Origin of the sequence: Ureibacillus thermosphaericus (assembly GCF_012396605.1) — a bacterium.
Lineage (GTDB): Bacteria > Bacillota > Bacilli > Bacillales_A > Planococcaceae > Ureibacillus > Ureibacillus thermosphaericus.
This window is the reverse complement of the sequence record NZ_JAAXPW010000013.1, coordinates 1-57,671: the sequence shown is the minus strand read 5'-3', so window position 1 is coordinate 57,671 and position 57,671 is coordinate 1. Positions and strand designations below refer to the sequence as shown.

Below are 57,671 nucleotides of genomic sequence, written 5' to 3'. Positions count from 1 at the left end.
GCTTTAAAAACTGGAGAAAGACGGGTTCAAGAATTATGTGAAAAATATGGTAAAGAAACAGTAGTGAACTCCATTCATTATCTTTTAGACCATGGTGAACAACTAGCACTTAAATCTTTAAGAGAATTACCGAAAGGCGTTTATACGGCTGAAGACTATATTGACGATGATGGAATCGAAAAAGGGCCGTTCCATGTAAAAGTAAAAGTTGAGATTACGGACAATGAATTTATATGTGATTTTCGTGGAAGTCATCCCCAAGTAACAGGATCTATCAATTCCACGTTAACAGGCTTAGTCTCTGCAGTTAGAACTATTTACCTAGCTATAACCAATCCATCACAAGATGTTAACGATGGTTCATTCCGACCACTTCGTGTAATTTCAGACAAAGGATCTATATTTAATGCAGTGAGACCAGCACCTGTCTCTATGTATTGGGAATCAATGTTATTCGGATCAGACTTAATTTGGAAAGCATTAGCACCAGTAATACCAAACCGTTTATCTGCTGGACATTTCTTATCTGTATGTGTAGCAATTCTTTCTGGGAAACATCAAGATACGAATGAACCTTTCTTAATTGTTGAGCCTTCCGTCGGTGGATGGGGAGGAGACAAAGAGAAAGATGGGGCTTCTGGTCAGTTCTGTATACTAGATGGGGAAACTTTTAACATTCCGATAGAAGTTTGTGAAACTAGAAACGGAGTGCTAGTCGACGAATATAGTTTAAATACTGATGGAGCAGGTGCAGGAGAATTCCGAGGTGGTTATGGAGTAGTACGTTCGTATCGTTCACTTACAGACAACCAATACTTTACGGGTTCTTTCGGACGTCATAAATATAAACCTTGGGGAGCCAATGGCGGTAAAGATGGCTCAACTAACTACTTTGAGTTCGTGAATAGTAACGGAGAAGTATCTGCTCCATTCGGTAAGTATAATCAATATCGATTAAATAAAAATGATGTTACTCGACTTGTCACAGGTACAGGTGGTGGATATGGTAATCCACTTAAAAGACCTATTGATAAAGTGATCTGGGATGTAAAAAATGAATACATCACAGTGGAACAAGCTCAAAGGGATTACGGTGTTACATTAAATCCAGACACGTTAGAAGTAGTGGAAATCTCAGCAGAACGTAAGGAACTGGAGGAAAAATAATTGGAAATTGTTACAGTAAGTGATATTAAGCAACATGATCGAAACAATGTAACCATGAAAACCCTATTTGATAAATCAGTAGTTGATGGAGGACGGACTGTTTTTGGGATAGTTTCTATTCCCCCAGGTGCGCGAATACCATTGCAAGGAACAGGTTCCCATCTAGAAGACGAATATGGGTTAGTAATAAAAGGCTCCATACTAACGATGAGTGGTGGAAAAGAATATAGAGTCGTGGCAGGACAAGCAACGTTTATTCCACATAATGAAGAACATTGGGCTTATAATGACGGGCAAGACGACTGTGAAATAGTTTGGGCTTTAGTTTCTAGATAAATAATTTTTATTCTTAAATAAACATCTTTGAAATTAACTTAAAAGGGACATTTCCTCCTATTATGAAAGGCAAGTAGTTTGATTTGTCCTCTATGGAGGAAAGTCTTACTTTTATTCAATAAAAAGGAGGAGGTTGCATTGGAATATCAACAACGTATTCAAAAAGCTCAGCAATTATTAGAAGAACAAAATATAGATGCACTAATCGTGACATCACCACCAAATTTCTTTTATTTCAGTGGAACATGGTTAGATTCGCATGAAAGATTGCAAGCCATTGTAATTAAAAAATCAGGACCACCAATCATGGTTATTCATGAAATGGCCAAAGAAGAAATTAGAAACCTTTCCTTATTCGAGTCAATATTCTGGAAAGATGGTGAACACTCGATAGAAATATTAAATAGTAACTTACCTAAATCAGGTATTGTGTCGATAGATAACCAGTGGCCGAGCCAAAACTTAATACAGTTAATGCGACTGAATCCCAATATTCACTTTGTAGAAAGCACTAATGTCATAGGAAAGTTGAGACTATATAAAGATCAGTTAGAAATAGAGTTATTGAGAAAATCAGGATCCATAGCAGATGATGTAATGGAAAAGGCAATAGCTTTTATTGAACCTGGCAAAACAGAGATTGAAGTTGTTAATGAAATTAAGAGATTGTTTAAGACACATAATGTTGAGACATTATCTTTTCCACCGATTGTTGGAGCAGGGAAAAACGGAGCTATTCCTCATCATCAGGCGGACGAAACAATAATATCAGAAGGAGATATGGTAGTTATTGATCTAGGCGGAATAAAGGATCACTATTGTTCTGATATGACTAGAACTATAGTAGTTGGAAAAAAAGTTAGTGATGAAATGAAAGAAATATATAACATTGTTAAGTTAGCCCAAGAGGAAGCAGTTAAAGCAGTTAAACCGGGAGTTCCTATAAAAGAAATTGATAAAAAAGCAAGGGATATTATAACTAAAGCAGGCTACGGAAAGCAATTTACACATAGGACAGGACATGGAATAGGAATAGAAGTCCATGAAGAACCTTTTATAACAAATAAAAATATGCAACTCCTTGAGGAAGGAATGGTCATAAGTATAGAACCAGGAATTTACATTGATGGAAAGTTCGGAGTAAGAATTGAAAATATTGTGTTAGTGACAAAAGACGGGTGTGAGTCTTTCAATCATTATACCCGTGAACTAATTTGCAAATGTTAAAAAAAGCCCGAAAAATTATCTAAATATTTAAAAAAATGAGGTGGATACGTGGTGGAAATGAATAACAAATCAACAATGGGAAAAGATGAGGCATTGTCCCCAGTACCTTTAAATGAGAGGCAACACTGGTTAACCCCTGCAATTATTTTTGGAGGACTTGAATTTACTATTCCAGTTTTAATGGTTGGTGCATCACTTGTCGGAGGATTTTCATTATCTGAAATTTTGTGGATCATAATTATTGCCATGGTTTTATTCCAATGGCCAGGTAACTTTATTCAAGGATATATAGGTGCTAAAACAGGAAGATCTTCATCAGTTATTGCAAAATCTAGCTTTGGGGAAATTCAAGCAAGGTTTATTGTTGGACTAACTATTTTCATCGTGTCGATGGGTTGGTGGGCTCTTCAGACGGCAGTTGCGGGAAATGCTATTTCAGCAATGTTTGGAATTGATTATAAAAGCGAATGGCTCGCATGGGCATTGATAACTATTGTGGCTGGGTTGCTTTTTGCTCTTCCAGCAATTATAGGCTACTCATCAATGAAATGGACCGATTATATTGCTGTACCAGCAGGCCTTCTATTAATAGCTGGTGGAATCTATTTGTCACTAAAAAACATAGGATGGGAAACAATCTCTAATTGGGATCCTGAACCTAATATGACTTTTTTAGCAGCAGTCAGTCTTGTTATTGGTGTTAATGTGTCTCAATGGGTTATAGCTTCTGATTACACTAGATATGCCAAGCCAAAAATAAAAGATAACTTACTAATACCTTTAGGAATAATTGCTGTAGGGATCCCTCTGTTTTATGTTGGTTCTATTATGTCTGTTGGAGTTGGAGAAGCAGATATTGTAACGGTTATGTTAAACATGGGTTTCCCAGTTTGGGGGTTTTTGATCCTATGGTTTGCAACTTGGACTAGTCAACTTGTTAATAATTACAGTATGGGCTTAGCACTTGCAAATATGCTAAACGTAAACTCAGGTTACGGCCGTGCTTTATTGACTTTAGGAGGAACAATTATTGCTATTATCATCGCACTTGCAGGGATTTTAGATTATTTTACCGATTTCCTTTATATGACTGCTTTAATTTATCCTGCTATTGCTGGTGTCATGATGAGTGATTTCTTCTTGGTACGTAAGCAGCAGTGGGTTGAAAATAAAGGTTGGAATTGGATGGCTACTATAGCATTAGTGGTAGGAACCTTTATTGGATACCTTACTCAGTATGTATACCCATTTGGATTACCTGCAATTCAGTCATTAGTAATTTCTGGTATTGTATATTTCATTGCCATGAAGGTTAAAGCTTCCGTTGCACCCGATGAATTTACTAAAATCCAAAGTGGTGAAGATGTACGAAGTGTTGGCTGAATTTATTACCAGGGTAACGAATATTAAGTAGCAAAAGGTACTGGCGGATAACGACTACTTTCATTAAGTTTTATGCCACAACCCATACTTTTCATGTACCGACCGCTTGCCCTTGATGTAATCGAATACCACTTTCCACCTCGACTTTGCACCGCGCGTAGATAGTGGCATTCTTTTCACATTCAAGGGCTGTTTTTGCATTTGTTTTCATATCTTCGAAAACCGGAGTTCAGTAGACTTGACGATTTCCCCATTATTTCTTTAAGTCTTCACATAACCTCATCTATTCCCTTTTCTTATACACGATCTCAATGATCCAACATAATGAACCTGATTCTAATAAGGACAGTGAAGTTGGCCAGTTTTTTAGTACAAATTCATGCTCACGGTTCTTAGGCTGTCACGACCTTTCTTCACTTCTCTATAAAAAAGGCTCTATAATATTTGGTGTTGGTGGATACAACCGGCATCATTTTTTACACAAAAAATGAGACATGTGACAAAACTCTGACAAAATGTAATCGCCAAAACGTGGGCGTTATTTTACGCTTACTCAATTACGTCGAGAATACGCTAAAGTACGATTATAATAACGACATTTTAGAAGGGATTCATAACAAAATCAAAGTGATGAAACGCATTTCTTTTGGTTATCGATCCTTCTATCACTTTAGAAACCGAATATTCATTACCCAAAACTTAGCGAAAATCAAAACAGCTTAGGGGAACCTCGAATTTCCCCTAAGCCATCCGATTATATATTACCAAATAATGTCACTAACATTTATTCACCAACACCATTTGACAAAGAACCTAATAAACAGCAGTGAAGTTAATAGAATCGCATATTTACATACGAAAATATAATCATAATACTTCTTGACTTCACTTAAATACGTTTTCTCCTTCCTAAGACTGACTTCATTATAATATCAGACCAATTTTAGTCATTATGGAAAACTCGGAGTAGGAAAAACACCCATCACGAGTAAAACTATGCCCCAGCAATATCTTCTGCATTTCGATTGATCTCATCAATAATGCCAATGATTTTTCTTGCATCATCCATATTATCTTTGAACAATTCAACAATACTGCCAACTGATCTGAATGGTTCTTGTTGTAATACTTTTTTATCGAGTGTTCCGTTTTTAATGACATAATCAACAATGTGTTTAACAAATCGAATTTGGTTTAGATTTAACCGCTCCTCTGAAAGGAATTCGGAAAATGCTTCGTTGGTTGCTTTTGGATCTAAACCGACAATTTGTCGAACTAGTTTTGTAATCGGCGTGTCACCAAAATCTTTTTCGTAATCTTCTCTCGTTCCGAGTTCTTTCCAAAGTATATCTTCAAGCATTTTTACATCTTGGGCTGTTAGTGGTTTATTATGGTACAGTTTGTAAATCGCCATTTGGTCTTTATGTTCATAAGCGTAAAATAATGCCCACGTGTTTTTTCGTGGGCGTTATTTTACGCTTACAAAGAAACGATCCTAGATGACATCCAAACCTTAATTCAACAAGTTGATAAAGAGAAATATATAAAGAAGATGGAGAGAAAATCGAAAAGTACAAAATCGGATTCTTAAAAGAAAATCAATAAGATTAACAAACAGATGGATGTTTTAAAAAATCGAAAAAGGAAATTCATCAACCTGTTAGCTGACGGAATTATCACACATGAAGAATATCAAGAGAGTATTGAAGCAACAAACAAGGATTTAACTGAATTAACGGAACAGAAAAATGAACTTCTTTCATTGATGGAAAGCGAGGATGTAATCGAAACGATTGAAAAGCTCAAAAAGGAATTACTTCAATTCCTAAATTTCGATGAATTAACCGAGGATATTCTCCATCGCCTAATCTTGCCTCATTTTTTCATTTTAAAACTATCTGCGAAACGCACTCAACATGCCTTGAGCGGTGATCGCAGATATATTGATGTAGCAGTGTTTGTCTTATATATTTTAAGTAGTAATATAAATTCAGTAAAACTAAGTAATAAAAAGCACACTTTATTTTTGTCTGCAATATATTTGTTATATGAGAGTTTTGCAAAATTAGATTTTTATTAAAAAGAGTTTTAAAAGAAACCCAAATAAATTGGGGTATTTTGTATCTTTGGTTTACAAATATTCTGTTTGTCCTTTTTTGGGCGTACTTGCAGAATTTTTCGCTTTAAAAATTTTTTAAGCGGTTTGTTGCTTTTTACTCTCTTTTGCCATTGCGAGAGCTGAAACCAGTAATACGATGGCGTTCAAGTAAATATGAGTTTTTACTTTATCGATTCCCCACACATGCAGGGAGTTCGCTGTAAGATAACTTTTCATTCTTGAATTGCACCGTTCTACACTGGTTCGCTCATTGTAAAGTTCTTTCCAACGTTTGGAATCGCGGTGTGGATTAGAGTACCGGCGAAGATCCTTATTCACGTTAATTTTTACTACCATTCCATAGTTGGAGGATGAACAGGCTGCCATTCCTAATGGGCAATCCACTTTTCCGGTTGCGTGTGGACATCTGAATTTGAGCTGATCCTTATTGGCGCCCCAATAAGTCATTTCGTACCCCATCGAACAGCGTGGAGTTCCGTTGGAGGCAATTCCTTCGGGAGGCTCCTTTTCATTACGCAAATTGAGTGGAATAATAGCTTGAGCCCCGATGTTCTTGGCGGATTCGTAGTTTTTTAGCTGGTCGTACCCACCATCCATTATCAGGAAATCAATTTTAGAGTTTGTACAACTCTTTACTTGTGCAATTAATTGTGGTGCGACATCCCCATCGTTGATATGAGCAGGGGTTACTTCAATCGCCATTGGTAATTCACTTTTGGTGTCAACGGAAAGATGCATCTTATAGCCAAACCAAGTAATTTTATTACCGAAGGAATCAAACTTTGCCCCCCAATTGGCGTTGCCTGTTTGTTCACTTCGCTTCTTAGGCTGCTTCTTTTCATAAGCATCAATGGCGGCACTGTCGATAGCCTGATGTTTTCCATCAATTACTCCTTCCTCTTGAGCTAACTGGACGAGATCTTGAAAGATTCTTTTCACAAGTCCAGTTTTGGTTAGTGTAGAAAATACTCGGCTAAGAGTAGAGATGGATGGTGCAGGCCTGCTAATATCTAAACCACATTGGTAACGAAAACGCAGGTCATTTTTTAATCGATTGTGAAGAGAAGTAAAAGTATCAATACCTTCTAATGGGGCAGCGATAAGAGCCCTTAATATCCCTTCTTTGGAATGTCCTTCAGCCCCTTGGGGTGAAGAACTTTTCAATTGTTTAGCATAAGGACGCAAATCTAGAGCACTAAAAAAAATCGGTAATTTCTCTTTTGACTCTAAAATTTGCAATTCTTCAAAGGAAAATAGACTTTCTTGTAGAATATACAAAGTGACTTCCTCCTTATGGATTTTTGTGGTTTGGTCACTTCAAAATTCTACAAATAAGGGGTGAAGTCCTTTTTTATGCTTTAGAAAACCTTATAGTTCTTGGGTTGAAAAATGTTCAAAATGCTCATATATAAAATTTTTAAATATTCAAATCCTTTATTCTAATAATAATCACCAATCTAAATAAGTCATTCCACTAATAATTGTATTGTTATACCTTATCTCTCCCAAAATGTTGCAATTTTTCTCACTTCAATTAGTACTGAAATAATTTGAACGATCCATTCATTATAAAAAGCTATTGAATTGTAGCACCTTCATTCTATCTAATATTATTCTCATGTTCATTCCTGTTATTATCAGTGAAATTTTATACATACTTTTCCTAACTTTTATTGGACTCTAGACTTTCTCAGCCTATTCTAACTTTAAATAATACTTGAGAAACTATCTTTCTTCCCACACCTAGATAAAATATAACTATATATATCTCAAATTAGATCTAAAAGCATCTAAAGAAATAAGAGGAACAGTTTCTTTAAGATACTCTATAATTTCTATTTTATTTTCTCTTAAAATCATTTCAATAGTATCTTTATCATTTAAATTTAACGTTGAGAAATTATTTTTAATCCAATTACCGACAAAAAGAATTCCCATTCTTTCACTAAAACCTAACTCTATTAAGATTAAATTAATACGACTGTTTATACCATACTGAATAAATAGGCCTAAATCTTCAAGATCCTTACTTATAATTATTCCTTGTTTTTGCAATTCAATCTTAGCGATTGTAACTATTTTTGATAAAACCGGTACGATATTGGATTCGATAAATAACATTATTTTTAGAACATCTTCAACTTCAACGTTGGTTTTATTTGAAATATCACCATACCATTCGCCCTCTATCCAGTTTAATATTACTTTTTTCAATAATCCCTTTGTAAGATTAATATCATTTTCTTGATGAAATTGCTCAAAATCGAATTCTAGATGATTTAAAGAGTATATAATATCTAGTAGGTAACCAATAGTTTCGTCAGTAAATGGAAGGGAAGTATTTTGCCAAAAATCATCTCCTAAATTGATAACCCCTTTAATGTCTTCATATATTCTAACTGTTGAGTCACTTTGTTTTAATATACCAATTTCATTCCGTTTTAAGTACGGACTTAGAACTTCGCCTCTTAATTTAAAAATATGCTCAAGCGTTAACTTATTATTGTAGTCAGATTGAAAGTAGCTATAAGTTTTATTTATTAAATTCTCAAGGATATCACTAATATTATCAGGGGTTGATTCTTCATAAAGAGAATCTATTATTGATTTATCAATTGAATCTATTAATCTTTTAAATTCTTCACTTTGCTCATCAATGAGTTCATTTGTTATTAACAATCTGTCTTCTTTTAATTCGTTTGTAATTTCATTAATTATTTGGTACAAGTATCCCCTAACTGGTTCTATTTGATCATCAGATATTACTTCTTGGATATAACTGTACTCACTTGGATTTACAGAAATTACTAACCCTTCAGTTTCTTGACCAGCTCTTCCGGCTCGGCCAATAATATTTTTTATATCCCTTTTTCTAATTGGCTCCATTATTTTTAAGGAAGAATTAAATCTTTTAATTGTATGCAACACAAGAGTTTTTATCGGTAGATTAACCCCTTCAGCAAGGGTATTTGTACAAACTATTAAAGGTACTATCTTTTTTCTAATACTATTTTCTATTACTTCCCTTACAAATTGCGGTAAATCACCATGATGAATCACGAAACCATTCTCAACAGACTTTGTTAATATATAATCCTTTCCAAAAACCTGTTCAATGTATATTATTAGATTTTCTAATTCCTCAGTTTTAGAAAAATCTAAAGGTTTAGGAAAATTGAGCAGGCTAATTTGATTAATTATCTCTTCTGCTAGACCTTTAACACCATTTTCACCCTTTTGGGGAGTAAATACTGCAACCACACCGTTATTTAGCGAACGTAAAGCAACTGAAATAGCTCTAGTTTTATAAGTTTTATATTTATATGTGTTTATTTTACCAGTAGAACTTTTCTTATATTTGTAATCCTCTTTAACACTTAAAAATTTGTTTATCAAGGATTTTTCAAGTCCATTTTTTTGGGAATATAATTTTAAATTGAAGTATTTATTTTTATTGTCACCTTGCTCTATTAAAAAACCATAAGTTAAGTTAGTTGGCCTATAATCCGATTTTATAAGGGTATTTTCATCTCCGCCCAACCAAGAATTTATTGTTGCTATATTAGGAATAATAGCGGAAAGGTAAATATACTTTTTTTCTTGTGTACTACTATTTTTGAACTTTGCTAACAATAGTTCGTAATTTAAACCCCTGTGTTCATCATCAAGTAAATGTCCCTCATCACAAATTACAGTTGAAAATGTCTCATGAAGATTTGGAATATAATTTTCTATGGCCATAAACTTCTCTGGAGTGCATATTAATAAATCAACATTTTCCATTTCAACTTTTTCTTCTTTAGTGGGCGTATGACCACCATATATAGCTTTAACTGTTAAACCAAGATTTCTAAATTTTTTAGTAAAAGCATATTTTAGTTCCGATGCCAAAGCTCTATAAGGAGCTAGTAAAAGCACTTTTCTCTTTTTGTAAACAATTTCATTATAAATGACTATCTCACATAAAGAAGTTTTCCCAGAACTTGTGGGCATTTGAATAGAAAATGAATTATCATTAATGAGTATCCCTTTTTTCAGAGCTGCTTCTTGTGAAGGGAATAATACCCAACTACTTTCCAGCTTATGTAAAACAAAATCTTTCCAATTAATTGCGGGATTTGCTCTAGTTAGGCTATTCCAAATATTATTTTCACTAAATTTTTCAATTAATCTCTTCGCCAATAATAGTTGAACATACTTATAAGGGTCCGAAGTTTTTAATCTCTCATCGATTAGTTTAATAATACTAATTAATATTTGCTTATCTCCTGATTCCAAGAAATCATTAAGTCTATCCATATATGGATTTCTAATGTTCCTGTTATTAATTAAAAATGCGTGAATAAATCGATCTATCTCAGATTCATAATCCTCTGTTTCAAACATTCTTGCTAATATTGAAGAGGTTGTAAAGTAATCTGTTAAGTAATATATTGATGATGCATATAGCATATTTTCAGCATAATTGACTCCGAAAAAGTTTTCACGTGTACTTTGGATAGAGTAAATTTCTAGCCCTTTTGCAATAAAAAGTAATTCTTGGCGATTTTCTTCCGTTAAATAAGCATCGCTTGATAATGCTTTATAAACCTTATTAAATAGCGAGATATAAAAATCATCTGATTGTTTTAAAAATGAATACTCTTTCTCTTGCCTTTCAAGGACATCTAATTCCATAGCATTTCTCCAAGAATTAGAATCCCGAATCCAATCTACCAAAATATTACTCATTTGCAGTCACCTTATATGACGTTACTATATTCTTGTAAACTTTTTCATAAAAGTTTTTTAAATTTTTAATCGATATTATTGTCACGTCAGAATAATCACCTAATTTAAAATTGTATAAATCATAAAGGTAGAGAATAAAGTCTCTATTTCTACTATTACTTCGAAGAATGTCTTCTCTTTTAACATTTTTAAATGAAAGCTTCTTCGTGTCATTGTCATAGGATGCCCCAAGCTCTTTACAGTCATTTTCAATTCTTTTCCAATCTTTTTTTAATACTTTTACTGAATAATCAATTTCACGTCCTAACTCTACTAAAACCATATCACTATCAATAACAGTTATAGCTTTAAAGTGTTTTTTATAAGGTCCATAATTAGGTTCAATTGCATTAACAAACCTCTTAATTGAGTTTAAAGCCGAAGAATCATTTAATCTGATATATTGTTCTTCCAGCCATGAAAGAGTAATTGCCATTCGTTTTACATAGTCATCCTTAGCTCCATCTATAGCGTCTTGTAAAGGATGAAAATCACCTGCCGTTGCTTTTGACTTTATTTCAGCAGACACAACAAGATCATCCGGTGATGATACTTCAGCATTTTTAACTCCAAATAATATTACATCCGTTTTTTTCATTGGCTCATTACGGTCTACTTTCCAAAGCCACTTTTTAGGACCAAAAAGATTAAAATCAGAATTTTTATACATGTCAATTAGTAACTGATAAGATAATATTTCTGCAAACTCACCCGACATAGTCTTTCCGGGATCAGGTATAAGTTTCTTTAATATTTGTTCTGCTGGTCCGAAATTTTTGATTCTCTCTTCTAAATCAGAGTCAGTTATGTAACATTTTCTATAGTAATCTGGTAGTTTTTCAAAAAGTTCTTTTTCCTCATTTAATTCTAATATTATAAATTGTTCCATAGTTGTTTCTGAAGAGAAATGACATAGGAATTGTGGAATGTTAATCACACCCTTTTTAAACAAGCAAATACTCCATTTTCAATTTCTATTTAAATATTCGGTTAATTCCTCTTAATAATAATACATCATTTGCTAATATTAGACAATAATTGTCATTTGTTAATCATGTTTGTAAAAACATAGTATAAATTTAATCTTATTGACAATAATTTATTATGTTATTGCAACTGGTAATTCGTTCAGGGAAGAAGTACCGCGCTACATTTCTTCTTTTTCAAAAAATTTCTTTCCCTCTTAAAATGACGAATTTAGAGGCTATAATGATTTTTGATTAACCGATTATTTCAAATATAAAAGTAACCATAATAAGAGAAGACCGCGGTTACATGATGTTATCTTACGGAGATAACCATGTGCTGCGGTCTTTTTTACTGAAGGGAGGTTTTATTAGCCAAAATGAATTAGAGACTCTCTGGATAAATAGAATTTTAGAAAGATGTGAAAAAGTAGGGGGTTCGAAACAGATATGACACAAGCATCAAATATCAGCTTACACCATATGTGGAACTGGAAGATCTTATGAATAAACTGCAAATTGAAAGTGCATAAACTGTTGTTCAATTAACGTGAACAGCAGTTTTTTTCTTATTGGCTATTTAAACGTCAATGTTGATATAAAATAAAATTAAGGGAAACCACAGTTTATAAAAGTTTCCCTATCCTTATTCCACTAAAGCTCCCGTTGTTGAATTATGAGAACCTGTAAAAAATTATTTAACCTCCACCACCGATGCAATGAAGGTGGGTTTTTACATTTTTTAACCAACTACCGAGAATTTGTTAAAAGGAATTAATATCATTAACTTTTTTGAATGTGATCTTTTCTCCAAACCTATTTAAAAAGGCTCTCTATCAATATAATAACAGATTTCCAAAATGAGAAAAGTAGAATGAAACCAGCCAAAATTGAAATGATAAAACTAAAAAGAGCCGGATGTTTTTCAAAAAACGTTTTCTTCTCCTTTGATTCCTTTTCTCCTCTGTTCGAACCATATTGATGACCAATGGACGAGTTTTTAATTTTATTATTATCTCCTATTTGAATACTCATTTTTTATCTCTTCCTTCCCATAAATGGCCAAATAAATGGCCAATCCTTGACCTTTCTATTTTGTTTTTGTCTCCGACTTTAACTGATTTATCATAAATGATATTTTCAATATTATAAATCACTTGTTTTACAGATTCATTTTCCTTAATTTGGGATCTAATATCTAACTCATCAAGATTTTCAAATTCCTTTTCTAGTTCCATGATTACTTCCACTAGTTTGGATTTTACACATGACACAATGCCATCCAGTTGGTTTGATCCGATTCTAACTCTCATTCCAGCTATTTGGAAGTCATCTGTTGATATTGCATGACAGTATGCTGTAGGAATTACAAACCCGTAATTTTCTCTATTTTCTCCCCGAAGGATGTTTTGGATTGTTGCAATTCCATCCGTCATTCTTACTGTACGTAGCTCGTCTATTTCCTCTTTGGATATTAAAAATTCTAGTGGCACAGGAGCATCTTTATATTTAACAGAGAAGTTTATTAAATAGGTTCCGATAATTCTTCCTTTAAGGATCCTGTAAGAAGGTACACTTTCTTTATCCTTATAACCCTGTAATTCCCCATTAACCCAGTTCATGATATTTTCATTATCCAAATCCGACAATATAACTTTTAATCTTAGCAATATGTTTTCAATACTTTCTTTTCCACTTACAGCATCTTTTAAAAGTTGGCTTCGGGCCATTTCTCTCGCACCTTCTTCATATTACATAGTATTCTTAATTTTATATTAAACAAAAATAAGGTGTTTTTGTCGATTTAAACGAGTTTTTTCTAAAGAACTATAACATAGAGTTAATCTAGATATTGGTTCAAGCAAGGAGCCTTTTCAATTTCGATATTATTATAATACATGTTTAATTTTATTGTTAAAAGGCAACGGAGGCTTCTAGAAGGATTACAAATGGATTATGTGTTTTCGGATTTTTGCATATATATCCACAAAAAGTAAGCGTAAAATAATCCCCACCTTTTAATGATAGGGATTAAATACTATTATTGTGATAAGTTATTAAAAACCCGACAATTCAAAGGAATTGTTTTGGACCAAGGAAGTAGTTGATCAAGCTCATCCATATTGCTTATATCCATATTGGGAAGCCTTTCAAATAAGTAGCGAAGATAATAAAATGGATTTAATTTATTCTCTTTTGCTGTCTCCACAATACTGTAAATGATTGAGCTGGCCTTAGCTCCTTTCGGAGTATTGCTAAAAATCCAGTTCTTCCTTCCGATCACAAATGGTTTAATGGATCGTTCACTTCGATTATTATCGATTTCTAAACGTCCATCCTCTAAAAATGCCACGAGTTTTTCCCATTGGTTGAGGCAGTATGTAATGGCTTGACCTAATAGACTCTTTGGTAAAACATTGCTTTTCTCTGTTTTTAGCCATGCTGAAAAAGCCTCCAACAATGGTTGGCTGTGTTTAAGTCGTTTTTTATATCGTTCTTCTGGTGTACATTCTTTCAAATCACGCTCGATGGCAAATAGCTGATTACAGAAATTGAGTCCTTCCCGAGCTGTGACTGCTGAATGACGTTTGGATTCAGGAAGTACGTTTAAAGCCTCATCGAACTTTCTGCGGGCATGAGCCCAACATCCAACCAATGTTACGCCGGATACCTTATGATATCCTGCATATCCATCGACATGCAGGTAGCCTTTAAACCCTTTTAGGAATTCTTTGGCATGTTCTCCGGCTCTAGTTTCCTGATAGTCATAAAGGACAAGTGGTGGATCCTCTCTTCCAGTCCGATAAAGCCACATGTAAGATTTCGATGTACTTGACCTTCCAGGTTCATGTAAAACCTGAACAGTTGTTTCATCCGCATGTAGAATGTCTTTAGAGAGGAGATGCTCTTTCATTCGTTGATAAATTGGCGCAAGCCATTTTTCGGCACCATAAAGCATCCAATTGGCCATGGTTTGCCTGGATAAGATCACACCTAATCGTTTGAACGGTTGTTCTTGGCGATATAGAGGTAGCCCCTCTACATATTTTTGATTCATAATATATGCCATGCTTGACGGTGAAGCTAAACTTTTTGGATACACAGATTTTGGGGCAGGTGCTGTAACGATTGGTGTCTCTATTTCATTACGCTCACAATGACGGCATCCATAGACATATCGAACGTGTTTTAAAACTTTGACTTGAGCCGGAATAATCACTAATTCTTGTCGTACTTCTGTGCTCATTTCGTGTGTTTTTTCACCGCAACACGAACAGACCTGCTCTTCTTCGGGTAAACGATATTCAATCGTTTCCATAGGCAGGTTTTCAAACGTAGCTTGACGTTGACCACGTTTCTTTTTACGACGATATGTAATTGTTTCAACAGTTGGCTCTTCGGCTTTTACATTAGACTCTACCTCTGCTTCATTGAATAAAGGTAGTTCTAATTGATTAGGATTTGTTTTTTCGCTTGAAGAGCCAAATTTTCGTTTTTGACTAAGACGATACTGTTCTTCATACCATCGTAATTTCGCCGTCAATTCAACGATTTGCTGTTGAAGTTTTTCAATTAATTCAAATGGGTTTTGGTTAGGATTCTTTAAATTTTTCATCATGTAGTAATAATTCGACGGTTTTAGCTATTTTCCTCCAAGGTTTTTGTTAAAAGTAAAAAATTCATATAACTGTTCTAGCCTTTACTTCTGGGTGTGCTTTCTTTTGCTCCATTGGAAGACCATCCAATAACCAGCGTAATTGCCGATAACTAATTTGTATCGTTCCAGTGTCATTTTCATTTGGCCATTGAAATTTTCCTTTTTCCAATCGACGATAATAAAGCCAAAAACCATTATAGTCCCAGTGAAGAATTTTTAATTTATCTCGCTTTCGATTACAGAACACAAAATAACTTGATGAAAAGGGATCTAAATCAAATCCCTCTTTCACCAAAGCAGCTAATCCATCAATGGATTTTCTCAAATCAGTACTTCCTTTTGCCAAGTAAACTCGTTCAGCTCTTGTACCAACTAACATGTTGATTTCAACGTCCTAACCACTTCTGAAAGAAAGGCCGGATCGAAACCAGGTTTTACTTCAATTGAAATCCCACTAATTTCAATCCGTAATGAATTTTCAACTGTTTGTGAATGATCTTCTAGGGTAACGGATGCCCATTTTGTAGACTTTCCTTGATTTTTTATTGGATTTTCAATTTTTCTTAACCAGTATTTAAACTGGTGAATACTTCATTGATTTTCCTTGCACCAGTTTACTTGAGTTTGACCGCTTTTACGATAGTCAGCGATTCGTTGTTCCCAAACCTTTCGTAATTCAGGATTCTTAGGCATAAAAAAAACCTCCTTCAATTTCATCTTGAGGAGATTATCTCATGAAATTAGCACATCAAGAAGGTGTGCAAGATTTGACGCTTACGTATAAAGGCTTATCGGCTTCTTTCTCAGCTTGTTCTTTTAGCCATTGGTCACGCTCTTCTTTCGATTTGCGACCGCGTTTTTTAGGCGCATTTTTTGGCTTTTCTGCTTTTGGAGGTGATTGATCACGTGCTTCAAAATGTGTGGCGTCAATGGCAATGGTGTCATCGATAATAAAGCCTTCTGAAATCGCTTGACGGACTACTTTTTCTTGGACCTTTTCTAAAACGTTGGATTCGCTTAATTTGCTTAAAAGCCGAGAATAAGAGGCCTCAGAAGGTACACTGTCCGACACAAGAAATCCGCAATTCAGCTTGAAAGCAAGTTTAACCAGGTCTTTTATTGTTGGAATTCGTTCCACGTATCGAATAAAAGCGGAAATAATCATCGCTGCATAATTCAGCTCTACCGGCGCACCAAAACGAGACTTTTTCGTTACTGCATAGTAAATTTCATCTAAATCTATAGAAGAAATAATTACCTCATAACAATGGGTAGGTTCCATCTCATATAATTCTTGGATGTCAAATAAACTTGGTTGTCGTATAATGGTCATAAGAAGCACTCCTTCAGTCTTTTTTGGTTTTAATTGTCTATGACCATTATACAAGATTTGGGGAGGTGCTTCTTTTTTAATTTCTTGAACTCGTTGGAGGACGAGGGCTAAGAATTATGAAATTCATTCATAAGTTTATATTTGAATTCAATTAAGTTGTGGAATGTCCGACAGATCTTCTATCCGAATACTATATTTTTCTTTTATAAACTTCTGTTCCTTCTCTAATAACTTAGGAACTACAATGAATAACAGACTTATCGCTCTACTCATACCAACATAATAAATCCGATGCTCCTCTTCATTTTCTAAATCAGGACTAATTAAAAATTCGGTAGATTCAGAAATTAATAAAACATTTTCAAATTCATCACCTTTTGCTTTGTGAATAGTACGATGATGACTAATATCATCTTTATAATTTATACAAATCGCAATGTGCTTATATAAATTTCTATTATAAAAATCTTTAGCAGCTCCTTTTCTAAATCCAGCCATAGACTTAAAGTATGGTTTTAAAATATTATAAAAATCCATAAAAGGTTTATCTTTATAATTACTATAGTTACGTAATAACTCTTGAAGTAATATAATAGAGTTGTTTATTTTTTCTTTATTTGAATAATCACTAAACAACTCTTTCATTTTTTCCAATGCATTTTTATAATCACCAATTCGTGCAAATTCAACGGATTCAACCGAGTTTAAAATTATTTTATATCTCTTTGGATCAGTATCCGCCTCTTTAAATATTGTTAATAAGTTTGTATTCATTCCATCTAAAGTAATCATTGACTTCATCGCATTAGCTGTAAGATTATCCCTAGACAATGTATGAATAATAATATCTTCCCCATATAATTGCTTTATTCTATTAAAAGCATCTATAGGTTTTCCAATAAATAATATTGGTACATCATTATCAATATTTTTATATTTATTTTGTACAATATCCATTCGAACACTATTTAATAAGTCAATAATTTGATTTGAACTACGTCTATTTTCAAGAATTTGATATTCAACCATGTTTTCCAATTGAAAATTATTAAATTTTTTTAGACTTGCCCCTTGAAAGGAATAAATGGATTGTGCAGGATCCCCTATAATACCAACAATTGTTTCTTCTTCAGCAATTAACTTAATAATTTTTGATTGAATTGGGTTAGTATCTTGAAATTCATCCAAGAAAAAATATGGAAATTTCGCTCTTAAAACTTTTAATATAAATGGATACTTTGTAACTAATACGTAACTAAAAAATAAAACATCATCATGATCAATTTTTCCATTTGACCAAAATAATTTTTTATAACTTATCAAATCATCTTCTAAAATTTCAGCCACCTTTTTAATTGCGCCTGCTTTTTCGGGATTCCCTACTAACTTTAAATTTTCTTCTGAATCATACCTATATTGCAAATTTTCAAGCCACCTTAGCAAAGAATCGAACTTTTCTTCACGGAGTAATTGCTTCCAAGTATTAGGAGCTACTAAATCATCTACTCGTTTATGACTCTCTAACCATTTTCTTATAATAGAGTATCGGGGACTTATACTTTCATGACCATTAACTTTTTTAAAGTTCACTTCAAATTCATCAGCTATTAGAAAAAAATAGGGTTTTACAACATGCCTATATAAAAAACTATGAATAGTAGATACTTCTACTCTGTTAGCTATGCTAGTACCTAACCTTTTCATAATAGTTTCTACAGCAATATTTGTGTATGTGATACATACTATCTTCCGTGTCTTTTCTAATCTCACTGAATTTTTAACAACATTTTTTATATGGTTAACTAACCAATGTGTTTTTCCTGCACCTGGCCCAGCTATGACTTTAAAATGTTGCTCTATAGGAATTAAATCGCTAGAAGTTATAGTAATCAATTTTCACACACCCATTCTATAGCTTCCTTTATATAATCTGGTACAACAAAATCCACGTATTCTTTCGTACCTTTTTTTGTTAAATTTTCTTGCAAAACATGAGCTAATTCCAAAGCATTAACACCTTTGCCCACTGAATTTAAATATCTAGCAGCTATTAATGCTATTTTTTTGTCATTTTCAGCCCATTTCAAATTTGGGTTTTGAAGTGCCTCAATAATTCTATTATTTTCTTCAGATTTACTTATTCGTTCAAACATTTCATTTAGATCTTTACCTTTCTTATACAAATCCATGAGTTCTTTTATTTCTTCTTTATTCGACATTGAATTTGTTATTAAAATTTCAGCAGTAGGGTTAAAACGAATTAAATCATACTCTAAAGTTTTTCCATAAACCTCATCCTGTAAGAAAAATTCAATGTTTGATGAATAGTCTGCTTTTCGTTTATTACATTTATATTCATATTGTGTCGGTTCAATTTGCATTTCAAAAGGGTAGCATTTTTTATAGGAAGTTTTTTCTACTGAAAGATTTTTTCTTTCTGGATCTCTATCTGTAATACATGCAACTTTTCTATTAATTGCATATTTATTTTTAGTATTAAATAAATATAAAAAATGATCGAAGTATCTTCCACCTACATTGATAACTGCTACATGGTTATATTCTAACAACTTTTCTAAATACTCAGCAAAAACAGACATAAGCAATTGTTCTGCCATTCCTTCTACTAAAATTATTTTTTCTGCAAAGAGCATATTGGATTTTGTAGCATCTAAAAATCTTTCTACATATTTCTTACTATCTTCATTATTTTCAAAAACTCTACCTGGATAACTAACGTGTGTTTCATTATTAACCTTATATAAACAAATCAATTCATCTAAACTTAATGATCCTGTTATATGAGTGGAATGTGTAGTTATAAATATTTGTCGCACCTTTTTTTGTTTTAAATTTTGTTTTAAAAACTTTAATAGTTGTCCTTGCATCGTAGGATGTAAATGTGCTTCTGGTTCTTCAATAATAAGCATTGGATATACTTTCGCATTGCTTCCTAGATACGTTTCACTCGCATTTACTTGCATTTTTGCCAATAATAAAGACATAAAAATCAAATTATTATAGCCAAGGCCATTATGTGTTATAGGCAATTGAATTCCAGTTTTATTTTCTATAATTAATCGAAGCGCTGAATAAAGTTCAATATCTGTAATGCTGCCTGCAAAATTGGGTTCAGTATTATCAAAAGAAGCACCTATATCTTTTGAATACGATAAAATTTGTTTCTTGCCTTCTAGCATCCTTTCATTCAATAAATCCAGTAATAATTTAGCCTTTTCTTCAAATTGCATTTTTTTATTTTTTATTAGTTGTTCTTTTTCACTATCATCTATATTTTTAGACTTAATATCATAGTCCATAAAGAAATCTAAAACATTTTTTAAAAGTGTATTCTTCCCGCTAAACATGTCCCTTTCCACATCTCGAATAGCATCTAAAAACTGATAATCAAATTTCTTTAAATACTCTCCATCTGCTATAATTTGATTTTCTAAATTACCACCATAAATTTTGTATGTATATAGCCTTAAAAAATTTCTATCAATAATTTCCCAAGCCTCTACTTCAGATTTTGCTGAAGATAACATTCTTTTATAATCTTCATGGTGTTTTAATGGCAAGCAAAATTCATAATGTAATTTTGCTTCGTATGGCTCCTCCAATTTAGTCAACCATTGACTTACTATAACCAAATCATCTCCCATTAATTTTTCTTTATCTTCTTGACTAAAAGTTACTGAAATATTAATTTTAGGTGGTTGCATTTTTAGTTCTTCAAGTGAAATAGTCTTATTAAAATCATCAATAGATAAATTCTTTTTTTCAGAAGGGTTAAATATTAATGCCATAGCTCTTAATAAATTAGATTTACCTGAATTATTAGGGCCAATAATTACGTTAATTCCTTTGTTAAATTCAATAATATTTGACCTAAAATTTCTATAATTATTTAGTTCTATGCTCGAAATATACATTTCTTAAATCCCCTTTACATGATAATTAATTTGAATATAGTACATTAAAAAATATATGCTCCTCGAAAAAGCCCGTTTCATTGATTTTTAGAAACGAGCTTTTCCAAATATTTATTTTTTTATAAGCAACGCACAACACTCCACATGCGTCGTTTGCGGAAACATGTCCACTGGGGTAATCTCCATCGTTTTATATCCCCCGTCTTCCAAAATGCGCAAGTCCCGCGCAAGAGTGGAAGGGTTGCAGGATACATACACCACCCGCTTTGGTTTGTATTCGATGATGGTGTTCAGCAATGCCTGGTCGCAGCCTTTGCGCGGCGGGTCGACAACGAGCACATCCGCGCGTTTTCCTTCCTGATACCAACGGGGAATCACTTCTTCCGCCGGGCCCGCTTCAAAATACGTATTGGTAAATCCGTTGAGTTCCGCATTCCGTTTGGCATCTTCTATCGCTTCTTCCACAATTTCCACACCCATCACTTGTTTCGCTTTTTTCGCTAAAAACAAAGATATCGTTCCAATGCCGCAATAGGCGTCGATGACCGTTTCTTCCCCCGTCAGCGCCGCATATTCCAAGGCTTGGTTGTATAACACTTCCGTTTGCACCGGGTTCACTTGATAGAAAGAACGAGCAGAAATTTCAAATCGAATATCGCCAATTGTGTCTTCTATTGTCTCTTTCCCCCAAAGCGTCATTGTTTCTTTTCCTAAAATGACATTCGTTTTTTCACTGTTCACGTTTTGTACGATGGATGTAACATGCGGAATGAGCTTTCGAATCGCTTCCACCGCCGCATCCTTCTGAGGAAATTTGCGTTTTTTTGTAACGAGCACCACCATCACTTCGCCAGTGGCTCTTCCTGTCCGCACAATCACATGGCGAAGCATTCCTTGATGAGTCGTTTCATTGTAAGGCTCGATCCCGATCTTCTCCAACTCTTCTTTCAAATTGGCCATGATGATATCCGCTTCACTCATTTGAATGAGGCAGCGCTCCATATCCACAATGTCATGGGTTCTTGATTTGTAGAATCCCGCAATCGGACCGGACTCACCCATCGCAAACGGAATTTGCGATTTGTTGCGGTAATTCCATGGATGTTCCATTCCTTTGATTGGTCGTACTGGTGCATCAATTTTTCCAATGCGTTTCATGACATTGCGAACCATGTTTTCTTTCCATTGCAACTGGGCTTCATAAGATAAATGTTGCAATTGGCATCCACCGCATTTATCGAAATAAATACAAGGCGCTTCTACACGGTCAGGAGAAGGTTCTTTTATCTCAACTAATTTCGCAAAGCCATAGCTTTTTAGTGTTTTCAATACATGCACTTCCGCCGTTTCTTGAGGCAACGCTCCATGGATAAATAATGGATACCCATCCACTTTTCCCACGCCCAGGCCATCATGGGTCAAATCTTCTATATAAACCGTTACTCGATCATTTTTCTTTACGGGTGCTGTCATACATTCCGTCCTCCATTTCGTTTTTCTTTGTCGCACGGAGTTTTTATTAAAATCAAACAAATATTATTCTACCTCAAAATAGGAAATGGATATATTTAAATTTCACCCTTTTTTTCGAACCGCTTGTACAATAGAACTATCAATATGTATCGGGTGGATGAAGATGGACTTTTATCTTGTCGCATTGTTTTGCCATTACCTTTCATAACAAAGAAGAAGCCGTTTGGTTGCCGAAATGGTCACAACAAACTTCGAAGTTTCATAAACCTGTCACCCCAAGTGAATTTCATTTTGCAGTGTTTGTCATTACTATGCTGGCTTATTTATCCGCATTTTATTTTTTCTATAATCAGGCATCAGAATTGGCAAAATGGTTTTTCATCGGATTTTTAGGTTCCATAATCGTGAATGCGATTTTTCCGCATCTTATTACAACCATTTTGATGAAAAAGTATGCACCCAGGCTTATCACTGGTTTATTCCTAAACATTCCATTCAATTTATTCATCATCGTTCAAATGTTCCTAAACCATTATATTACCTGGAAAGAGCTTATCATATCAACTATTGCGGTTGGAAGCCTTCTACTCGCTCTGATTCCATTATTATTTAAAGTGGGAGGAAGAATCGCTTCTTCCCGTGAACAAAAATAAAATACTCTCGCAGCTGCGCGAGAGTTTATTTTTCTTCTTCCCTAACCCCTTTATCCAGAGGTGCTGTAAAAAAAGCAATAACAAGAGAAAGTAGAACCGTCAAAAGCGGCGCTACAAATATCATGAATTCATTCATGGCAACCCCTCCTATTAGGCATGAAAATCCTTTTGATTCCCAGTAACGTATTCTTTATTAAATAAAAACAATCGAAACAGTAAATAGAGTGACGGAATAAGCAAACATAATCCTGCAATAAAGGCGATTACAAGGGAAATGGCCATTTCTTGATTCGTAAACCCTTCATAGATTGTTAAATGGGGATAGAGTAAATATGGATAATGGGAAATGCCGTATGCAAAAAAAGCAAATAAGAATTGAAGAATCAACAACCCCACTGAAAGCCCTAGCCCCCGTTTCTTCCAAATTAGCCAAACCGTCATCAAAAATAACGTCGCAGAAATGCCAAACATCGGCCAAATGGAAATCATATTTCGAAATCGGTCCGGGTTATGCTGTTGCATTTGGATGATGATTGCAACGGCCATAAAAATTAACGGTCCTGCCCAAATGAGCGCATACTTTCTCATTAATTCATGCGCTTCCCAATCTTGTGCTTTCCATGCATACCATGTTAAAAACACGGCAGATATATATAACACACTGGCAATACTTAAAAGAACGATGCTCCAAGTTAAGGGGCTTGTAAACAGAGCCCAAAAATCCAACTGAGGGAGGTCATCAATTATATCAACAAATCCACCTTCTGAAATCGTCAACACAACAGAAAGGGATGAAGGAATGAGTAAGCCTGATACTCCATAAGCAAATGCATATCCTTTATGGCCTCTTGATCCGTACGATTCAAAGGCATAATATGAACCTCGTACCGCTAATAAAATGATTGCAATGCTTACAGGTACGAGCAATACCGTTCCGTAATAGAAGGCAGTTTGCGGAAAAAAACCAACTATGCCGACAAAGAAAAATACTAAAAAAACATTCGTCACTTCCCATACAGGGGATAAATATCGTTGAATAATATTCGATAAAATATGTGATTTATTCGTTAATAAACTATAAGCGTTAAAAAATCCTGCTCCAAAATCGATTGAAGCGACAATGACGTACCCGAAAAGGAAAATCCATAACACAATAATTCCTAACACTTCTAGATTCATCGTACGCCCCCTTCCACTTCAGCCATTCGGTCTTGGATCTCCTGTTCAATTGGATTAGCACGGTACATTCTACTTAATACGACAATGCTCCCAATTCCTAAAACGATGTACAAAATACAGAATAAAATAAACATCATATCCACATGTTCACTCGTTGTAGCTCCTTGTGCAGTTCGCATATATCCTCGCAAAATCCATGGCTGTCTTCCTACTTCTGCAAGCCACCAACCAGTTTCTATCGCAATAATGGATAATGGCCCTCCTAAAACGGTCAACCATCTGAACCATACCTTTTTAATGAATTGCCATCCTCTCCATACACCAGCAACATAAAGTATTGAAACTAACGTCATAAACATTCCAATAAATACCATGATATTAAACAAATAGTGGATATAAAGCGGAGGAATTTCATCTTCAGGAAATTCATTTAGACCAATCACTTCCGCCATTGGATTTCCATGAGCTAATATGCTTAAAGCGTAAGGAATTCGAATGGCAAGCTTTATATTTTCCTCTTGATCCATAAATCCTAACAATATAAGTGATGCTGCTTCTTCTGTTTCAAAATGCCACTCTGCAGCAGCCAATTTTTCAGGTTGATATTCTGCTAAAAACTTTCCTGAAAAGTCCCCAATCACCGCCGTAGCAATCGAAAAGATTAGTCCCAACTTCATCATCAAAAACAACGATTTTTTATAATAGATGTGGTTTGAACCTTTAAGTAGACGAAAAGCGGCAATGGATGCTAGTAAGAAAGCAGATGTCATATAGGCAGAAGCTAATACATGAGCTACTTTTGTTGGCATTGATGGGTTAAACATCGCAACAAGCGGTTGAATATTCACTAGCTCCCCATTTACCAATTCAAATCCTTGTGGCGTATTCATAAAAGAATTCACAACGGTGATAAATACTGCAGACATCGATGCACCAATCGCCACAGGGATAAGGAGGAGCATATGTTTTGTTTGATTATCAAATCGATCCCACGTATATAGATAAATTCCTAAAAAAATAGCTTCAAAGAAAAAGGCGAAAGTCTCCATAAACAACGGTAATGCAATCACTTGTCCAGCCAATCGCATAAAGTTCGGCCATAACAGTGATAGTTGCAACCCAATTGCCGTCCCTGTCACGACGCCAACTGCAACCGTAATGACAAACCCTCGTGTAATACGCCTTGCAAGCAAAATATAATGCTCATCATTATTTTTCATCCCTACCCATTGAGCAATCATAATCATAAGCGGAACGCCGACTCCAATGGTTGCATAAATAATGTGAAAGGATAATGTTAATTCCGTTAACATTCGACTCCAAAATACAGCGGACTCGTTCATCAAAAGTTATCCTCCTAACTACCGAAAATCCTTCCGATCATCGAAAGAAACATAATGATAGCCACTCCAAAGGTTAAATACACCAACCATTTTTCTTGCTTTTTATACATTTCATATAAACTCCTTTCATCTCCAGTTATTTTGTGTAAATAAAAAAAAACTATGCAAATGCTTGTATAACAACATTTGCATAGGTGTAAGGACTCTTAGCACATTTTTTTCGAGTCAAACTAAACACGATCTTGTTCGCGAATATCATCAATTGGTACAAAAACTTCAATATGTCTTTTTAGATTTTTAAATGTTACTGGCGCTTTTCCACCTAATTCCCCATCTAAATTAATCAACACGTCCTCATCCGATGATACTTTCACGACACTTGCCTTACGATAAATTACATGCGGATCACTTAAATGTTCTCCTCGAAGTGCCAACGTAAGGACTTTAATGAAATCAGCTAAACTACATTTTTTTAATATCATCATCGTAAATTTGCCATCGTTAATACTTGAATCTGGGGCAATTTTTTCAAACCCACCGACTGAGTTCGTGAGTGCACATAAAAAGGCCATCACTTCGCCTTCATACACTTCTCCGTCCATTTCAAATCGCATATTGGTTGCTTTGATGGAAGGAAGCATTTCAATTCCTTTAATGTAATATGCTAATTGCCCTAAAACCGTTTTCATTTTTATTGGTACTTCATAGGTTAACTCTGTGATGCGTCCACCAGCTGCTATATTGATAAAATAGCGCTCCTCATTTAATAATCCAACGTCGACTGGGATTGTATCGCCTTTTACAATCACATCAAGAGCATCTTCAATTTTCCTAGGAATATGAAGGGCACGAGCAAAGTCATTTGTTGTTCCCATTGGAATGACACCGAGCTTTGGACGTTTTTCAAAAGAGCTGATTCCCGAAACGACTTCGTTTAATGTCCCATCTCCACCAGCAGCAACAACTATATCAAATCCACGTTCAACGGCTTTTTCTGCAGCAGCTTTTGCATCACCTGCGCCAGTTGTTGCATGGCAAGATGTTTCATACCCAGCAATCTCCAGCTTTTCTAGCACTTCAGGCAAGTGCTTTTTAAAAGTTTCTCTACCTGATGTTGGGTTATAAATAATTCTCGCTCTTTTCATGTTTTCGCCATCCTATTTATTCTTTTAAATTAAAAACGTTTATGTATCTTTGAATGTTCCTTATGATGAATGAAATTAACAAGTGAAAATTCCCAACGAAAGGGAATTTTTTAAGTTTAACAAACTTTGGTTTGAAATTAAGATAACATTTCCATTATAACTTTTTTCATATCTTCATATACCCACTTTGCACATTGTGGATCTTTTACAAATTTCTCCTTCAAAGTAGTATACAACTCTTTTTGTTTTTCTTCAAATGTTGGGTCATCTTTAGTCGGCAATTTTGCTCTTTCTTCCACTACTAATTGTTGCAGCTCTGGAGCTCTAGGTCCCCATTTTCCTATGACTTGTCCTTCTTCATTTAGGAATAAATAAATTGGAATCGCTCTTCCTCCGTTTGTTAAATAGCGGTCAATTAAGTCTGTATCTTCGTCTCGGAATACACATCGAATGTCCAACCCGGCTGCTTCAGCAATTTTACGCATGATGGGATTATTGAGCATGGCATCTCCACACCAATCTTCCGTAATAGTTAAAATATGTGGCTTTTTCTCTTTAAGCAGCGGGATCAGTTCGTCATTTTCATCGATGTTGAAGTTGTGATATATTTCAAAACTTCCCTCTTTTAAATTCGTTTTCATTTGCTCCATGTATTCTTTCATGGAAATCCCCTGTTCGAAATATTGTTGTTCTGTTTTCATGTCATCAACCTCCCTTTTGTTACTATATTGCATGGAAAAGTTTAGAATTACAATGTTTTTGATTATATAAAGGGATGTTGCATCTGCAAAAAATGAAGTGCTATGACTTTTGCACACCCCTTCCGCACATGTTGATTCTCTATACACACAAGCAGCACTCCTATGCACATGTAGAAATCATATCTGCACAAGTTTACATCCCATCCACACAAATGGAAACCCTATCTTCACAACTAGACACCCTTTTGCACAAGCATCTCATTCATGCTGTAACCACTAATATAAAAACCGCATAAGCCAAAGAAGCTTATGCGGCACATATTATTTATCGTTTATTAATTTCTTCAAGTAATATTTTATTAACCATTGGTGGGTTTGCTTGTCCTTTTGTTGCTTTCATAATTTGACCTACTAAGAAGCCAATAGCACGATCTTTACCATTTTTAAAGTCTTCGATAGATTGTGGGTTATTGTCAAGCACTTCAATAATAATCGGAAGAAGTACGTTTGGATCAGAAATTTGAACCATACCTTTTTCCTTCACGATTTTTTCAGCATCTCCACCGTTTTTCACTAACTCATTAAATACTTTCTTCGCAATTTTGGAAGAAATTGTACCATCAGAAATAAGTTTTACTAATCCAGCCAAGTTTTCAGGCGTTAATTTTGTTTCTGTAATTTCAATTTGTTCTGCGTTTAAGTAAGCGGAAACGTCACCCATTAGCCAGTTAGCAGAAAGTTTTGCATCTGCACCGAGTTTAACCATTTCATCGAAGAAGTCTGAAATCGTTTTATTTACTACTAGTACATTTGCATCGTACTCTGTTAAACCAAGCTGTTCAATGTAACGTTTTTTACGAGCATCTGGAAGCTCAGGGATGGAAGCTTTCACGCGCTCTAACCATTCATCATCAATTTCAAGATGAACTAAGTCTGGCTCTGGGAAGTAACGATAATCCTCAGCAGCTTCTTTTACACGCATTAAGATAGTTTTTCCTGTTTTTTCATCGAAACGGCGTGTTTCTTGCTTGATTACCCCACCGCTCATTAAAACTTCTGCTTGGCGTTTTTCTTCGTATTCAAGCCCTTTACGAACAAAGTTGAAAGAGTTTAAGTTTTTCAATTCTGTTTTTGTACCGAATTCTTTTTGTCCGTATGGTCGAATGGAAATATTTGCGTCACAACGCAATGAACCTTCTTCCATTTTCACATCAGAAACGCCTGTATATTGGATAATGGACTTTAATTTTTCAAGGTATAAATACGCTTCTTCTGGAGTACGGATATCTGGTTCAGAAACGATTTCTAAGAGTGGCGTTCCTTTACGGTTAAAGTCAACAAGTGAGTAGCCATCTCCGTGTAATAATTTACCAGCATCTTCTTCCATATGAAGACGTGTAATACCGATTCGCTTCGTATATCCAGGTTGTCCATCTTTTGCAGGTACTTCGATTTCAATCCATCCATCATAGCCGATAGGTTTATCATATTGAGAGATTTGATAGCCGCTCGGATTGTCTGGATAGAAATAGTTTTTACGGTCAAATTTTGTATGCTGATTAATCTTCATGTTTAATGCAAGAGCAGCTTTCATTGCATATTCAACAACAGTTTTATTTAAAACCGGAAGTACTCCTGGATAAGCAAGGTCGTAAACTGTTGTATTTGCGTTTGGCTCTGCACCGAATTGGTTAGGTGCTGCAGAGAAAATTTTAGAATTTGTTTTTAATTCAACGTGTACTTCTAAACCAATAACTGTTTCAAAATTCATGATTATTTACCCCCCAATCTAGGAGATTGTTTATGGAAATCTGTTGCTTTTTCAAATGCATAAGCAGCGCGATAAACTGTTTCTTCATCAAAGTGCTTACCAATGATTTGTAAACCTAGTGGCAAGCCGTTGTCAAATCCACAAGGGATTGAAATTGCAGGTACACCCGCTAAGTTAATTGGAATTGTTAAAATATCATTCGCATACATTGTCAATGGATCATCGATGTTTTCACCAATTTTGAATGCTGGTGATGGTGTTGTTGGACCAACGATTACATCATAATCTTCAAATACTTTATCGTAATCTTGCTTAATTAATGTACGAACTTGTTGTGCTTTTTTATAGTAAGCATCATATGTTCCTGCAGAAAGGGAATACGTACCAAGCATGATACGACGTTTTACTTCATCGCCAAAGCCTTGTGCACGTGTTTCTTTATATAATTCCATTAAGTTTTTCACGCCTTCTGCACGGAAGCCGTAACGAATTCCGTCGAAGCGAGCAAGGTTAGATGAAGCTTCAGAAGATGAAAGGATGTAGTAAGTTGCTAAAGCGTATTTAGAGTGAGGAAGTGAAACCTCTTCAACTGTTGCACCAAGTCCTTTGAACACTTCAAGAGCATCTAAAACAGATTTGCGTACAGATTCACTTACACCCTCACCTAAAAATTCTTTCGGAACTGCGATGCGAAGTCCTTTAATATCTCCGTCTAATTTAGATACATAGTTTGGCACTGGCACATCAGCACTTGTAGAGTCATTAGGGTCCACGCCAGCAATCACTTCTAGTAATAACGCATTATCATACACATTGCGTGTAATTGGTCCGATTTGGTCAAGAGATGATGCAAAGGCAACTGCACCAAAACGGGAAACACGACCATAAGTTGGCTTCATTCCGACTACACCACAGAATGCGGCAGGTTGACGAATTGAACCACCTGTATCTGTACCTAATGCGAATGGAACTTCTCCTGCTGCAACACTTGCTGCTGATCCACCTGAAGAACCGCCTGGTACACGTTCAAGATCCCAAGGGTTTTTCGTCTTTTTGTAATATGAAGTTTCCGTTGATGAACCCATCGCAAATTCATCCATGTTGAGCTTGCCAATTGTAATCATGCCAGCTTCTCGAAGCTTCTTCACAACTGTCGCGTCATAGATTGGAATGAAACCTTCTAAGATTTTAGAAGCACAAGTCGTTTCAAGTCCTTCAGTCACGATATTGTCTTTAATTCCAATTGGTAGACCGAACAATGGGCCGCGTTCGTTCTTTGGTACTTGATCCTTTTCTTTTGCTTCCTCAAGCGCTTTTTCTTTATTTAAAGCAAGAAACGCTTGCACATCTCCATCAACTTCTTCGATTCTTTTATAAGATTCATTCACTAAATCAACAATTGTAAAATCGCCATTATGTAAACCTTCTTGTAATTCTTTAGATGAACGTTCTAATAACGTCATGAAGTTCCCTCCTTTAATATGGGTATATTGAACAATGCAAGCCTCGCTAGTGACTTACACAAAAAATAATGGCTTTTGCCATTAACAAATCCATCCATTAACTTTTATTCTTCTAAAATTGGTGGAACTTTAACAAGACCATCTTCATGTTCTTTTACATTCAATAACACTTTTTCCCGATCCAATCCTTTTTCAGCTACGTCTTCTCTCATTACATTAACGATCGGTAAAACGTGTGACGTTGGCTCTACATTTGTTGTGTCTAATTCATTTAATGTTTGTACATATTCCGTAATTTTTCCAAGCTGTTCAGCAAATTTTTCAGCTTCTTCTTCTGTAATTGCTAAACGAGCAAGGTGAGCTACGTGCTTTACTTCTTCCTTCGTCAATTTTGACATTGATGATTACACCTCCACATTTCGTAAACCTGGCAATAATAATACCATTTTTTTATTGAAAAATCACACTTTTATAGGAAATTCCCTTCAGTTAAATATTACTTTTCAATTATCTCCAAAAACTGCATATTTTCAAACATCACTATCAAAGAGAAAACAACCAATTTGAAACAGTGTTACGCAATCGTAACACTGTTTTTCATTAATAATCATAGATATGAACAAATGGCTCCTGATCATTGCGATCTTTTAGAATAAGTGCTTCCGGTCCATTAATGGAAGTAATGCTCACTTCAATATCAAGGCTATTTGGGAATCTTTTCATTAATACGCCTGTTAAATATTGAGTAAAACCAATTATTTCCGTCGTTCCATAAAATTGGATCGGCACTTCCACATTTAATCTGACTAATTGGTCGTTCTGGTAAAACCCTCGACCGATGACGCTTGTATAATTTGAAAAATAATCTTGAATATCTTGTTTGAAGTTTAGGAAGTTTGTATTGATTTCTCGATAAATATCCTCTGGATTTGTCATAGGGAACGTTACATATTTTTCATTGATAGACGTCCATTCTTCTAAACTATTTTGTCCTGGTTTGGATAGACTATATGCAAAATAAGTTCCCGGAACGATGGAGTTACGCGCTTCCTGTTTAAATAATGCAATTAGAATAGGAATATCTTGTAACTCTGGACGGGCACGTAAACGACGAATTACCTCTTCCGCTATTTCTTTTCCTTTTTTCTCTAGTTGTGCAGGAGGTATTGGTTCATCATACCATTCGCCATATTGTTCTTTCTGATAGTAATAGATAGAATTTAATGCTAGTCCAATGGAGATTCCGCCAAGTGTCACTTTATTGTCATTCGTCTTTGTTAAGTAGTTTTGCTCGATAATATGCGCTAAGTATACAGGCGCTTCTTTTGCCCGTTTTACAGGATCCATGTCTTTTTCAGCAGGGGGATTTAACCCGTCTTCAGTTTGATTGCTTCGTGCAAGCCAACTGCTGACCGTATCACTATCTAAATATTGTCCTTCTTGGAAATAATACTTATCTGTGCCGAATTCGTTTTGCGAAATACGCATTAACCCTTCTTCTGCTTCTTTAATGTCGTATTTCGTATAAATATTTGATACGACGAGACCTCTGCTTGCACTCTCTTTATATGGAATCAATGTTTTATAATATCTTTCGTCCAGTTGCATATTTGGGATGATAGTCGTTTCAACTTCTGCTTCAGATTTTTTATTTGGTCCTACTACTTCCGTATCTTCTCGAAAAGAAGGCGTACAACCGCTAAGCACAGCGACAACGACCATCGCCGTTATCCAGCGAAATCGGTTCATTGTATGAATCCCCTTTACTTTTCTAATTGTTCAATAAGGCGGTTTTCGTCCCAAACTTCTATACCCAATTCTTGTGCTTTCGTAAGTTTAGAGCCTGCATCTGTTCCTGCAATAACAAGATCTGTCTTTTTACTGACGCTTCCTGTCACTTTACCACCCAACTCTTCTATTTTCGCTTTAGCTTCATTGCGTGTCAATCTTTCCAATTTTCCAGTTAAAACAATCGTTTTCCCTGCAAATAGGCTATCTGAAATTGCTGCTTGAGACTTCTTCTTCCCTTTATACACCATGTTGACACCGGCTTCTTTGAGTCGGGCGATTAATTGTTTCGCTTCATCTTTTTGGAAATAAGAAACAACTGATTGAGCGATTTTTTCACCGATTTCATGAATATTCGTCAGCTCTTCTACTGTTGCCTCCATGATGCGATCCATTGTTTCAAATTCTTCCGCAATGAGCTTTGCTGCTTTTTCACCAACATGGCGAATTCCAAGGCCAAATAATAACCGTTCTAATGAATTTTCTTTTGAACGTTCGATAGCATTGACTAAATTTGTTGCAGAAAGTTGCCCCATACGTTCCAATTTCGCCAGCTCTTCTACTTGTAAATGATATAAATCCGCTACATCACGAATATAGTTTTCTTTTAAAAGTTGTTCCGTTATTTTCTCTCCCAACCCATCGATATTCATTGCATTTCTAGAAACAAAGTGCTTAATTCCTTCAGCAATTTGAGCAGGACAGGCAGGATTTACACAGCGAATTGCTACTTCTTCGTCAATACGAATGAGTTCGCTGCCACAAACAGGGCAATGATCAGGCATTTTATATGGTACAGTACCTTCTGGCCGCTGTTCTAAAATGACGCTAACGACTTCCGGAATAATGTCTCCTGCTTTATGAACGATGACCGTATCACCAATTCGGATATCTTTTTCACGTATTAAATCTTCATTATGAAGGGAAGCTCGACCCACTGTAGAACCTGCAATTCTGACAGGTTCTAGAATTGCTGTAGGAGTTACAACACCTGTGCGTCCTACTGTTAATTCAATATCGATGATTTTCGTAATGGCTTCTTCCGCTGGGAACTTATAAGCGATTGCCCAACGAGGACTTTTTGCTGTAAAACCGAGTTCTTCTTGGTGAGCAAATCGATTCACCTTGATTACAATACCATCGATTTCATAGGGCAAGTTTGGGCGTTCCGCTGTCCATTTATTTATAAACGCTAATACATCATCTATTGTTTCACAAACTGCTCTTTCTTTGTTGACACGGAAACCAATCGAATCTAAGTATTCAAGCATTTCTGCATGGCTATCAATACCGTATGCTTCTCCATCTCCACCAATTGAATAGATAAATGTTGCTAAGTTTCGAGAAGCGGTGATTTTTGAATCGAGTTGGCGCAGTGATCCAGCAGCTGCATTCCGAGGATTAGCAAAAAGATCTTCTCCATTTTCCGCTCGCTGTTTATTTAATTCTTCAAAGGATTTTTTAGGCATATAAGCCTCTCCGCGCACTTCAATTGTTACCGGCTCTTTTAATCGCAATGGTATGTCTTTAATGGTTTTTAAATTTACTGTAATATCTTCGCCGACTGTACCATCACCGCGGGTAGCGCCTTGTACAAATATTCCATTCTCATATCTTAATGCGATGGCAAGCCCATCTATTTTCAGTTCACAAACATAGTTGTATCGATCGCCAATCGCTTGACGAATTTTTCGATCAAAATCCCGCAAATCATCTTCGGAAAATGCATTCGAAAGGCTTAACATCGGGTATCTGTGAGTTACTTTGTTAAACCCTTCAAGCGGCTTTCCACCAACCCGTTGAGTAGGTGAATCCGGATAGATGAATTCCGGATGTTCCTTTTCGATTGCCATTAATTCTTGCATTAGCTGATCATACACCGCATCAGGAACTAAAGGCTTGTCTAGTACATAGTAGGCATGAGCATATTCATGTAAAAGCTTATTTAGTTCAGCTACACGTTTTTCAAGGTCTTTCATCGTAATCCTCCACTAATTGTTAAGTGAAATGTTATTTAACCTTTTGTAATTGGGGCAAACTTGGCAAGTAGCCTTTTGATGCCTTTGTCTGGAAAGGCAATCTCCAGCTCCATATCGTCACCTTCACCTTTTACACTAACAACAACACCTGTACCCCATTTACCATGAATCGCCTTATCTCCAACTTTCCATTGGAATTGTTCTCCACCAGTCGATTGGAGAGTAGCAATTTGCGATTTTGATTGAACAACACCAATTTTTCTTTTGTAACTTGAAGCTCTCTGCTGACCTGCGAAAGGCAATTTTTCTTCCACATCACCAAAGCTATATGATTTCGAAATTGGATAAATGATGTCATCCGAAATTTCTTTGATGAAACGGGACGGTAAGTTTGAATTAGAGCGGCCAAAAAGCGTGCGATAAGAGGCACAAGTTAAGTATAGCCGTTCTTCTGCCCGTGTGATTCCCACATAAGCTAAGCGGCGTTCTTCTTCCATTTCAGCTTTATCTCCAATTGAGCGGGAATGAGGGAAAATGTTTTCCTCCATACCGATAATGAATACAACCGGAAACTCTAATCCCTTCGCGGAATGCAACGTCATTAATACAATGCTCTCTTTTGAATCGCTTTCTTGATCTAGCGAATCAATATCTGCAATCAATGCGAGATCTGTTAAAAATGCAACGAGGGATTTATCGTCGCTTCTTTCTTCAAAGGCTTTTGTTACAGATAAAAATTCTTCAATGTTTTCTAATCGACTTTGAGATTCAATCGTATTTTCTTTCTCAAGCATTGCACGATATCCCGATTTCTCAATGACTTCTTCCACCAATTCCGTGACAGATAAATAATCTTGCATTTTCGTCAATCCTTCAATTAATTCACGGAATTTTTCAATTGCGTTCATTGCCCTAGGTGTTAACCCGATGGAGGAAATGTCATTGAATGCTTTAAAAATGGATATATCGTTTTCAATTGCATAAGTCGCAATTTTATCGAAAGTTGATGGACCAATGCTTCGTTTCGGTTCATTGATGATGCGGGCCAGTGATAAATCATCATCATTGTTGGCAATTAATCGCAAATAAGCAAGTAAGTCTTTAATTTCTTTACGATCGTAGAATTTCGTACCCCCAACAATCGTATACTGCAAATTGGATTTCACTAAAACTTCTTCCATTGCACGGGATTGGGCATTTGTGCGGTAAAGTATAGCAAAATCTTTTAAACTACGCCCTTCTTTTTCCATTAATTCTTTAATTGTTTTAACTACAAATTGCGCTTCATCTCTTTCATCACGAGCGGTATAGAATACAATTTTTTCGCCTTCAGGATTATCTGTGCGCAGCTTCTTTGGATAACGGCTTTCATTGTTTGAGATGACATCGTTTGCTGCTTGCAAAATTCTCTTTGTGGAGCGGTAGTTTTGTTCAAGCAAAATAACGTTTGCATTCGGATAATCTTTTTCAAAAGATAAGATGTTTCGAATGTCTGCACCACGCCACTTATAAATGGATTGATCAGAATCCCCTACAACGCAAATATTTTTAAATTTTGAAGCGAGCATTTTGACAAGTTTATATTGAGAATGGTTCGTATCTTGATATTCATCGACGTGAATGTATTGAAATTTATTTTGGTAGTATTCTAATACGTCCGGTACGCGTTCAAACAAAGTAATCGTCATCATAATTAAATCATCAAAGTCAAGGGATTGATTTTTACGAAGGGTTTTTTCATATTCCTCATACACATCTCCTACGATTTTTTCGTAAGGATTATGTGAATTGGTTATTTTTTTATATTCTTCTGCAGTGATGCATTCATTTTTAGCAGAACTAATCGTGCTTAAAACCGTTCTTGGATCATATCGTTTCGTATCAATATTGAGTTGTTTAAAAACGTTTTTTATTGCTGTTAATTGGTCGGATGAGTCAAGAATCGTAAAGTTTTTTGAGATACCGATGCGATCAATATTTCTTCTTAATATGCGAACGCACATGGAGTGAAATGTAGAAACCCACATGCTTTCGGATATACCGCTTCCCAGTAAAGCATCAATTCGATCACGCATTTCCCTTGCAGCTTTATTCGTAAAGGTAATCGCTAAAATATTTGAAGGGTATACTTGTTTTTCAACAATTAAATATGCAATCCGGTGAGTCAGCACTCTCGTTTTTCCTGAACCTGCACCAGCCATAATGAGAAGGGGACCTTCCGTTGTTTTGACCGCTTCCTTTTGTTGTGGATTCATTCCATCCAATAAATTTTTTGTTATGTGTTCCATGGTGCACCTCACTATTACAAACATTTGTTCTCAATTATACTACAAAGAGATCATTTTCGCACCGTTTATCTTGTTACACTTTTTACTGCCACAACGGTTTTTAGCGCTTCTTTTAAATCCTCATAAATGACGTTTCCAACGATAACAGTATCTGCAAATTTGGCCATCTCTTTTGCTTGTTCAGCGTTGCGGATACCTCCACCATAAAATAGTCGAGTTTCTGATAATACTTCTTTTACCCCAGCAACAATTTCTACGTCACCATATGTACCGCTGTATTCTACATAAAAAATAGGCAATTTAAAGTAATTTTCAGCAAGTCGGGCATATGCAATTACGTCTTCTTTTGTTAAATTTGTATCGGCCTCCGTTGCTTTTGCTACTTTGCAATCTGGATTTAATATACAGTAGCCTTCTGCAACTAGTTCATCCCATACCATGACATCACCAAATTCTTTAATGGCCGCATGATGAAGGTCTTTTACCCATTTTGTATTCGTACTATTTAAGACAGTAGGTATCAAATAATAATCAAATCCAGGGGTAATAGATTCAATTGTTGATATTTCTAAGGCAATTGGAACAGAATATCTTCTGATTCGAACGAGTTGTTCGAGCACGTTATCTAAAGTAATCCCATCTGTCCCTCCTACTAAAATGACATCTGTGCCAGATTCGCACACCTTTTCTAATGCTTCATCTGAAAGTTCTTTTGAAGGGTCAATTTTAAATACATGTCTCCAATTTTTATAGTCCATAAAGTCCTCACCTATTCCTATTTATTTTGTGCTTATAAGTATATCTCAAAGTAGCTTTTACCGAAAACTCCTACCTACTTTCCTGTAAGTGAAATCGCTGTTTATATAAGAAACTTTTCTCAATCCTCGTTCAGTTGTCCTTGACCGAAAAAGAGAGTATGAGGAATGAAGAAAGCATCCACGAAATCGAAAATCGACAAACAAAAAATTATCACCCAATTAAACTGAGTGATAATTTTTACTTCTAAACAATCCCAATTTTAACAAACTTATCTTTTTGGTTCATATGGTTTTTCATTTGGATAAAGTCGACTTAACATTTCTTCATAAGCATCATTGCCATAATCGAAACAACGACGCACCCGTGAAATGGTTGCAGTAGAAGCTCCGGTTTCTTTTTTGATTGTTTCATAAGTTTTTTTCAAACGTAATAGATGAGCTACTTCAAATCGTTGAGCCATCGATTGAATTTCACTAATCGTACATAAGTCATCGAAAAATTTATAGCATTCTTCAAGGTCTCTCAATTCTAATATCGCTCTAAAAAGCTGATCTGTTTGAGGACCACGAATTTTATCTACCTGCATTTTCTTCCTCATCCTTTCAACTTTGCTGCTCAGAATTTGAATAAGTTACAGAAGTAGCAATTCCCGGATTTGTTGGTACAAAATGAATCCATGTTTTACCTGGCATAAGTTTTGCTTCACTGCCGTCGATTTCTACCGCTGTTAAAACGCCGTCAATATTTTCCCAACGCAGTTCTCGCATCATCCCTTGTTGGAAAATATAAGCTCTCCCACCAGAATAAATATCAATCTCTCTACGGCCTTTGTTGTCAATCACCTGATGATCCATTTCCAAGACTAACACATTGGATAACTTTATCGGTTCTCCCGTCAATAAATCTGTTGTTACCGTTCCACCAGAAGAGCGGGAATAAGTGTTGCTCACTGGATCATATGAATAGGTGCTGTTAAAGTTTTCATTATTACTATAACGGACATGTATACGATCTGCTTGCGCACCTACTTTAACACTTTCCTCATCATCATAATAAGTATACGATACTTTTTTCTGATAGAGAAGTGAAGCATTCACTTTTTCTGCAGCAGCTTCTAGGTTATCGCTCATAAAATATGAGTTATGTGGTGCAACCCGATCTTTAGAACGTTTGAAGAAGGAACCATCGTAATACATACCGTTAATGTTATCAACGATGCCATTTTCGAGCATCTGTTTTGCTTCTGGACTGAAACCGTGTGCAATGTAAAAGGCGTCAAGTCCATCCGCTAATTCAATAAAATAGGATCTTGCACTACGAATTGGTCCGATGCTATCAGGAATTTCCGATTGGAACAATGCCAAAAATCTTGTAACATCCCCTTCTGCAAGCATTTCATAAACTACATCAGCACTTGCAATACCAGATTGCGGACGGGCAGCAGGGTGATTGTTAATCGTAGCAATAACAGGCCTCATTGTAATCTCATTAGAAATCAGTTCTCCAGTAAATGGTGTCGGATATAATATTTCTTTCGGTTCTTCTTGAACTGGTTCAATTGGTTTATCACTTATGCTTTTTTCACTACCATCTCCACATGCTGCAAGAAGTGAGATACTTGCTAAGACACAAAGCAATGTTTTTTTTCGAAACATAATCTTCATCCTTTCAGCTAGCGCATCACTGATGGAATCATTACTTCTTTTTTCATGACATCAACAATTCCATTTTGTGTGATTCGGATATAAGGTAAATGAGTTGATTGTAAGAAGAACAATGTATAAATCGCATCGCTATGCTTATAACCTCTTTCTCGCAATGCCGCTGTTAATGCCGCCTCATTTTCCATTAAGTCTTCCATCTTTCCAGTGAAAAAGTTACCTGCTCCAGTCAATGGTAGAGACATAATAACTTCATTGTCTTCTGTAAGGACAATGCCGCCCTTCATTTTTTTCATTTCATTAAAAGCAAGCATCATATCTTGCTCATTTTTACCTATTAAAATGATATCCCCTGTATTAGAGTACGAGGAAGCAAATCCTTTTACATTTGTTGCAAAACCTTTTAAGATTGCATTAATTCGCCATTTTCCGTTTTTATCTATAAGCATTAATAAACTTTCATCGGAATTTACAAGAATTTCATTTTTATGCAATTGGAAATTCACAGAGTATGGTTTTGTTATGACATCGTTAACCAATTCAATTCCAATTGGTGTAGATACTTGGAAATCTTCCTCGTTTAACTCAAATTCTAGTTCAAGAGATGGATAATACTTATTCCAATCGATTTCTGGTAATGTTTGTACTTTTTGTCCATCTTTTTTTAACCAAACACCTTTTGATAATACCGATTCCGGATTTGGAGTAAATTCATCTTTTAAAATATTTAAAGTAGCAAATCTTCCTGTCGCAATCAAACCATGTAAATGAGATAAATTATAATACTTCGCGATATTATATGAAGCCATGTTATATGCATCAATAGGGTCGACTCCTACTTCAAGTGCAATTTGGATGCATAAATTCATGACACCTTCACGATGGAAACAAGGTGTTGAACCATCTGTTGTCATCATTAAATGGTCAAATATATTTAACTTTTTATCTAGTATTCCTTTTAATAGATTTGGAAGATCAGGACGGATGGAAGAATATCGTAGCGTTACACCATAACCATGAAAAATCCGTTTTTCAACTTCCTCAACCGTCATTGCTTCATGATCACCATCTGCTCCAAGTAATTTCATTCTGACAAGGGTTTTATCAGATGCACCTGGAAAATGTCCTTCAATTTTCTTCCCATTCTTCTTTGAAGACTGAATCCAATAAAGCATTTGGTCATCACCACGTAAAAGACGTGGCCAACCAGTTAACTCGCCTCCAAGTAAAACGTCATCTCTTCCAATCCATTCAAAAATAGATTTATTCGTAAATATTTGATCTTCATTACCCAATTCGGTTTGCGCATCATAACGAGTCCACCAATAATAAGAAAACGGCATCTTTTTCAATTCATCTAGAAGTGAAAACGCTTTCGTATTAGGGAGTTGTAACGCAAAATGTAGATTATCGCTTATAAACATTGTTGTTCCAAATTGTGCTGCGTAATCTGCAAATGTTACAGGATTATATAATTGAAACGGATGGACATGGGGTTCAATATAACCTGGTACAACCGTTTTTCCCCCTAAATCTATTACTTCAGTATCTAGTAAATTTTCTGGCATTTCATTACCAACATATACGATTCGATCATGATGAACCCAAATATTACCGAAAACCCATTGTTTTAACATGCTATGTAAAAAGCGTGCATTTTTTAAAACAATGGTTGGTGATAGCTTTCCTTCTATCACAGCAATTTGATTTCGGATTTCTTGAATCTTCCAAATAGATTCTGGCATATGTTACACTCCCTTCTATTATATAAAATATTTATTTCGTTTAATCGAGTTTTATTCGCACATACTAACAATGCTGAAAAGCAAGCATATCTGATTTTATCGTAACACAGCACTTTACTAAATTAAAGTTCTTTCAATCAGCACATTTGAAAAGGAGTGATTTTGATGTTGGAAGAAAATATTTCTGAAAAAAGTGGCTTCGTTCGACTTGCTTTAGGCATTGGGTTAACAGCTTGTGGAATTAGTCATTTAGTGAAAGAGAACGGAAACAAAACTTTAGGAATGCTATCAATTACAGCTGGTTCATTAAAAATTGCTGAAGGTATCTTTTTATACTGCCCTACCAAAGCAATGTTCAGCAATAATGTGAAAAATGCCGTTACAACATCCATGCAAGAATTTATGGATGGCGATAGCTTAATGACTGCTTTTAATTCAAGATATAATAGCGGAAATCAAAATTCCAATGGCGGCAATGGCTCCACTATGCAACAAATGACACAAACTGCAGCTAAAGTTGCAGAGACAGTTGCTAACACAACCCAATCGGGCACAATGATGGAGGAAGCTGCCAAAGCCATTCAAGGTGTTACAAATAATGCAAATCAGAAGAAATCCAAATAAATAAAAATGTTTAACTCAGAAAAAGCACAAACCCCATTACTCTTGGTTTGTGCTTTTTATTTCATTTTATCTCATGGAAAAATTATTTAAATGTTCTCCATCCAATATCTTTGCGGTAGAAGAAATGATCCCAAGAATACTTATCTATTCCTGCATATACTTTTTCTTTCGCTTCTTTTAAAGACTCTGCTTTTGATGCCACTAATAACACACGTCCACCATTACCTACATATCGTCCATCTTGAAGTTTCGTTCCTGCATGATATACTTCATATTCTTTACTAAGCTCATCTAAATTTGGAAGTGGATGTCCTTTTTCAACTGTTCCAGGATAGCCTTCTGCCGCAATGACAACTCCTAGCATTACTTCATTAGACCATTGTAAATCAAAGAATTTTTCTTCCATTAATGCTTTCATGAATAATCCAAAATCAGAAGTCATGCGAGGAAGCACTACTTGTGTTTCTGGATCGCCAAAACGTGCATTAAATTCAATAACTTTTGGACCTTCTTTCGTAAGAATTAATCCTGCATATAAAACTCCAGTGAAGGATGCGCCTTCTTCTTCCATAGCTTTTACAGTTGGTTCTACAATTTCTGTATATGCGCGAGATACCATTTCTTGCGGAATTTGCGGAACCGGTGAATATGCACCCATACCACCAGTATTTGGACCTGTATCGCCATCATAAGCTCGTTTATGATCTTGAGCAATCACCATTGGATAAATTTGCCCTTTATGTACAAAGGACATGAAGGAAAATTCTTCTCCTTCTAAATATTCCTCAATCACTACTTTTGATGAAGATTCACCAAAGCGTTGATTCCCAATCATATCCGTTACAGCATCAATCGCTTCTTGTTCTGTCATTGCAACAACTACACCTTTACCAGCTGCCAAGCCATCTGCTTTTACAACAATCGGTGCCCCTTGTTGTTTAATATATTCAATCGCTTTATCCATTTCAGTAAACGTTTCATAAGTTGCTGTTGGGATGTTGTATTTTTTCATTAATTGTTTTGCAAATGACTTACTACCTTCAATTTGAGCTGCTTGTTTTGTTGGTCCAAAAATGACAAGACCTCGTTCTTGGAAATAATCCACAATTCCCTCAGCAAGAGGTTGTTCAGGACCGACAAAAGTTAAATCAATACGTTGTTCTTTTGCGAAGTTTGCCAAGCTTTCAAAATCCATTGAATCAATCGCAACCAATTCTGCACAATCACGCATTCCATCATTTCCAGGTGCTACATACACTTTTTCTACGGATGGAGAAATGCTGAATTTTTTTGCGATAGCATGCTCACGTCCACCGCTACCAACTACTAATACTTTCATACGATCGATGCCCTCCTACAAATTATTGGCATATATATTTCAAATGAAGTTAGAAATAATTGCAACTTCCAAAAAAATATTTTAACTTTAGAAAAGACGGCTACGAAACGAGCCGTCTTTATTCATTAATGTTTAAAATGTCTTACTCCTGTTGTAACCATGGCAATACCAGCCTTGTTCGCCACATCGATGGAGTCTTGATCGCGAATAGATCCCCCTGGATGAATGATTGCTGTAATTCCAGCTTTGATTGCTTCTTCTACTGTATCTGGCATTGGGAAGAAAGCATCCGAAGCCATTACCGCACCTTTCGCTTTTTCACCAGCTTGCTCTAATGCGATTTTCGCTGCTCCAACACGGTTCATTTGACCTGCACCGATTCCTAATGTCATTTGTTTATTGTTTACGACAATAGCATTTGACTTCACGTGTTTCACAACGGCCCAACCAAGTTTTAAGGCTTCCCATTCTTCCTCCGTTGGTTCACGGTCTGTTACAACTTTTATATCGGCATCGTTAAAGCCATATGTATCGTCTTCTTGGACGAGTAAACCACCTTCAACGGAAACAACTTTGAACGGATCTTGTTTTTCTTGAGAGAAATTGATTGTAAGCAAGCGAATGTTTTTCTTTTTCGTTAAAATTTCTAATGCTTCTTCTGTAAATGAAGGTGCTATGATAATTTCTAAGAAGATATTGCTTAATTTTTCTGCAGTTGGTGCATTTACTTCACGGTTTAACGCAATGATTCCACCAAAAATTGAAACTGGATCTGCTTCATAAGCTTTGTCAAATGCTTCTTCAATCGTGCTACCAGTACCAACACCACATGGGTTCATATGTTTTACCGCTACGGCAGCTGGTATTTTAAATTCTTTTACAATTTGAAGAGCTGCATTCCCATCTTGAATATTATTAAAGGATAATTCTTTTCCATGTAATTGAGTAGCATAGGCAAGAGAAAAATCTGAACCTAAACGTTTTTTATAAAATGCAGCTTTTTGGTGAGGATTTTCACCGTATCGCAACGTTTGTTGTAATTCGTAAGTAAGTGTTAAACTTTCAGGGAATGATTCTTCTGTTAAGTAGTTTGAAATATATGCATCATAGCTTGCTGTATGGCGGAATACTTTCGCTGCAAGTTTTTTTCGCGTTTCAAAAGTAGTTGTACCGTTCGCTTTCAATTCTTCAAGAACCGTAGCATAGTCATTGCTGTCAACGATTACTGTTACATATTGATGATTTTTCGCAGCTGCACGCAACATTGTAGGGCCACCAATATCAATATTTTCAATTGCATCTTCCCAAGTGACATTTGGTTTTGAAATTGTTTCTACAAATGGATATAAGTTTACACAAACGATTTCAATTGGTTCAATTCCGTGTTCTTGCATTTGTGCTTGGTGGGAAGGATCATCAAATTTCCCTAATAGACCACCATGAATCATGGGATTTAATGTTTTTACACGTCCGTCAAGAATTTCAGGAAATTTTGTTACTTCATCTACACCAGTTACCGGTACGTTATTTTCTTGCAATAACTTTTTCGTACCACCAGTAGATAATATTTCATAACCAAGCGCAACTAATTCTTTCGCAAACTCTAAAATTCCATCTTTATTTGAAACACTAATAAGTGCACGTTTTGCCACAGTTAAAGCCTCCAGTTTATACTCTATTTTTGCAATTATTTATTTTCAAATAATTTTTTTAACGTTTTTGGATAAAGTTCATGTTCTACTTTGTGAATACGTTCTTCCGTTGCTTCTCGATTACCATCCACAACTTCTACCGCTCTTTGTGCAATAATTGGACCTGTATCCATCCCTTCATCAACATAATGAACAGTAACCCCAGTGACTTTCACGCCATGTTCCATTGCTTGTCCAATCGCATCTTTTCCAGGAAAAGCTGGTAATAGAGAAGGATGAATATTAACGATTTTATTAGGATATTCAGTAAGTAATGTGTCGCCAATTAAGCGCATATACCCAGCTAATACAATCCATTCCACCGCTTTTTGTTTCAATATTTTTACAATTTCAGATTCATATGTAGCTTTTGAAGCATAATCTTTTGGTGAAAATGCGAAAACTGGGATGCCGAATTTCTCCGCTCTTTTAACCACATATGCATTGGGTTTATCTGTTACTACAACTTCTATGTTTGCATTTAATTCTCCACGTTCGATGGATTCTTGAATCGCTTGAAAATTCGATCCACTTCCTGATGCAAACACTGCTATTTTCGTTGTCATTGGCTCAAGCTCCCATCGTGTTTTCCATTAAATAAAACCCCTTCGCCTTTTACAACACGCCCAATTTGATACGCTTTCTCCCCGTGGGCTTCTGCAATTTGAATTATTTTATCCGCATCTTCAGGAGAAACGGAAAGAACAAATCCAATCCCCATATTAAATACGTTGTATAAATCTCTGTCTGATAGCGAACCTTTATCCTTCAAAAATTCGAAAATTCGAAGAGTTTCCCATGATCCTAAATCAATTTCTGTTGCAAGTCCTTCTGGCATCATTCGAGGCAAGTTTTCATAAAATCCACCACCAGTAATGTGAGCCATGCCGTGAACGTCCACTTGCTTTAACATCTCAAGAACTGGTTTGGCGTAAATTTTTGTTGGTGTAAGCAAAGCATCACCAATTGGCCCCAAATCTTCATAACCTTCAATCAATTCATCATATTTATAGCCGCAATTTCCAAATACGATTTTGCGAACTAAGGAATAACCATTGGAATGCACGCCGCTAGATGCAAGTCCAACAAGGACATCCCCTTCAACAATTTTTTCCCCAGTAACGACACGAGATTTTTCACAAGCCCCAACCGCAAAACCAGCTACATCATATTCATTTTCATCATACAAACCAGGCATTTCAGCAGTTTCCCCGCCGATGAGTGCAGCACCTGCCTGAACGCAACCATCTGCAACGCCACTTACAATTTGCTCGATCTTTTCAGGGTCTGCTTTCCCAATTGCAATATAATCTAAAAAGTATAACGGTTCTGCACCTTGAGCAACGATATCATTCACACACATCGCCACGCAGTCAATGCCAATCGTGTCATGTTTATCGGCCATAAATGCTAATTTGAGCTTAGTCCCGACACCATCTGTACCAGAAATTAGAACAGGTTCTTTTAAATTTAATGAAGATAAATCGAACATGCCACCGAAGCCACCAAACGTTCCCATGACACCAATTCGTTTTGTTCTTTCTACATGGGATTTCATGCGTTTAACAGCTTCATAACCAGCTTCAATATTGACTCCCGCTTGTTCATATGCCTTTGACATGATTCTTCCTCCTTAATGTGAAAGTTCTTTAATATGTGGTAAGACAGTGTCTGGGAAAATTTCAGTTGGATATTTTCCAGTAAAGCATGCCATGCAAAGACCGCCATTCTCATCGTCAAAAGGTCTTGAGATTGCTTCTACTAATCCGTCTGGAGATAAAAATGTTAAGGAATCTGCACCAATTGCATCACGGATTTCATCGATTGTTTTTCCTGTTGCGATTAGCTCTTCATCTGATGAAATGTCTATTCCATAGAAGCAAGGATTCGAAATTGGAGGAGAAGTGATTGCTACATGCACTTCCTTTGCTCCAGCTTCTTTTAACATTTTGACAATTCTACGAGAAGTTGTTCCTCGAACGATGGAATCATCCACCATGACTACTCGTTTTCCACGAACGACTTGAACGACAGGAGATAATTTCATTTTTACTCCGCGTTCACGCAATTCTTGTGTCGGTTGAATAAATGTTCTTCCCACATAACGATTTTTGATTAATCCCATTTCGTAAGGAATGCCAATTTCTTCTGCAAAACCAATTGCAGCTGAAATGGAGGAATCCGGAACACCTGTTACAACATCCGCATCGATTGAACCCATTTCTTTTGCTAATTGTTTACCCAAACGTTTACGAGCCATGTGAATGTTGACATAATCAATATTTGAGTCAGGACGTGCAAAATAAACATATTCCATTGCACACATTGCTCTTTGTTCCATTTGAGCATAGCGATCTTCTTCGATACCTTTTTCTGAAATAACAACTAATTCTCCCGGCTCCACTTCCCGTATAAACTCCGCACCAATCAAATCAAAGGCGCAAGTTTCAGACGAAGCCACCCAAGCGTCCCCTAATTTACCAATTGACAGTGGACGTAAACCATTGCGATCTCGAGCTAGGATCATTTTATCTTTCGTTAAAATAATGACGGAGAATGCACCTCTCAATAGAGAAAGAGCTTCTTTTACTTGCTCACGGAAGCGAGGCTTTTTGCTTTTTTTAATTAAATGCACAATTACTTCCGTGTCTGAAGTAGAATGAAAAATACTACCTGATCGTTCAAGATGTTGTTTCAAATGATTCGCATTGACTAAATTACCATTATGAGCCAAAGCAATCGTGCCAGTTGAGGAACGAACCAATAACGGCTGTACGTTCTCTATTCCTCCGCCGCCTGCAGTTGTATAGCGAACATGAGCAATGGCAGAAGTGCCTTTCAAACTTTTTAATTTTTCTTCATTAAATACTTCATTTACTAAACCTTCACCTTTTACCGCTTTGAAGTACTGGCCGTCAGTAGCGACGATGCCAGCACCTTCTTGACCGCGATGTTGTAAAGCATGTAAACCGTAATAGCTTAAATGAGCTGCCGCTTCATGTCCCCATATCCCAAAAACACCACATTCTTCATTTAAGCCTCTGATTTCAGCAAGCATGGGATAGCTCCTTTCCAAGCAGAACAAAATTCTTCCACAGACCCCTCAATTAACAAGCCTGATTCGCCTTCAATTGTGATTTTCCCATCATTTGTAACAAGTCCGATTTTCTTTGCATCAGTAATCAATTCTTCAAATTGCTTCACGTTTTCTTCTTTTACTGTGACGATAAAACGAGATTGAGATTCACTGAATAAAGCAGTTACAGGTGATCCTTCTAATCTCACATGAAGTCCTAACCCTTCAGTTCCGAAAGTCTTTTCAGCTAACGCAACTGCTACGCCGCCTTCAGATACGTCATGAGCAGATTGAACAAGTCCAGCACGAATTGCAGAAAGTAATGCTTTTTGGCGCGCTGCCTCCACCTCTAAATCGATGCTTGGCGCTTTACCAAAGATTTTGCCATGAACTAATTTTTGTAGTTCTGATCCACCGAATTCTGTTTTCGTTTCACCAAGTATATAAACAACGTCACCAGCTTGTTTAACTTGTTGTGTTGTCACATGTGATAAATCTTGAATTAAACCAACCATACCAATTGTTGGAGTAGGATATACAGCTTGACCTGAATGTTCATTATAAAGGGAAACGTTGCCGCTAATAACTGGTGTTTTTAAAGCTGTACAAGCCGCAGAAATACCATCCGCACTCTTTTCTAATTGCCAGAAGATTTCTGGCTTTTCTGGATTACCAAAGTTTAAGCAGTCTGTAATTGCTAGCGGTTCGCCACCTGATGCAACAATGTTGCGAGCAGCCTCTGCCACCGCGATTTTGCCACCTGTTTCTGGATCTAAATAAATGTAGCGAGAGTTGCAGTCAGCTGTCATAGCAAGTGCTTTATTTGTACCTCTAATGCGCAATACTGCCGCATCTGAACCAGGAGTTACTACTGTATTTGTACGAACTTGATAGTCAAATTGATTGTAAACCCATTCTTTTGAAGCAATAGTCGGTGCTTGAAGTAATTGTTTCAACGTTTCTTTCAAGTCACTTACTTCAGGCTCTGCGTTTTCCATTGCTTGGAACTCGCTAAAATAAGCAGGTTCTTTAGAAGGTTTATGATAAACTGGTGCATCTTCTGCTAATGCATCAGCTGGAACTTCAGCTACAACTTCACCTTTATGAATCAGCCTCAACATTTTGTCGTCTGTCACTCGGCCGATTGCAACAGCATCTAATCCGTATTTTTCGAAGATTTGTTTGATTTCTTCTTCGCGACCTTTTTTCACGACTAAAAGCATTCGTTCTTGTGATTCTGATAACATCATTTCATAAGCAGTCATGCCTGTCTCACGTTGCGGCACTAAATCTAAATTCATTTCGATACCTGAACCTGCTTTTGAAGCCATCTCTGCTGAAGAGGAAGTTAAACCTGCAGCTCCCATATCTTGTATACCAACGAGAGCATCTGATTTTACAACTTCTAAACAAGCTTCTAATAGAAGTTTTTCCATGAATGGGTCCCCAACTTGAACTGCTGGACGATTTTCTTCTGATTCTTCACTTAATTCTTCAGAAGCGAACGTCGCACCGTGGATACCGTCACGCCCTGTTTTAGCACCCACATACATGACAGTATTGCCTACACCTTTAGCCACACCTTTTTGAATATCTTTATGGTCAATTAAACCAACACACATAGCATTTACTAAAGGATTTCCTTCATAGCAAGGGTCAAATTGAACTTCTCCACCAACAGTTGGGATACCGATGCAGTTTCCGTATCCAGCGATTCCTGCCACTACTTCTTCAAATAAGTATTTCACTCGAGGCGACTTTAATTCACCGAAACGTAAAGAGTTTAACAGTGCAATTGGACGAGCACCCATGGAGAACACGTCACGAATAATCCCTCCAACCCCTGTTGCTGCACCTTGGTAAGGTTCAATCGCTGAAGGGTGGTTATGAGATTCCATCTTGAATACAACTGCTTGCTCATCACCTATGTCAACAATCCCCGCACCCTCTCCAGGACCTTGTAATACGCGAGGTCCGTTTGTTGGGAATTTACGCAATACCGGTTTTGAGTTTTTATAAGAACAGTGTTCAGACCACATAACAGAGAACAAACCTGTTTCTGTCCAATTTGGAAGACGGCCTAAAATTTTCTCAACCATCGCAAACTCTTCATCACTTAACCCCATGTCACGATAAAGCTTTTGTTCCTTAATTTGTTCTGCAGTTGGTTCTAAATTAGACATGTGATTCCCTCCACTGTTTCACAATTGATTTGAATAATGCTAGTCCGTCTGCACTGCCAAGTAATGCATCCACCGCACGTTCAGGGTGTGGCATCATACCAAGAACGTTACCACGCTCATTCACAATACCTGCAATGTCTGATAGACTTCCATTTGGATTTTCACCTGAATAAGTGAAAACGATTTGATTCTTTTCTTGTAATTTTTTTAATGTTTCCTCATCACAGAAATAGTTTCCTTCACCATGAGCGATTGGAATATTAATGATTTGCCCTTGCTCATATTGATTTGTAAATAGCGTATTGTTATTTTCAACTTTTAATTGAACTGTTCGGCAAATGAATTTTAAGTTTTGGTTGCGAAGTAAAACCCCTGGTAGCAAACCCGCTTCCGTTAAAATTTGGAATCCGTTGCAAACTCCTAAAACTGGTTTTCCTTCTTCTGCTGCCTTTTTCACTGCTTTCATAACATTTGATTGACTTGCCATGGCTCCACAACGGAGATAATCCCCGTATGAGAATCCTCCTGGAATTAAAATCGCATCAAATTTACTTAAATCTGTTGCATCGTGCCAAACATATTCTACTTCTTCACCTAGTTCGTCCTTTATTGCATGATACATGTCGATATCACAGTTCGACCCTGGGAATACGAGTACAGCAAATTTCATGATTAATTAGCCTCCTCGACTTCAAAGCGATAATCCTCAATCACAGTGTTTGCCAGCAGCTTTTCACACATTTCTTTTACCAATGCGTCAATATCACGTTCAGTATCTGAAATTAATACTTCTAAATATTTACCGATACGTACGTCCTCAACTTCTTTATATCCCATATTTACTAAAGATTCTTTTACTGCAGAGCCTTGTGGGTCTAATACACTTTCACGTAACGTAACGTAAATTTTAACTTTTTTCATATCACTTTCCTCCAAGTCTAGAAAGAATAATGTTATAAACATCTGTTAAACTACCAAGATCACGTCTAAATACGTCTTTATCCAGCTTTTCATTCGTTTCCGCATCCCAGAGTCGGCAAGTATCTGGAGAGATTTCATCCGCAAGCAAGATGTTGCCTTCTTTATCACGACCGAATTCCAATTTAAAATCAACTAATACGACACCGATTTCTTCAAATATTTTCCTCAATGCTTCATTCACTCTAAATGCATTGTTAGTAATCGTTTCAACTTCTTCTTTTGATGCAATCCCAAGTATGTCAATATGTTCGTTGTTAATCAAAGGATCTTTTAATGCGTCATTTTTATAGTAAAACTCAACAATCGGACGCTTTAACTTTGTTCCTTCTTCAATGCCAAGCCTTTCAGCGAAGCTACCTGCTGATATATTGCGAACAACCACTTCAAGGGGGATGATATCCACTTTTTTTACTAGTTGTTCGTGTTCAGATACACTCTTAATAAAGTGAGATTCGATACCATGCTGTTTTAATTTTTCAAAAATCAGGGTAGAAATTTTATTATTTAATATTCCTTTCCCCTCAATTTCTGCTTTCTTCAGCCCGTTAAAGGCTGTCGCACTGTTTTTATACTCAACAAACAAAACATCTTCCACATCTGTTGCATATAAGCGTTTCGCTTTTCCTTCGTATAACAGCGCACCTTTTTCCATAACCGTTCCCCCAATAATTTAAATTTTTCAATGGCTTCGCCTTTTACTGTACCGATTAATCATTTAATCCTAAACGTTGAAAAATCAAATCAACATTTTTCAAATGCCAGTTGTAATCGAAACAATCATCAATTTCTTCTTTAGATAAAAGTGAACTGATTTTTTCATCTGCTTCAACAAGCGGACGGAAATGTCTTTGTTCATCCCAAGCTTTTGCCGTTAATGGTTGAACAGTATCATAAGCTTCTTCGCGAGATAATCCTTTATCGATTAATGCTAAAAGAATACGCTGTGAATAAATTAGTCCGAACGTAGCGTCCATATTGCGTTTCATGTTTTCTGGGAAAACGGTTAAGTTTTTCACGATATTGCTGAAACGGTTCAACATATAGTTAAGTGCTATCGTTGTATCAGGAATAATGATACGTTCTGCTGATGAATGAGAAATATCACGCTCATGCCATAAAGAAACATTTTCGTAAGCTGTGATCACATGTCCACGTACTACACGAGCAATTCCAGCCATGTTTTCTGATCCGATTGGATTGCGTTTATGCGGCATTGCTGATGAACCTTTTTGTCCTTTTGCAAATCCTTCTTCAACTTCTCGAGTTTCGGATTTTTGCAATCCTCGAATTTCCGTTGCGAATTTCTCAATGGAAGTTGCAATTAGAGCTAATGCTGCAATGTATTCTGCATGGCGATCACGTTGCAATGTTTGAGTTGAAATTGGTGCTGGCGTTAGACCTAATTTTTCACAAACGTATTGCTCTACAAATGGATCGATGTTGGCGTATGTTCCAACAGCTCCTGAAATTTTACCCGTCTCAATCGTTTTTGCTGCTCTTTCAAATCGTTCTAGATTGCGTAACATTTCTTCACGCCATAAGGCAAGTTTTAATCCAAATGTTGTCGGTTCTGCGTGTACTCCATGAGTGCGCCCCATCATCACCGTATATTTATGTTCTTTTGCCTTGGCTGTTAATACATCAATAAAGTTTTGAATGTCTTTTCGTAGAATGTTGTTTGCTTGTTTAATTAAATAAGAGAGGGCAGTATCTACAACATCTGTTGAAGTCAGTCCGTAATGAACCCATTTTCTTTCTTCCCCAAGCGTCTCAGAAACAGCGCGAGTAAATGCTACTACATCATGTTTCGTTGTTTGTTCAATTTCGTAAATACGGTTAATATCAAATGAAGCGTTTTGACGCAATTTCACTACGTCCTCTTTTGGAATAACTCCAAGTTCAGCCCATGCTTCACACGCTAAAATCTCAACTTCAAGCCAAGCTTTAAATTTATTTTCTTCAGTCCAAATTGCTCCCATTTCTGGACGAGTATAACGTTCGATCATTTTCAAATCTCCTTTTCCTCATTCTGACCAAATGCCAGAAGCTTCAATTTCTATTAGTGTTTCTTCGATGCTATCAGTTAGTATTGTTACATGTCCCATTTTTCGGTTAACTTTTGCCTCTTTCTTTCCATAGAGGTGAATCGACCAATGTGGATATTTAGTAATGGAATTGGAAAGCGGCGCTACATGCTGTCCTAATACGTTTACCATCACTACTGGAGAATGTAGTTTTGGTTCACGCAATGGCCATCCTGCAACAGCACGGATATGTTGCGCGAATTGAGAAATGTTGCATGCTTCAATGGAATAATGACCGGAATTATGCGGTCTTGGTGCTAGTTCATTAATGATAATTTGTCCATCGTTTAATACGAACATTTCAACTGCTAATGTTCCAATTAATTGCAAATGTTCAGCGATTTTTCGTGCTGCTTCTTCCGCTAATTGTTTTGTTTCTGTAGAAATTCGAGCAGGCACAATTGTTTCATGTAAAATGTGGTTAATATGAACATTTTCGCCAACTGGTAAACAATAAGTTTCTCCATTTCCATTCCTTTGGATAATGACGGAAATTTCCTTCTCAAATGGGATAAATCCTTCCACAATACATTGTGAGTGATCAAATAAATTTTTAGCTAATGGCAAGTCTTCTTTTGATAGAAGCTTTTGTTGACCTTTTCCGTCATAACCAAAACGGGCAGTTTTCACAATGCTCGGAAAACCAATTTGATCTATTTTTTCAACAAGTTCTTCATAGCTCTCGCAAACAATATACGGTGCAACAGGGCAACCGGCATTTACAATAGCTTCCTTTTCCGTTACTCGATTTTGAGTAATGCGAATAATTTCCGCGCCTTGAGGAACGTAGGCAATCTCTGTTAATCGTTTTAGTCCTTCATAGTCTATATTTTCAAACTCAAAAGTGATGACATCACTTATTTCCGCTAATTCTTCAAGTGCAGCTTCATCATCATACGGAGCTACAATTTGTATATCTGCAACTTGACCACATGGTGAATCCATTGTCGGATCAAGAACTGCAATTTTGAAACCTGCTTCTCTTGCACTGAGAGCCATCATTCGTCCTAACTGTCCACCCCCGATGATGCCAATCGTTTGACCGGGGTATATTGTTTTTGTCACTTCAAGTCACCTGAACTTTCTAATACTTTTTGTTTTAATTGTTCACGTCTTGCTTCCAGTTTTCCTGCTATTTGTTTATCTGTAATGGATAAAATTTGTGCTGCTAAGAGTCCAGCATTTGTGGCACCTGCTTTGCCAATAGCAACTGTCGCTACAGGAACACCACCAGGCATTTGCACAATGGAAAGCAATGAATCAAGTCCATTTAAAGCTTTTGATTGTACAGGTACACCGATGACTGGCAAAGTTGTTTTACTTGCAACCATCCCCGGTAAGTGAGCTGCTCCTCCCGCTCCGGCAATAATGACTTCAATACCACGTGAACGGGCAGTTTCGGCATATTCAAACATCAAATCAGGAGTTCGATGAGCTGATACAACTTTCTTTTCGTATGGCACTTCTAACTCGTCTAATATGTCACAAGCATGTTTCATCGTATCCCAATCACTGGAACTTCCCATTATGACTCCGATTTTAGGATTCATTAATAACGCTCCTTTTTAAGTTAACAATGTATTTACATGTATTCGTAAAAAAATCCTCAAATAGCCCGCCTTCGCTACACGGTAGAAAGCAGAGTACTTGAGGACATAGCAAAACAGAAGGTTGAGGTAATTTATTTCCAACCTACCGAATCATCCAAAAGTTGCTTTCCCGCATAGTCCGACATTTACGGTGTCGGGTAGAGACACTAGAGCCATATTCTCTAGCATATATGAGGGAGTTTTCCTCTGTTCATTGTAGCAAGGGTGAAGAAGAAAATCAATTAAAAAATGCGAACAATTATAAAATACCACTATTTAATGTTCGTGTTTTTCTCATTTTTTGTTTTTTCTTCAAGTAATTCCGCCTTAAATTTAACTTTTTGACGAAAATACGTAATCTCACCATTAAAATATTGAAAGACTGGCTCCTCTTTTCGAACAATTGGCTTATACCCCATTTGTTCTATTCTTGTTATACATTGTTCAGGCGTTTCATTTTCTTCCATTTCCACCCAGATTGTTTTTTTAGCCAAATAATTCATCCTTTCATGAAAAACATTTTATTCTCCTATTATACATAAAGAAAAATAATGAATTATATGGAAGATTCAATAACTAATTAGTAAATTCTTATTATTTTCGTGTGTAATTCTGTTTTTGGCAATTAAAAAATGCATGAAATGGCAATTTAATTTATTCGATATTTTGAATAATTATTCGTATCTATAATCGCTTGAGATGGAGCCTCTGCGAGCATGATTTCTTACAAAGGGGGCAAGCCATAATTATATTTGGACTTTGCAAGGCAAAGTAGCCTATCATGCCCGCCACTCCATGTAAAGCGTCAAATATGCAAAAATTTATGCATAACCTTAATTGCCAAACACTACAAAAATTAATTACCATCAACAGTTTAATTCTTTAATCAATATTATTTGTAAAAACTAATGTTATTTATGGAACATAAGAATTTATTTTTTGATTAATGTCCGAGTATTAAATGGATCTTGAGTTTGAAGGATAAATTACTGATGTAGCGAATACTAAAACTGAAGGTTTAATTAAAAATCAGGAGAGTGGATATGATAATTCTTTTTGATTTAATATTGCCCGAATTGCATGGTTTTGATGTACTAAAACAGTTACATACGATACATACATCCGAACAATTGACATAGACATGAAGGATATTATGATAAATTTAATCATTCAATAATAAACTGGGTAAAGAGAGGTTATGTTTATGATTAAACCAAAATTATTAAAACCGGGGGATACTGTAGGAATCATATCTACTTCATCTCCAGTTGCAGCAGCTTGCCCTAATAGATTTCAAAGAGGAATTTCTGAATTAGAGAGTATGGGTTTTAAGGTGAAAATAGGGAAAAATGCTCTGAAACGCATTGGGCATTTAGCAGGAACCGTTGAAGAAAGGTTAGATGATTTACATGAAATGTTTCAAGATCACGAAGTAAAAGCTATTATTAATACAATAGGTGGTTACAATTCGCACCAACTATTAGAATACATTGATTATAATCTTATAAAGCAAAATCCAAAAATAATATTGGGTTATAGTGATTTCACTGCTATTCTATTAGCTATTCATAAAAAATCTGAACTAATAACCTTTATGGGACCCGCACTATTACCTCAATTTGGTGAATATGGTGGAATGTTAGAATACACAAAGAAAATATTTAAAGACGTTTTAATGACCCAAAATGATGAAATACACATTCCTCCTAGTAAATATTGGACAAGCGAATTTTTAGCTTGGGATATAGAGGATGATCGACCACGACAACTTACTAAAAATGAAGGACCTCTTATTATTAAAGAAGGAAGAGCAAGGGGAAATATCTTAGCTGCCAATATGGGGACAATGTTACTATTAGCAGGAACAGAGTTTCTTCCATCCTTTGATAACAAAATACTATTTTTAGAAGAAGATGAACAAGAAAATCCTGGTACTATCGATCGCTATTTAACTCAGTTACGGCATATGGGGGTTTTTGAAAAAATTAATGGAATAGTGGTCGGACGTTTTCATCCAAAAGTAGAATTTTCACAAGATTATACATTTATAGATATCATTTGCCAGGCTACTAAAGGATATGATTTTCCAATTGTGTATAATGTTGATTTTGGACACACGGATCCAATGATGACAATTCCAAACGGTATTGATGTAGAAGTTGAAGCGTCTAACAATAATGTCAATATTTTATTTTGTGAAAACTCAGTACAATAGAGTTGGAAGAAGTTGTTAACTCCCGTCCACGTTCCGTCTCCTCCAAATAATTGTTTTGCTTTCGTTTTAATTGCCACTTCTCTATCGCGCCGATCGGACTTTCAGTCCTTGGTAGTAAGGAGCTCAATTTTTGCAATAAAAAAAGCACCACTATTGTGGTGCCTTCTGCGAAGCGCTCGTCTATCTCTCACAAGGGGACCCCTTAACTACCATCGGCGCTAACTCCGAAGCACGTTGACCAGCGAATTTCTGTGTCAGCTTCGGCAGTCCGGTGCTCACGTACATAGTACGCTCCGCTCCGGGCTGCCTCGCTTCCTTGAACTTCTTGGTCCCCGTGCTTCTCGTCTCCGTCAAATATTTGTTTGGCTTTTGTTTAGCATGTGGTTTCTGTTTCGCGCCGATCGGACTTTCAGTCCTTGGTAGTAAGGGGCTTCAGTTTTTGCAATAAAAAAGCACCACTATTGTGGTGCCTTTTTGCGAAGCGCTCGTCTATCTCTCACAAGGGGACCCCTTAACTACCATCGGCGCTAACTCCGAAGCACGTTGACCAGTGAATTTCTGTGTCAGCTTCGGCAGTCCGGTGCTCACGTACATAGTACGCTCCGCTCCGGGCTGCCTCGCTTCCTTGAACTTCTTGGTCCCCGTGCTTCTCGTCTCCTTCAAATATTTATTTCACTTTTGTTTAGCATGTGGTTTCTGTATCGCGCCGATCGGACTTTCAGTCCTTGTTAGTAAGGGGCTTCAATTTTTGCAATAAAAAAAGCACCACTATTGTGGTGCCTTCTGCGAAGCGACGTCCTACTCTCACAAGGGGAAGCCCCTTACTACCATCGGCGCTGAAGAGCTTAACTTCCGTGTTCGGTATGGGAACGGGTGTGACCTCTTCGCCATCGTCACTTCACTATATGAGAGGTTGTTCTCTCAAAACTGGATAACGACATTGAAATGATTGGTTAAGTCCTCGATCGATTAGTATCCGTCAGCTCCACACGTCACCGTGCTTCCACCTCGGACCTATCTACCTCATCGTCTTTGAGGGATCTTACTT

Annotated in this window: 47 protein-coding genes, 2 rRNA genes, 2 pseudogenes and 1 riboswitch (1 of these 52 running past the window's edge); of the genes and pseudogenes, 9 read left to right on the top strand and 42 right to left on the bottom strand. The window is 36.2% G+C overall.

Annotated features, from left to right (window positions below; genetic code table 11):
- The 5 genes from HF990_RS07220 to HF990_RS15375 all read left to right on the top strand — a co-directional run.
- Positions 1–1,167, top strand: the 3' portion of a protein-coding gene (locus tag HF990_RS07220) for a hydantoinase B/oxoprolinase family protein (protein WP_168412295.1). The gene continues 588 nt to the left of window position 1, outside the view; 1,167 of the gene's 1,755 nt are visible here — the last part of the coding sequence; its start codon lies off the left edge, out of view; its stop codon occupies positions 1,165–1,167.
- Positions 1,168–1,503, top strand: a complete 336-nt coding sequence (locus HF990_RS07215; protein ID WP_168412294.1) for a cupin domain-containing protein — start codon at positions 1,168–1,170, stop codon at positions 1,501–1,503.
- A 138-nt stretch (positions 1,504–1,641) separates the two neighbouring features.
- The gene (locus HF990_RS07210; RefSeq protein WP_168412293.1) at positions 1,642–2,730 is read left to right on the top strand and encodes a M24 family metallopeptidase; all 1,089 of its coding nucleotides are present in this window, start codon (positions 1,642–1,644) and stop codon (positions 2,728–2,730) included.
- A gap of 57 nt (positions 2,731–2,787) precedes the next feature.
- A complete protein-coding gene (locus tag HF990_RS07205) occupies positions 2,788–4,113 on the top strand; it encodes a purine-cytosine permease family protein (RefSeq protein ID WP_184656228.1) in 1,326 nt (441 codons plus the stop codon).
- Positions 4,114–4,560: 447 nt separating this feature from the next.
- The gene (locus tag HF990_RS15375) at positions 4,561–4,836 is read left to right on the top strand and encodes a transposase (RefSeq protein ID WP_409373613.1); all 276 of its coding nucleotides are present in this window, start codon (positions 4,561–4,563) and stop codon (positions 4,834–4,836) included.
- A 271-nt stretch (positions 4,837–5,107) separates the two neighbouring features.
- Here the strand turns inward: HF990_RS15375 and HF990_RS07195 are convergent.
- Positions 5,108–5,551, bottom strand: a pseudogene (locus tag HF990_RS07195) (type I restriction-modification enzyme R subunit C-terminal domain-containing protein); the annotation flags it as partial.
- A gap of 180 nt (positions 5,552–5,731) precedes the next feature.
- On the opposite strand from HF990_RS07195, the gene HF990_RS07190 reads away from it, so the two are divergent.
- Positions 5,732–6,193, top strand: a complete 462-nt coding sequence (locus HF990_RS07190; RefSeq protein ID WP_168412290.1) for a hypothetical protein — start codon at positions 5,732–5,734, stop codon at positions 6,191–6,193.
- A gap of 114 nt (positions 6,194–6,307) precedes the next feature.
- On the opposite strand, the gene HF990_RS07185 is transcribed toward HF990_RS07190, so the two are convergent.
- The 11 genes and pseudogenes from HF990_RS07185 to rlmD form a co-directional block, all read right to left on the bottom strand.
- Positions 6,308–7,510 (bottom strand): transposase, encoded by a 1,203-nt coding sequence (locus tag HF990_RS07185; RefSeq protein ID WP_168412289.1) that lies wholly within the window; start codon positions 7,508–7,510, stop codon positions 6,308–6,310.
- Between the two features lie 480 nt (positions 7,511–7,990).
- On the bottom strand, positions 7,991–10,963 hold the full coding sequence (locus HF990_RS07180) for a DEAD/DEAH box helicase (RefSeq protein ID WP_168412288.1): 2,973 nt from the start codon (positions 10,961–10,963) through the stop codon (positions 7,991–7,993).
- Entirely contained in the window at positions 10,956–11,954 is a 999-nt protein-coding gene (locus HF990_RS07175; RefSeq protein WP_168412287.1) for a Hachiman antiphage defense system protein HamA, read from the bottom strand. Before HF990_RS07175 ends, HF990_RS07180 begins: the two co-directional genes overlap by 8 nt.
- 1,044 nt (positions 11,955–12,998) lie before the next feature.
- Positions 12,999–13,697 carry an AbiTii domain-containing protein gene (locus HF990_RS07170; protein WP_168412286.1) on the bottom strand — a complete coding sequence of 233 codons (699 nt, stop codon included), beginning with the start codon at positions 13,695–13,697 and terminating at the stop codon, positions 12,999–13,001.
- 311 nt (positions 13,698–14,008) lie between these two features.
- Positions 14,009–15,586, bottom strand: coding sequence for an IS66 family transposase (gene tnpC / locus HF990_RS07165; RefSeq protein ID WP_168412285.1), 1,578 nt, complete (start codon positions 15,584–15,586; stop codon positions 14,009–14,011).
- A gap of 61 nt (positions 15,587–15,647) precedes the next feature.
- The gene (gene tnpB / locus HF990_RS07160) at positions 15,648–16,004 is read right to left on the bottom strand and encodes an IS66 family insertion sequence element accessory protein TnpB (RefSeq protein ID WP_145986160.1); all 357 of its coding nucleotides are present in this window, start codon (positions 16,002–16,004) and stop codon (positions 15,648–15,650) included.
- A gap of 212 nt (positions 16,005–16,216) precedes the next feature.
- Positions 16,217–16,318, bottom strand: coding sequence for an IS66 family insertion sequence element accessory protein TnpA (gene tnpA / locus HF990_RS15370; RefSeq protein ID WP_409373612.1), 102 nt, complete (start codon positions 16,316–16,318; stop codon positions 16,217–16,219).
- 85 nt (positions 16,319–16,403) lie between these two features.
- Positions 16,404–16,958, bottom strand: a pseudogene (locus HF990_RS07150) (IS5/IS1182 family transposase); the annotation flags it as partial.
- Positions 16,959–17,105: 147 nt separating this feature from the next.
- Entirely contained in the window at positions 17,106–18,851 is a 1,746-nt protein-coding gene (locus HF990_RS07145; protein WP_168412284.1) for an ATP-dependent helicase, read from the bottom strand.
- Positions 18,848–20,893, bottom strand: a complete 2,046-nt coding sequence (locus tag HF990_RS07140; protein WP_168412283.1) for an ATP-dependent nuclease — start codon at positions 20,891–20,893, stop codon at positions 18,848–18,850. The genes HF990_RS07145 and HF990_RS07140 overlap by 4 nt, the downstream gene beginning before the upstream one ends.
- 111 nt (positions 20,894–21,004) lie before the next feature.
- Positions 21,005–22,366, bottom strand: a complete 1,362-nt coding sequence (rlmD, locus tag HF990_RS07135; RefSeq protein ID WP_168412282.1) for a 23S rRNA (uracil(1939)-C(5))-methyltransferase RlmD — start codon at positions 22,364–22,366, stop codon at positions 21,005–21,007.
- A gap of 173 nt (positions 22,367–22,539) precedes the next feature.
- Between rlmD and HF990_RS07130 the strand changes: the two genes are divergently transcribed.
- Positions 22,540–23,019 (top strand): HXXEE domain-containing protein, encoded by a 480-nt coding sequence (locus HF990_RS07130; protein WP_168412307.1) that lies wholly within the window; start codon positions 22,540–22,542, stop codon positions 23,017–23,019.
- A 25-nt stretch (positions 23,020–23,044) separates the two neighbouring features.
- Here the strand turns inward: HF990_RS07130 and cydS are convergent, their stop codons facing one another.
- The 15 genes from cydS to HF990_RS07060 form a co-directional block, all read right to left on the bottom strand.
- Positions 23,045–23,155, bottom strand: a complete 111-nt coding sequence (cydS, locus tag HF990_RS15365) for a cytochrome bd oxidase small subunit CydS (RefSeq protein ID WP_390263053.1) — start codon at positions 23,153–23,155, stop codon at positions 23,045–23,047.
- Between the two features lie 14 nt (positions 23,156–23,169).
- On the bottom strand, positions 23,170–24,198 hold the full coding sequence (locus HF990_RS07125) for a cytochrome d ubiquinol oxidase subunit II (RefSeq protein WP_168412281.1): 1,029 nt from the start codon (positions 24,196–24,198) through the stop codon (positions 23,170–23,172).
- Positions 24,195–25,544: a cytochrome ubiquinol oxidase subunit I gene (locus HF990_RS07120; RefSeq protein WP_168412280.1), complete on the bottom strand. Its 1,350-nt coding sequence runs from the start codon at positions 25,542–25,544 to the stop codon at positions 24,195–24,197. Before HF990_RS07120 ends, HF990_RS07125 begins: the two co-directional genes overlap by 4 nt.
- 227 nt (positions 25,545–25,771) lie before the next feature.
- Positions 25,772–26,686, bottom strand: coding sequence for a diacylglycerol kinase (locus HF990_RS07115; RefSeq protein ID WP_168412279.1), 915 nt, complete (start codon positions 26,684–26,686; stop codon positions 25,772–25,774).
- A 137-nt stretch (positions 26,687–26,823) separates the two neighbouring features.
- Positions 26,824–27,387 (bottom strand): thioredoxin family protein, encoded by a 564-nt coding sequence (locus HF990_RS07110; protein WP_168412278.1) that lies wholly within the window; start codon positions 27,385–27,387, stop codon positions 26,824–26,826.
- A 325-nt stretch (positions 27,388–27,712) separates the two neighbouring features.
- The gene (gatB, locus tag HF990_RS07105; protein ID WP_016838750.1) at positions 27,713–29,158 is read right to left on the bottom strand and encodes an Asp-tRNA(Asn)/Glu-tRNA(Gln) amidotransferase subunit GatB; all 1,446 of its coding nucleotides are present in this window, start codon (positions 29,156–29,158) and stop codon (positions 27,713–27,715) included.
- Between the two features lie 2 nt (positions 29,159–29,160).
- Entirely contained in the window at positions 29,161–30,621 is a 1,461-nt protein-coding gene (gatA, locus tag HF990_RS07100; protein WP_168412277.1) for an Asp-tRNA(Asn)/Glu-tRNA(Gln) amidotransferase subunit GatA, read from the bottom strand.
- Between the two features lie 104 nt (positions 30,622–30,725).
- On the bottom strand, positions 30,726–31,019 hold the full coding sequence (gene gatC / locus HF990_RS07095; RefSeq protein ID WP_016838752.1) for an Asp-tRNA(Asn)/Glu-tRNA(Gln) amidotransferase subunit GatC: 294 nt from the start codon (positions 31,017–31,019) through the stop codon (positions 30,726–30,728).
- A 202-nt stretch (positions 31,020–31,221) separates the two neighbouring features.
- On the bottom strand, positions 31,222–32,370 hold the full coding sequence (locus HF990_RS07090) for a CamS family sex pheromone protein (RefSeq protein WP_168412276.1): 1,149 nt from the start codon (positions 32,368–32,370) through the stop codon (positions 31,222–31,224).
- 14 nt (positions 32,371–32,384) lie between these two features.
- Positions 32,385–34,388 carry an NAD-dependent DNA ligase LigA gene (gene ligA, locus HF990_RS07085; protein WP_168412275.1) on the bottom strand — a complete coding sequence of 668 codons (2,004 nt, stop codon included), beginning with the start codon at positions 34,386–34,388 and terminating at the stop codon, positions 32,385–32,387.
- A gap of 35 nt (positions 34,389–34,423) precedes the next feature.
- Positions 34,424–36,676, bottom strand: a complete 2,253-nt coding sequence (gene pcrA, locus HF990_RS07080; RefSeq protein ID WP_168412274.1) for a DNA helicase PcrA — start codon at positions 36,674–36,676, stop codon at positions 34,424–34,426.
- Positions 36,677–36,741: 65 nt separating this feature from the next.
- Complete coding sequence (gene pcrB, locus HF990_RS07075) at positions 36,742–37,434, bottom strand: heptaprenylglyceryl phosphate synthase (protein WP_096549744.1); 693 nt, start codon at positions 37,432–37,434, stop codon at positions 36,742–36,744.
- Between the two features lie 269 nt (positions 37,435–37,703).
- Entirely contained in the window at positions 37,704–38,021 is a 318-nt protein-coding gene (locus tag HF990_RS07070; protein ID WP_016838756.1) for a YerC/YecD family TrpR-related protein, read from the bottom strand.
- 16 nt (positions 38,022–38,037) lie between these two features.
- A complete protein-coding gene (locus tag HF990_RS07065) occupies positions 38,038–39,090 on the bottom strand; it encodes a DUF3048 domain-containing protein (RefSeq protein WP_016838757.1) in 1,053 nt (350 codons plus the stop codon).
- Between the two features lie 17 nt (positions 39,091–39,107).
- A complete protein-coding gene (locus tag HF990_RS07060; protein ID WP_016838758.1) occupies positions 39,108–40,841 on the bottom strand; it encodes an adenine deaminase C-terminal domain-containing protein in 1,734 nt (577 codons plus the stop codon).
- Between the two features lie 165 nt (positions 40,842–41,006).
- Here HF990_RS07060 and HF990_RS07055 point away from each other — a divergent pair, with 165 nt between their 5' ends.
- Positions 41,007–41,465 (top strand): hypothetical protein, encoded by a 459-nt coding sequence (locus HF990_RS07055; RefSeq protein ID WP_016838759.1) that lies wholly within the window; start codon positions 41,007–41,009, stop codon positions 41,463–41,465.
- 82 nt (positions 41,466–41,547) lie between these two features.
- Here the strand turns inward: HF990_RS07055 and purD are convergent, their stop codons facing one another.
- The 13 genes from purD to HF990_RS06990 all read right to left on the bottom strand — a co-directional run bounded on the left by purD (position 41,548) and on the right by HF990_RS06990 (position 54,911).
- Positions 41,548–42,804, bottom strand: coding sequence for a phosphoribosylamine--glycine ligase (purD, locus tag HF990_RS07050; RefSeq protein WP_016838760.1), 1,257 nt, complete (start codon positions 42,802–42,804; stop codon positions 41,548–41,550).
- 125 nt (positions 42,805–42,929) lie between these two features.
- Positions 42,930–44,456 carry a bifunctional phosphoribosylaminoimidazolecarboxamide formyltransferase/IMP cyclohydrolase gene (gene purH / locus HF990_RS07045; RefSeq protein WP_016838761.1) on the bottom strand — a complete coding sequence of 509 codons (1,527 nt, stop codon included), beginning with the start codon at positions 44,454–44,456 and terminating at the stop codon, positions 42,930–42,932.
- Positions 44,457–44,491: 35 nt separating this feature from the next.
- Positions 44,492–45,061 (bottom strand): phosphoribosylglycinamide formyltransferase, encoded by a 570-nt coding sequence (gene purN, locus HF990_RS07040; RefSeq protein WP_016838762.1) that lies wholly within the window; start codon positions 45,059–45,061, stop codon positions 44,492–44,494.
- Positions 45,058–46,116, bottom strand: a complete 1,059-nt coding sequence (gene purM, locus HF990_RS07035; protein ID WP_016838763.1) for a phosphoribosylformylglycinamidine cyclo-ligase — start codon at positions 46,114–46,116, stop codon at positions 45,058–45,060. Before purM ends, purN begins: the two co-directional genes overlap by 4 nt.
- 12 nt (positions 46,117–46,128) lie before the next feature.
- Positions 46,129–47,553 (bottom strand): amidophosphoribosyltransferase, encoded by a 1,425-nt coding sequence (gene purF, locus HF990_RS07030; RefSeq protein ID WP_016838764.1) that lies wholly within the window; start codon positions 47,551–47,553, stop codon positions 46,129–46,131.
- Positions 47,529–49,754, bottom strand: coding sequence for a phosphoribosylformylglycinamidine synthase subunit PurL (gene purL, locus HF990_RS07025; protein ID WP_168412273.1), 2,226 nt, complete (start codon positions 49,752–49,754; stop codon positions 47,529–47,531). The genes purF and purL overlap by 25 nt, the downstream gene beginning before the upstream one ends.
- Positions 49,747–50,424 carry a phosphoribosylformylglycinamidine synthase subunit PurQ gene (gene purQ / locus HF990_RS07020; protein WP_016838766.1) on the bottom strand — a complete coding sequence of 226 codons (678 nt, stop codon included), beginning with the start codon at positions 50,422–50,424 and terminating at the stop codon, positions 49,747–49,749. The genes purL and purQ overlap by 8 nt, the downstream gene beginning before the upstream one ends.
- 2 nt (positions 50,425–50,426) lie before the next feature.
- Positions 50,427–50,675: a phosphoribosylformylglycinamidine synthase subunit PurS gene (gene purS / locus HF990_RS07015; RefSeq protein WP_168412272.1), complete on the bottom strand. Its 249-nt coding sequence runs from the start codon at positions 50,673–50,675 to the stop codon at positions 50,427–50,429.
- Between the two features lies 1 nt (position 50,676).
- Positions 50,677–51,387, bottom strand: a complete 711-nt coding sequence (purC, locus tag HF990_RS07010; protein ID WP_168412271.1) for a phosphoribosylaminoimidazolesuccinocarboxamide synthase — start codon at positions 51,385–51,387, stop codon at positions 50,677–50,679.
- Positions 51,388–51,442: 55 nt separating this feature from the next.
- The gene (gene purB, locus HF990_RS07005) at positions 51,443–52,741 is read right to left on the bottom strand and encodes an adenylosuccinate lyase (protein WP_168412270.1); all 1,299 of its coding nucleotides are present in this window, start codon (positions 52,739–52,741) and stop codon (positions 51,443–51,445) included.
- Positions 52,742–52,759: 18 nt separating this feature from the next.
- On the bottom strand, positions 52,760–53,884 hold the full coding sequence (gene purK, locus HF990_RS07000) for a 5-(carboxyamino)imidazole ribonucleotide synthase (RefSeq protein WP_168412269.1): 1,125 nt from the start codon (positions 53,882–53,884) through the stop codon (positions 52,760–52,762).
- Positions 53,881–54,369: a 5-(carboxyamino)imidazole ribonucleotide mutase gene (gene purE / locus HF990_RS06995; RefSeq protein ID WP_168412268.1), complete on the bottom strand. Its 489-nt coding sequence runs from the start codon at positions 54,367–54,369 to the stop codon at positions 53,881–53,883. The genes purK and purE overlap by 4 nt, the downstream gene beginning before the upstream one ends.
- 154 nt (positions 54,370–54,523) lie before the next feature.
- Positions 54,524–54,623, bottom strand: a riboswitch (purine riboswitch).
- Positions 54,624–54,680: 57 nt separating this feature from the next.
- Positions 54,681–54,911 carry an NETI motif-containing protein gene (locus HF990_RS06990; protein WP_409373611.1) on the bottom strand — a complete coding sequence of 77 codons (231 nt, stop codon included), beginning with the start codon at positions 54,909–54,911 and terminating at the stop codon, positions 54,681–54,683.
- A 701-nt stretch (positions 54,912–55,612) separates the two neighbouring features.
- On the opposite strand from HF990_RS06990, the gene HF990_RS06985 reads away from it, so the two are divergent.
- On the top strand, positions 55,613–56,623 hold the full coding sequence (locus tag HF990_RS06985; protein WP_168412267.1) for a S66 peptidase family protein: 1,011 nt from the start codon (positions 55,613–55,615) through the stop codon (positions 56,621–56,623).
- Between the two features lie 785 nt (positions 56,624–57,408).
- Here HF990_RS06985 and rrf read toward each other — a convergent pair.
- Together rrf and HF990_RS06975 are read right to left on the bottom strand one after the other, a co-directional pair.
- Positions 57,409–57,524 (bottom strand): 5S ribosomal RNA (gene rrf, locus HF990_RS06980).
- Between the two features lie 48 nt (positions 57,525–57,572).
- Positions 57,573–57,671, bottom strand: a 23S ribosomal RNA gene (locus tag HF990_RS06975); the annotation flags it as partial.

Excerpts from the sequence above, each read along its gene's own strand:
- HF990_RS07205 (WP_184656228.1), top strand. The coding sequence starts at position 2,788 with ATGAATAACAAATCAACAATGGGAAAAGATGAGGCATTGTCCCCAGTA.
- HF990_RS07190 (WP_168412290.1), top strand. The coding sequence starts at position 5,732 with ATGGATGTTTTAAAAAATCGAAAAAGGAAATTCATCAACCTGTTAGCT.
- HF990_RS07180 (WP_168412288.1), bottom strand. The coding sequence starts at position 10,963 with ATGAGTAATATTTTGGTAGATTGGATTCGGGATTCTAATTCTTGGAGA.
- HF990_RS07170 (WP_168412286.1), bottom strand. The coding sequence starts at position 13,697 with ATGGCCCGAAGCCAACTTTTAAAAGATGCTGTAAGTGGAAAAGAAAGT.
- tnpC (WP_168412285.1), bottom strand. The coding sequence starts at position 15,586 with ATGATGAAAAATTTAAAGAATCCTAACCAAAACCCATTTGAATTAATT.
- tnpB (WP_145986160.1), bottom strand. The coding sequence starts at position 16,004 with ATGTTAGTTGGTACAAGAGCTGAACGAGTTTACTTGGCAAAAGGAAGT.
- tnpA (WP_409373612.1), bottom strand. The coding sequence starts at position 16,318 with ATGCCTAAGAATCCTGAATTACGAAAGGTTTGGGAACAACGAATCGCT.
- HF990_RS07140 (WP_168412283.1), bottom strand. The coding sequence starts at position 20,893 with ATGTATATTTCGAGCATAGAACTAAATAATTATAGAAATTTTAGGTCA.
- rlmD (WP_168412282.1), bottom strand. The coding sequence starts at position 22,366 with ATGACAGCACCCGTAAAGAAAAATGATCGAGTAACGGTTTATATAGAA.
- cydS (WP_390263053.1), bottom strand. The coding sequence starts at position 23,155 with ATGAATGAATTCATGATATTTGTAGCGCCGCTTTTGACGGTTCTACTT.
- HF990_RS07125 (WP_168412281.1), bottom strand. The coding sequence starts at position 24,198 with ATGAATCTAGAAGTGTTAGGAATTATTGTGTTATGGATTTTCCTTTTC.
- HF990_RS07115 (WP_168412279.1), bottom strand. The coding sequence starts at position 26,686 with ATGAAAAGAGCGAGAATTATTTATAACCCAACATCAGGTAGAGAAACT.
- HF990_RS07110 (WP_168412278.1), bottom strand. The coding sequence starts at position 27,387 with ATGAAAACAGAACAACAATATTTCGAACAGGGGATTTCCATGAAAGAA.
- gatB (WP_016838750.1), bottom strand. The coding sequence starts at position 29,158 with ATGAATTTTGAAACAGTTATTGGTTTAGAAGTACACGTTGAATTAAAA.
- gatA (WP_168412277.1), bottom strand. The coding sequence starts at position 30,621 with ATGACGTTATTAGAACGTTCATCTAAAGAATTACAAGAAGGTTTACAT.
- gatC (WP_016838752.1), bottom strand. The coding sequence starts at position 31,019 with ATGTCAAAATTGACGAAGGAAGAAGTAAAGCACGTAGCTCACCTTGCT.
- HF990_RS07090 (WP_168412276.1), bottom strand. The coding sequence starts at position 32,370 with ATGAACCGATTTCGCTGGATAACGGCGATGGTCGTTGTCGCTGTGCTT.
- ligA (WP_168412275.1), bottom strand. The coding sequence starts at position 34,388 with ATGAAAGACCTTGAAAAACGTGTAGCTGAACTAAATAAGCTTTTACAT.
- pcrA (WP_168412274.1), bottom strand. The coding sequence starts at position 36,676 with ATGGAACACATAACAAAAAATTTATTGGATGGAATGAATCCACAACAA.
- pcrB (WP_096549744.1), bottom strand. The coding sequence starts at position 37,434 with ATGGACTATAAAAATTGGAGACATGTATTTAAAATTGACCCTTCAAAA.
- HF990_RS07070 (WP_016838756.1), bottom strand. The coding sequence starts at position 38,021 with ATGCAGGTAGATAAAATTCGTGGTCCTCAAACAGATCAGCTTTTTAGA.
- HF990_RS07065 (WP_016838757.1), bottom strand. The coding sequence starts at position 39,090 with ATGTTTCGAAAAAAAACATTGCTTTGTGTCTTAGCAAGTATCTCACTT.
- HF990_RS07060 (WP_016838758.1), bottom strand. The coding sequence starts at position 40,841 with ATGCCAGAATCTATTTGGAAGATTCAAGAAATCCGAAATCAAATTGCT.
- HF990_RS07055 (WP_016838759.1), top strand. The coding sequence starts at position 41,007 with ATGTTGGAAGAAAATATTTCTGAAAAAAGTGGCTTCGTTCGACTTGCT.
- purD (WP_016838760.1), bottom strand. The coding sequence starts at position 42,804 with ATGAAAGTATTAGTAGTTGGTAGCGGTGGACGTGAGCATGCTATCGCA.
- purN (WP_016838762.1), bottom strand. The coding sequence starts at position 45,061 with ATGACAACGAAAATAGCAGTGTTTGCATCAGGAAGTGGATCGAATTTT.
- purM (WP_016838763.1), bottom strand. The coding sequence starts at position 46,116 with ATGTCAAAGGCATATGAACAAGCGGGAGTCAATATTGAAGCTGGTTAT.
- purF (WP_016838764.1), bottom strand. The coding sequence starts at position 47,553 with ATGCTTGCTGAAATCAGAGGCTTAAATGAAGAATGTGGTGTTTTTGGG.
- purL (WP_168412273.1), bottom strand. The coding sequence starts at position 49,754 with ATGTCTAATTTAGAACCAACTGCAGAACAAATTAAGGAACAAAAGCTT.
- purQ (WP_016838766.1), bottom strand. The coding sequence starts at position 50,424 with ATGAAATTTGCTGTACTCGTATTCCCAGGGTCGAACTGTGATATCGAC.
- purS (WP_168412272.1), bottom strand. The coding sequence starts at position 50,675 with ATGAAAAAAGTTAAAATTTACGTTACGTTACGTGAAAGTGTATTAGAC.
- purC (WP_168412271.1), bottom strand. The coding sequence starts at position 51,387 with ATGGAAAAAGGTGCGCTGTTATACGAAGGAAAAGCGAAACGCTTATAT.
- purB (WP_168412270.1), bottom strand. The coding sequence starts at position 52,741 with ATGATCGAACGTTATACTCGTCCAGAAATGGGAGCAATTTGGACTGAA.
- purE (WP_168412268.1), bottom strand. The coding sequence starts at position 54,369 with ATGAATCCTAAAATCGGAGTCATAATGGGAAGTTCCAGTGATTGGGAT.
- HF990_RS06990 (WP_409373611.1), bottom strand. The coding sequence starts at position 54,911 with ATGAATTATTTGGCTAAAAAAACAATCTGGGTGGAAATGGAAGAAAAT.
- HF990_RS06985 (WP_168412267.1), top strand. The coding sequence starts at position 55,613 with ATGATTAAACCAAAATTATTAAAACCGGGGGATACTGTAGGAATCATA.